This window comes from Pontibacter kalidii, assembly GCF_026278245.1.
GTDB classification, from domain to species: domain Bacteria; phylum Bacteroidota; class Bacteroidia; order Cytophagales; family Hymenobacteraceae; genus Pontibacter; species Pontibacter kalidii.
Genome location: NZ_CP111079.1, coordinates 889,216 through 946,886, shown reverse-complemented (window position 1 = coordinate 946,886; position 57,671 = coordinate 889,216). Strand labels below are relative to the sequence as shown.

At 52.5% G+C, this 57,671-nt stretch carries 46 protein-coding genes (2 of these 46 only partly in view); 27 read left to right on the top strand and 19 right to left on the bottom strand.

Going from position 1 to position 57,671, the window contains the following annotated elements; all coding sequences use genetic code 11:
- Nucleotides 1-1,137: the 3' portion of a nucleoside recognition domain-containing protein gene (locus tag OH144_RS03890; RefSeq protein ID WP_266204985.1), read on the top strand. Its footprint begins 96 nt before the window's first position; the window shows 1,137 of its 1,233 coding nt (coding positions 97-1,233); its start codon lies beyond the left edge, outside the window; its stop codon occupies nt 1,135-1,137.
- A 228-nt stretch (nt 1,138-1,365) separates the two neighbouring features.
- A complete protein-coding gene (locus OH144_RS03885) occupies nt 1,366-2,238 on the top strand; it encodes a creatininase family protein (protein ID WP_266204984.1) in 873 nt (290 codons plus the stop codon).
- 172 nt (nt 2,239-2,410) lie between these two features.
- Here the strand turns inward: OH144_RS03885 and ygiD are convergent, their stop codons facing one another.
- The 4 genes from ygiD to OH144_RS03865 form a co-directional block, all read right to left on the bottom strand.
- The gene (gene ygiD, locus OH144_RS03880) at nt 2,411-3,244 is read right to left on the bottom strand and encodes a 4,5-DOPA-extradiol-dioxygenase (protein ID WP_266206306.1); all 834 of its coding nucleotides are present in this window, start codon (nt 3,242-3,244) and stop codon (nt 2,411-2,413) included.
- A 469-nt stretch (nt 3,245-3,713) separates the two neighbouring features.
- The gene (gene rclC / locus OH144_RS03875; RefSeq protein ID WP_266204983.1) at nt 3,714-4,319 is read right to left on the bottom strand and encodes a reactive chlorine resistance membrane protein RclC; all 606 of its coding nucleotides are present in this window, start codon (nt 4,317-4,319) and stop codon (nt 3,714-3,716) included.
- Between the two features lie 48 nt (nt 4,320-4,367).
- Nucleotides 4,368-5,195 (bottom strand): helix-turn-helix domain-containing protein, encoded by an 828-nt coding sequence (locus OH144_RS03870; RefSeq protein ID WP_266204982.1) that lies wholly within the window; start codon nt 5,193-5,195, stop codon nt 4,368-4,370.
- A gap of 91 nt (nt 5,196-5,286) precedes the next feature.
- Nucleotides 5,287-6,201 carry a pirin family protein gene (locus OH144_RS03865; protein ID WP_266204981.1) on the bottom strand — a complete coding sequence of 305 codons (915 nt, stop codon included), beginning with the start codon at nt 6,199-6,201 and terminating at the stop codon, nt 5,287-5,289.
- A gap of 198 nt (nt 6,202-6,399) precedes the next feature.
- On the opposite strand from OH144_RS03865, the gene OH144_RS03860 reads away from it, so the two are divergent.
- Together OH144_RS03860 and OH144_RS03855 are read left to right on the top strand one after the other, a co-directional pair.
- On the top strand, nt 6,400-7,458 hold the full coding sequence (locus tag OH144_RS03860) for an LLM class flavin-dependent oxidoreductase (RefSeq protein WP_266204980.1): 1,059 nt from the start codon (nt 6,400-6,402) through the stop codon (nt 7,456-7,458).
- A gap of 138 nt (nt 7,459-7,596) precedes the next feature.
- Nucleotides 7,597-7,923, top strand: a complete 327-nt coding sequence (locus OH144_RS03855) for a hypothetical protein (protein ID WP_266204979.1) — start codon at nt 7,597-7,599, stop codon at nt 7,921-7,923.
- Between the two features lie 204 nt (nt 7,924-8,127).
- Here the strand turns inward: OH144_RS03855 and OH144_RS03850 are convergent, their stop codons facing one another.
- Complete coding sequence (locus OH144_RS03850) at nt 8,128-8,586, bottom strand: carboxypeptidase-like regulatory domain-containing protein (RefSeq protein ID WP_266204978.1); 459 nt, start codon at nt 8,584-8,586, stop codon at nt 8,128-8,130.
- Between the two features lie 281 nt (nt 8,587-8,867).
- Here OH144_RS03850 and OH144_RS03845 point away from each other — a divergent pair, with 281 nt between their 5' ends.
- Together OH144_RS03845 and OH144_RS03840 are read left to right on the top strand one after the other, a co-directional pair.
- The gene (locus OH144_RS03845; protein ID WP_266204977.1) at nt 8,868-9,851 is read left to right on the top strand and encodes an ABC transporter ATP-binding protein; all 984 of its coding nucleotides are present in this window, start codon (nt 8,868-8,870) and stop codon (nt 9,849-9,851) included.
- Nucleotides 9,852-9,863: 12 nt separating this feature from the next.
- A complete protein-coding gene (locus OH144_RS03840) occupies nt 9,864-11,675 on the top strand; it encodes an AMP-dependent synthetase/ligase (protein WP_266204976.1) in 1,812 nt (603 codons plus the stop codon).
- An 891-nt stretch (nt 11,676-12,566) separates the two neighbouring features.
- Here the strand turns inward: OH144_RS03840 and OH144_RS03835 are convergent.
- Nucleotides 12,567-13,430 (bottom strand): ROK family protein, encoded by an 864-nt coding sequence (locus OH144_RS03835; RefSeq protein WP_266204975.1) that lies wholly within the window; start codon nt 13,428-13,430, stop codon nt 12,567-12,569.
- Between the two features lie 466 nt (nt 13,431-13,896).
- Between OH144_RS03835 and gltB the strand changes: the two genes are divergently transcribed.
- The gene (gene gltB / locus OH144_RS03830) at nt 13,897-18,402 is read left to right on the top strand and encodes a glutamate synthase large subunit (protein WP_266204974.1); all 4,506 of its coding nucleotides are present in this window, start codon (nt 13,897-13,899) and stop codon (nt 18,400-18,402) included.
- Nucleotides 18,402-19,859, top strand: a complete 1,458-nt coding sequence (locus tag OH144_RS03825; protein WP_266204973.1) for a glutamate synthase subunit beta — start codon at nt 18,402-18,404, stop codon at nt 19,857-19,859. Before gltB ends, OH144_RS03825 begins: the two co-directional genes overlap by 1 nt.
- 148 nt (nt 19,860-20,007) lie before the next feature.
- Here OH144_RS03825 and OH144_RS03820 read toward each other — a convergent pair whose 3' ends face one another.
- Entirely contained in the window at nt 20,008-20,313 is a 306-nt protein-coding gene (locus OH144_RS03820) for a GIY-YIG nuclease family protein (RefSeq protein ID WP_266204972.1), read from the bottom strand.
- 268 nt (nt 20,314-20,581) lie between these two features.
- Here OH144_RS03820 and hrpB (OH144_RS03815) point away from each other — a divergent pair, with 268 nt between their 5' ends.
- The 4 genes from hrpB (OH144_RS03815) (at nt 20,582) to OH144_RS03800 (ending at nt 26,803) form a co-directional block, all read left to right on the top strand.
- Nucleotides 20,582-23,131, top strand: coding sequence for an ATP-dependent helicase HrpB (gene hrpB / locus OH144_RS03815; protein ID WP_266204971.1), 2,550 nt, complete (start codon nt 20,582-20,584; stop codon nt 23,129-23,131).
- Nucleotides 23,132-23,320: 189 nt separating this feature from the next.
- Nucleotides 23,321-24,058 carry a hypothetical protein gene (locus tag OH144_RS03810; protein ID WP_266204970.1) on the top strand — a complete coding sequence of 246 codons (738 nt, stop codon included), beginning with the start codon at nt 23,321-23,323 and terminating at the stop codon, nt 24,056-24,058.
- 235 nt (nt 24,059-24,293) lie between these two features.
- Nucleotides 24,294-25,748, top strand: coding sequence for an alanine/glycine:cation symporter family protein (locus OH144_RS03805; RefSeq protein WP_266204969.1), 1,455 nt, complete (start codon nt 24,294-24,296; stop codon nt 25,746-25,748).
- Nucleotides 25,749-26,338: 590 nt separating this feature from the next.
- The gene (locus OH144_RS03800; RefSeq protein WP_266204968.1) at nt 26,339-26,803 is read left to right on the top strand and encodes a COG2426 family protein; all 465 of its coding nucleotides are present in this window, start codon (nt 26,339-26,341) and stop codon (nt 26,801-26,803) included.
- A 64-nt stretch (nt 26,804-26,867) separates the two neighbouring features.
- On the opposite strand, the gene OH144_RS03795 is transcribed toward OH144_RS03800, so the two are convergent.
- Both OH144_RS03795 and hrpB (OH144_RS03790) read right to left on the bottom strand, forming a co-directional pair.
- Nucleotides 26,868-27,047, bottom strand: coding sequence for a hypothetical protein (locus OH144_RS03795; protein ID WP_266204967.1), 180 nt, complete (start codon nt 27,045-27,047; stop codon nt 26,868-26,870).
- A gap of 678 nt (nt 27,048-27,725) precedes the next feature.
- A complete protein-coding gene (hrpB, locus tag OH144_RS03790) occupies nt 27,726-30,191 on the bottom strand; it encodes an ATP-dependent helicase HrpB (protein ID WP_266204966.1) in 2,466 nt (821 codons plus the stop codon).
- Between the two features lie 191 nt (nt 30,192-30,382).
- On the opposite strand from hrpB (OH144_RS03790), the gene OH144_RS03785 reads away from it, so the two are divergent.
- The 5 genes from OH144_RS03785 (at nt 30,383) to truA (ending at nt 35,628) form a co-directional block, all read left to right on the top strand.
- The gene (locus tag OH144_RS03785) at nt 30,383-31,624 is read left to right on the top strand and encodes a hypothetical protein (protein WP_266204965.1); all 1,242 of its coding nucleotides are present in this window, start codon (nt 30,383-30,385) and stop codon (nt 31,622-31,624) included.
- A 372-nt stretch (nt 31,625-31,996) separates the two neighbouring features.
- On the top strand, nt 31,997-33,364 hold the full coding sequence (locus OH144_RS03780; RefSeq protein ID WP_266204964.1) for a hypothetical protein: 1,368 nt from the start codon (nt 31,997-31,999) through the stop codon (nt 33,362-33,364).
- Nucleotides 33,365-33,525: 161 nt separating this feature from the next.
- Nucleotides 33,526-34,074: an REP-associated tyrosine transposase gene (locus tag OH144_RS03775; RefSeq protein WP_266204963.1), complete on the top strand. Its 549-nt coding sequence runs from the start codon at nt 33,526-33,528 to the stop codon at nt 34,072-34,074.
- An 81-nt stretch (nt 34,075-34,155) separates the two neighbouring features.
- Nucleotides 34,156-34,497 carry an ASCH domain-containing protein gene (locus OH144_RS03770; protein WP_266204962.1) on the top strand — a complete coding sequence of 114 codons (342 nt, stop codon included), beginning with the start codon at nt 34,156-34,158 and terminating at the stop codon, nt 34,495-34,497.
- Between the two features lie 351 nt (nt 34,498-34,848).
- On the top strand, nt 34,849-35,628 hold the full coding sequence (gene truA / locus OH144_RS03765; RefSeq protein WP_266204961.1) for a tRNA pseudouridine(38-40) synthase TruA: 780 nt from the start codon (nt 34,849-34,851) through the stop codon (nt 35,626-35,628).
- Between the two features lie 217 nt (nt 35,629-35,845).
- Here truA and OH144_RS03760 read toward each other — a convergent pair whose 3' ends face one another.
- Nucleotides 35,846-36,364: a cupin domain-containing protein gene (locus OH144_RS03760; RefSeq protein WP_266204960.1), complete on the bottom strand. Its 519-nt coding sequence runs from the start codon at nt 36,362-36,364 to the stop codon at nt 35,846-35,848.
- 488 nt (nt 36,365-36,852) lie between these two features.
- The gene (locus OH144_RS03755) at nt 36,853-37,218 is read right to left on the bottom strand and encodes a hypothetical protein (protein ID WP_266204959.1); all 366 of its coding nucleotides are present in this window, start codon (nt 37,216-37,218) and stop codon (nt 36,853-36,855) included.
- Nucleotides 37,219-37,386: 168 nt separating this feature from the next.
- On the opposite strand from OH144_RS03755, the gene OH144_RS03750 reads away from it, so the two are divergent.
- Entirely contained in the window at nt 37,387-38,418 is a 1,032-nt protein-coding gene (locus tag OH144_RS03750; RefSeq protein WP_266204958.1) for a proline iminopeptidase-family hydrolase, read from the top strand.
- A 392-nt stretch (nt 38,419-38,810) separates the two neighbouring features.
- Nucleotides 38,811-42,077, top strand: coding sequence for a YCF48-related protein (locus OH144_RS03745; RefSeq protein WP_266204957.1), 3,267 nt, complete (start codon nt 38,811-38,813; stop codon nt 42,075-42,077).
- Between the two features lie 238 nt (nt 42,078-42,315).
- Here OH144_RS03745 and OH144_RS03740 read toward each other — a convergent pair whose 3' ends face one another.
- Nucleotides 42,316-42,489, bottom strand: coding sequence for a hypothetical protein (locus OH144_RS03740; protein WP_266204956.1), 174 nt, complete (start codon nt 42,487-42,489; stop codon nt 42,316-42,318).
- Between the two features lie 795 nt (nt 42,490-43,284).
- Here OH144_RS03740 and OH144_RS03735 point away from each other — a divergent pair.
- Both OH144_RS03735 and OH144_RS03730 read left to right on the top strand, forming a co-directional pair.
- On the top strand, nt 43,285-44,367 hold the full coding sequence (locus OH144_RS03735; protein WP_266204955.1) for a DUF748 domain-containing protein: 1,083 nt from the start codon (nt 43,285-43,287) through the stop codon (nt 44,365-44,367).
- Between the two features lie 912 nt (nt 44,368-45,279).
- A complete protein-coding gene (locus tag OH144_RS03730) occupies nt 45,280-45,891 on the top strand; it encodes a c-type cytochrome (protein ID WP_266204954.1) in 612 nt (203 codons plus the stop codon).
- 78 nt (nt 45,892-45,969) lie between these two features.
- Here OH144_RS03730 and OH144_RS03725 read toward each other — a convergent pair whose 3' ends face one another.
- From OH144_RS03725 to OH144_RS03715, 3 genes are all read right to left on the bottom strand, one after another.
- Nucleotides 45,970-47,718: an ABC transporter ATP-binding protein gene (locus OH144_RS03725; RefSeq protein WP_266204953.1), complete on the bottom strand. Its 1,749-nt coding sequence runs from the start codon at nt 47,716-47,718 to the stop codon at nt 45,970-45,972.
- 607 nt (nt 47,719-48,325) lie between these two features.
- Nucleotides 48,326-48,811, bottom strand: a complete 486-nt coding sequence (locus OH144_RS03720; RefSeq protein ID WP_266204952.1) for a DUF6644 family protein — start codon at nt 48,809-48,811, stop codon at nt 48,326-48,328.
- 2 nt (nt 48,812-48,813) lie between these two features.
- Nucleotides 48,814-49,167, bottom strand: coding sequence for a DUF6152 family protein (locus OH144_RS03715; RefSeq protein ID WP_266204951.1), 354 nt, complete (start codon nt 49,165-49,167; stop codon nt 48,814-48,816).
- Nucleotides 49,168-49,487: 320 nt separating this feature from the next.
- On the opposite strand from OH144_RS03715, the gene OH144_RS03710 reads away from it, so the two are divergent.
- Nucleotides 49,488-49,967, top strand: coding sequence for a hypothetical protein (locus tag OH144_RS03710; RefSeq protein ID WP_266204950.1), 480 nt, complete (start codon nt 49,488-49,490; stop codon nt 49,965-49,967).
- Between the two features lie 167 nt (nt 49,968-50,134).
- Complete coding sequence (locus tag OH144_RS03705; protein WP_266204949.1) at nt 50,135-50,551, top strand: hypothetical protein; 417 nt, start codon at nt 50,135-50,137, stop codon at nt 50,549-50,551.
- 219 nt (nt 50,552-50,770) lie between these two features.
- Here the strand turns inward: OH144_RS03705 and OH144_RS03700 are convergent, their stop codons facing one another.
- Nucleotides 50,771-51,610, bottom strand: coding sequence for a hypothetical protein (locus OH144_RS03700; RefSeq protein WP_266204948.1), 840 nt, complete (start codon nt 51,608-51,610; stop codon nt 50,771-50,773).
- 174 nt (nt 51,611-51,784) lie between these two features.
- Nucleotides 51,785-52,336, bottom strand: coding sequence for a hypothetical protein (locus OH144_RS03695; RefSeq protein WP_266204947.1), 552 nt, complete (start codon nt 52,334-52,336; stop codon nt 51,785-51,787).
- A gap of 401 nt (nt 52,337-52,737) precedes the next feature.
- On the opposite strand from OH144_RS03695, the gene OH144_RS03690 reads away from it, so the two are divergent.
- From OH144_RS03690 to OH144_RS03680, 3 genes are all read left to right on the top strand, one after another.
- Nucleotides 52,738-53,301: a hypothetical protein gene (locus tag OH144_RS03690; protein WP_266204946.1), complete on the top strand. Its 564-nt coding sequence runs from the start codon at nt 52,738-52,740 to the stop codon at nt 53,299-53,301.
- A gap of 427 nt (nt 53,302-53,728) precedes the next feature.
- Nucleotides 53,729-54,508: a bestrophin-like domain gene (locus OH144_RS03685; protein ID WP_266204945.1), complete on the top strand. Its 780-nt coding sequence runs from the start codon at nt 53,729-53,731 to the stop codon at nt 54,506-54,508.
- 78 nt (nt 54,509-54,586) lie between these two features.
- Complete coding sequence (locus tag OH144_RS03680; protein WP_266204944.1) at nt 54,587-55,366, top strand: hypothetical protein; 780 nt, start codon at nt 54,587-54,589, stop codon at nt 55,364-55,366.
- Between the two features lie 57 nt (nt 55,367-55,423).
- Here OH144_RS03680 and OH144_RS03675 read toward each other — a convergent pair whose 3' ends face one another.
- Nucleotides 55,424-55,603 (bottom strand): DUF1059 domain-containing protein, encoded by a 180-nt coding sequence (locus tag OH144_RS03675; protein WP_266204943.1) that lies wholly within the window; start codon nt 55,601-55,603, stop codon nt 55,424-55,426.
- 153 nt (nt 55,604-55,756) lie between these two features.
- A complete protein-coding gene (locus tag OH144_RS03670) occupies nt 55,757-57,139 on the bottom strand; it encodes an HTTM domain-containing protein (protein WP_266204942.1) in 1,383 nt (460 codons plus the stop codon).
- Between the two features lie 248 nt (nt 57,140-57,387).
- Here OH144_RS03670 and OH144_RS03665 point away from each other — a divergent pair, with 248 nt between their 5' ends.
- Nucleotides 57,388-57,671, top strand: partial view of an SDR family NAD(P)-dependent oxidoreductase gene (locus OH144_RS03665; protein WP_266204941.1) — the start only. The gene runs 481 nt beyond the window's last position; the window shows 284 of its 765 coding nt (coding positions 1-284); it begins with the start codon at nt 57,388-57,390; its stop codon lies off the right edge, out of view.

The following is a 57,671-nucleotide window of genomic DNA, read 5'->3' as shown; positions in this document are numbered from 1 at the left end:
AAGCTCGTTGCCAGCACTTTCGATAACGCCAAGCTCGGCTTTGAGATCTCGCTGGGCCTGACGGGCGTGATGACGCTCTGGCTGGGCCTGATGAAGGTAGGTGAAAAGGGAGGTGTGGTGGCCATACTGGCCCGGTTGGTGGGGCCTTTCTTCCACCGCCTTTTCCCGGAGATTCCGAACCGGCATCCGGTGTTCGGCTCCATCCTGATGAACTTCTCAGCCAACATGCTAGGCCTGGATAACGCCGCCACACCGCTTGGTCTGAAGGCCATGAAGGAGATGCAGGAGCTCAACCCGGATAAAGACACAGCCTCCAACGCCCAAATCATGTTCCTTGTGCTCAACACCTCCGGCCTGACCATCATCCCGATCAGCATCATGGTGTTCCGGGCACAACTGGGGGCCGCAGACCCTTCCGATATCTTTATCCCCATACTTTTAGCCACCTTTTTCGCCACGTTGGTAGGCCTGGTAGCCGTGGCCCTGTACCAGCGCATCAACCTGTTCGATAAAGTGATTCTGGCCTACCTGGGCACCTTGCTGTTGCTGATCGGCGGGCTGATGTACTACTTCTCCATCATCCCGCAGGAGCAGGTAAGCGTGATCTCCACCGTGACCAGTAACGTGATCCTTTTCTCCATCATCATCTCCTTTATCGGACTGGCGCTGGTACGGAAGGTAAACGTGTACGAGGCTTTTATCGAGGGCGCCAAGGAAGGGTTTTCCGTTGCCATTACCATCATCCCATACTTGGTGGCCATACTTGTAGCCATTGGGGTGTTCCGGACCTCCGGCGCGCTGGATATGCTGGTGAACGGCATCGCCTACCTGATCGGCCTGACAGGTGTAAACACCGACTTTGTACCGGCCCTGCCGGTAGCGTTCATGAAGCCTTTGAGCGGCAGCGGAGCCAGGGGCTTGATGGTAGAGGCCATGACGAATTATGGTGCCGATTCCTTTGTAGGACGTGTGGCCTCTGTTTTCCAGGGATCTACGGAAACCACCTTTTACATTCTGGCGGTATACTTTGGCTCCGTGGGCATCCGCAAATCCAGGTATGCCATAACCTGTGGGCTGCTGGCAGACTTAGCAGGTGTAATTGCCGCGATCTTCATTGCTTATATGTTCTTCCATTAAGCGTCAGGCAAGAATTTATACTTTTAAGCAGCGGGTCCGGCCTTACAAGGCCGGACCCGCTGCGTTTTTTCCTATGCTGTAACCACTAAGGCTGCATCAACATCAATCCGAAAGCCAACCAGGCAAGTAGCACACTATCAGGTAGAAATAGGCAAAGAAACGTTGCAACTGAATCATGAAAACGCTATATTCACAAAGTATAAATCTCACCTTAACCTATGCAAGCCTATGCGATTACTTCTACTTATCCTTCTCTTCTCTGCCTCCACTGCCATGGCGCAGGACATCCCTTTCCGCTGGGACGAGCTAACCGCCAGTGACTGGCCCCAAGCGCTGGAGAAATCCAAGCGCACCTGTATTCTTCCCATCGGTATTCTGGAGAAGCATGGTCCGCACGCGCCGCTCGGTTCCGACCTGATCCATGTGCGGGAGTGGTCGGCGCGGGCCGCCAAACAGGAGTACGCCGTTGTATTCCCGGATTACTTTTACGGGCAGGTATACGAAGCACAACAGCAACCGGGCACCTTCGCGCTGCCGAGCCGCGTGGTTTGGGACCTGCTGGAGGCAACCGTAGAGGAGATCGCCCGGAACGGCTTTGATAAGATCGTTATCGTGAACGGCCATGGCGGCAACCCGCAGCTGCTGCGTTACTTTGTGCAGGCCCAGTTGGAGAAGCGCCGAGACTACGCCGTTTACTTCTTCGACCCCGGACAGGACCCGGTTTTTGCGGAAAAGGCAAAGAAGCTGCGTAAGTCCGATGCGGCCGGCGACATGCATGCCGGCGAAAATGAAACCTCCACCCTGCTCTACCTGCGCCCGGACCTGGTGAAGCAGAAACTGGCAACAACCGAGTCCGGCGAAGACCAGAAGCGTATGGCCTCCCTGCCGAACCTGTACACCGGCATCTGGTGGTATGCCAGCTACCCGAACCACTATGCAGGCGAGGGCGCAAAGGCGTCAAAAGAAATGGGCAAGCTGCTGACCGAGAACAAGGTGGAAACCCTGGTAAAGGCCCTGAAAGCAGTAAAGGCCGATACTAAAACCCTGGAACTGCAGCGGGAGTATTTTGACAACGTAGACAAGGTCGGCGCCCGCCCCTAAACGCCTGCTTCTCGATGAAGCGCACAGCATGTATACTTTAAAAAGCATCGGGTCCGCCTTAACGAAGGCGGACCCGATGCTTTTAATCTAAATCCAGCTGGAGCTGCTTTCTCCTTTATACTTTCAAGGTAGGAGCTCTCCCATCCAGGTTCCAGCCCCAGGGAATAAGGGCTTACCCGAGCTTTACCGACGTCATGGTGAGCGAGCCGCCCACGGCCTTGTCGTTAAAGAAGGAAACGTCGTCTTTGCTGCCTTTCAGGCCTAACGTATAAAGCAGCGGCCAGTAATGTTCCGGTGTCGGGATGGCAAGTCTTGCCTCCCGGCCCAGCTGCTCATACTTGATAAGTTTATCGTGGTGGCCGTTCCGGATCAGCTCCTTGAAGGTATCGTTTATCTGGAGGGCCCAGTCGAACCCATACGCGTTATCATCCAGCCTGTCCCAGGCCACCATGCGCAGGTTGTGCACCATATTCCCGCTGCCCATGATCAGCACGCCCTTCCGGCGAAGGTTGTAGAGTTCCTTGGCCAGGTCATAATGATACTGCGGGCCCTTGGTGTAGTCGATGCTGAGCTGCAGCACCGGCACGTTGGCCTCCGGGTACATGTGGCGGATCACCGTCCAGGCGCCATGGTCAAGGCCCCAGTCGTGGTCCATCTCCACGGTGGCCGATTTGATCAGGGCAGCCGTTTCTTTGGCAATCTCTGGGGAGCCGGGTGCCTTGTACTGCACAGCAAACAGCTCCTGCGGGAAGCCGCCGAAGTCGTGGATGGTTTTCGGAAAATCCATGGCAGTAATGCGGGTGCCCTTGCTGAGCCAGTGCGCCGAAACAACCACCACGGCTTTTGGGGTGGGGATATCCTTGGCCAGTTCCTTCCACTTCTGGGTAAATTCATTGTCCTCAATACCGTTCATCGGGGAGCCATGCCCCATGAACAGTACCGGCATCAGGTACCCATCCTCCTTCAGGTCACTGGTAAACCGGCTGAATGCTGCTATACTTGTCATACTTGCTGCTCCTATCGCTAATGTCTTAATGAAATTCTTCCTGTTCATTGCTCATGCATTTTGTACGGCTGGCCCTCATACCCCTGCAGGGTTCAAGTCCAGCCGACATACTTTCTTATGCAAAGGTACTGCCAGTTGAGGCCGCAAGTCATTGACCCAAATCAAGAAAGCACATTTCTGTAATGCCAACTTTCAGGAGTGGTGCCCAGGCAGGACGCAATCAGGTGCGAGTGATTTTGGTGCAGGATACAAGTACAGGCACAGGATCTGATTATGGCAGCCAAAAGTTGCTGCTTCTTGGTGATTGTTGTTTATCGGCACAAGCTTTTCGCGCGGGCCCGCTCCTTATACTTCACCTAAGCGTTTACAAGACTATCAGTATACTTTCCTAAGGCTAGCCGCAGTTCATACTTCTCTGAATGGAAGGCGCAGCCGGATGCCCTGGTATAAAGTATAGCCGGCTCAGGGTTCAGCCCCCAACGGATGCTTTTTCGGCTCTTACACGGTTCTCCTCCAATAGCCGCCTGGCAGCATCCGAGGCAACAATGAGTCCGCCGGCCATCATGATCACGTCTTTGAGCACCAGTCGCCCTGCACCCGACAGGTAGGGGAAACCATGATCCGGCCCGCCCAGGTCCGGCACGTATACTTCGGGGGTGGTGACAAGGAAGGAAAGCGTTACAAGGGACATGCCGAAGGTCAACAGGCCGCCCACCAGGTCAAGTTTGGCACTGAAAATACCCAGCAGCGTGACCGTGCCGATGGCGATGATCACCGCGCCCAGCGCGTAGGAGAACGCATAGGTATTGTTTTCCCGGTGCCAGGCGATGTGCTCGGGCACCACCTCCCCTTCCTTGTTTTTATACTGAGCGTACTCCGGCGCCTCTTTGCTATAGAAAAAGCTCATGAACGGGCTGTTGGCCACAAAAGGCACGATGCCGTCTGCCTCGTACTGGAAGGCTTTCAGGCCCCCGATCCAGGCCATGACAATAAAAATGGAGATCCGGAGGAAATGAATAAAGTAGCGCTGTGCATCTGCTAACTGAACGAGCAGGTTTTGTGTGAGTTCTTTCATAAGGCAAACCTACTCTATACTTTGCCCCGGCAACATGGACAGATTTTTCTATCTCATGGACAAATCCGCCACCACTGAGATGCCCACCTTCTCCCGGAAGAGCGTAGGCGATACGCCCGTGTGCTTTTTAAAGAAGCGGCTGAAATAATGCTCATCGTCAAAGTTCAGGGCCACGGCCACCTCCTTTATACTTTTGTGCGTGAGGTGCAGCTGCTTTTTGGCCTCCAGCACCACCCTGTCCTGCAGCAGCTGCGAGGGCGACTTGCCAAAGTATAGCCGGCACTTGCGCGAGAAGGCTCCCGGCGAAAGCGCCATTTCCCGGGCATAGAAGGTAATGCTGCGCTCGGTGAGAAAATGCTGCTCCAGCAGCTCCCTGAATTTTTCCATCGGGTTTGGGGCGACGGTGGTATCGAGCTGTTGCTGCCGCTTCACCCGGCTGGCGATGGCCAGGATGAGTTGCAGGTAGGTCCGCAGCACCGGCTCGGAGTAGGCTTCGTTCTTTTCTATTTCCACCCGCAGCTTGTCGAACACCTCGTGCAGCTCCTTATCTTTTAAGTGGATGAAGGGTTGACTGTAGAGGTTGTTGAACAGCAGGCCGTTGCAGGCCACCTCGTTTTTATGATACTCGATGCAGTAGAAATCGCCGTGAAAGGTAAGTTGCTCCACCTCCACATCTGACGTGCCGCTGATACTCAGGTGCTGGTAGGGTGAGGTAAACAGGGCGATCTTGCCCTCGAAGGTATACTCTGTAAAATCCAGGCTGAGCTTGCCGATCCCCTCCAGCAGCAGGATGTTGTAGAACTCGGAGGAGGCGGGTTGGCAAAAGGCGCTGCAGTGGAGCCGCTGCAACCTAAACAAATCAGGAGGTGCTGTCATGCGGGTGATAAGGTACCAATGTATGGTTTAGTCAAAAGTATAAAATGCAAACAAAGAGAAACGCCACCTGGTTTGCAATCCCTGACCTGTCTTACGAAAGCGCCTGCGGCGCGGGACCTCCCGCCGGCTTCGACTTATCCTCCGGCAGCGGCACAAACGCGGCGTTATCGGAAGGCGGCAACAGGATACGACCATCTTTCCAATCGGCTTTTGCCTGCTCGATGCGGTCTTTTCTAGACGAGACAAAGTTCCACCAGATATACCGTTCGCCCAGCGGCTCACCTCCCAGCAGCATCAGCGTCGTGTGCTCTTTGGCCTGTATCACCGGGTCTGCCCCTTTGTTAAAGACGAGCATCTGCCCCACGGTATAGGTGTTGCCGGCTATTTCTATACTTCCCTTGGCCACGTAAATGCCGCGCTCCGCATGCTCTTTAGGCAACCCGAAACGGGCGCCCTGCTCCAGCACCACGTGCAGGTAAAACATGGGCGAGTGGGTTTTTACATTACTCTGCAGGCCAAAGGCGTGGCCGGCAATCAGGCGCATCCACACGCCCGTGTCGGTAAACACCGGAAGCTGCTCTGGTTTATAATTGGTGAACGAAGGAGCCGATTCCTCGTCCTTTTCCGGCAGGGCCACCCAGGTCTGGATCATCTCCAGTTCGCCGCCGGCCAGCGTGGCGGGGTCCTCGAAGCGCTCGGAGTGGGCAATGCCGCTGCCGGCCGTCATCCAGTTCACCTCTCCCGGCCGAATCACCTGCTCCACGCCCAGGCTGTCGCGGTGCGTTACCTGGCCTCCGAAAAGGTAGCTGACGGTTGAGAGGCCGATGTGCGGATGTGGTAGTACATCCATGTTGTGCGCCAGCTCCGGCTGCAGGTCTACTGGTCCCGCATGGTCCATAAAAATAAAAGGCCCTACCATCCGGCGCAGGCGAAAAGGGAGAATACGGCGCACGCTCATGCCGGGAGCGATCGCTGCTTTTCGGGCTTCTATAACAATGTCGAGCATCTTGGTCTGGTACGTTTAAAGGGTGATACATTAAAACTACAAAACAATTTTGCATCCTGTCTGCTTAATAAAAGAACGATAAGCACCGGCAGAAAGTAAAGCTAAAAGACAGCCCACGGGCAGCTATTGTTTTATACTTCTGCTGAGATTTTATAGTTTGCACCATTATCCTTTAGGAAACCAAGTAGAAACACCATCATGGAAATCGGCATCACCACCTTCGTAGAAAACACCCCTGACCCCGTTAACGGAAACCTGCTGTCACCCCAGGAAAGACTCAGCAACCTGCTCGAGGAAATTGAACTGGCTGACCAGCTGGGGCTGGATGTATTTGGCATTGGAGAGCACCACCGCTCCGACTATCTGGTTTCCTCGCCAGCCGTGGTGTTGGCCGCCGCCGCTGTCCGGACCAAAAACATCAAACTTTCCAGTGCCGTCACGGTGCTCAGCTCCGACGATCCGGTGCGGGTTTTCCAGGATTTTGCCCACGTGGACCTGCTCTCCAAGGGCCGCGCCGAGATCATGGCGGGGCGCGGTTCCTTTATCGAGTCTTTCCCACTGTTTGGCTACGACCTGAAGGATTACGACACCCTCTTCACGGAGAAACTGGAGCTGCTACTGGATATTAACAGGCACGAACGCGTCAGCTGGGACGGCAAACACCGGCCGGCCATCGAAAACCGTGGCGTATATCCGAGGCCTTACCAAGATGAGCTGCCCGTTTGGATTGCCGTAGGGGGAACGCCTGCCTCGGTAGTGCGCGCCGCAAGCCTTGGTTTGCCCATGGCGCTGGCCATCATTGGCGGCATGCCCGACCGCTTTGTGCCCTTCACCGACCTCTACAAAGAAACCTTTAAAAGCGCGGGCCACGACTCCGCCAAGTTTCAGCTGGCCATCAACTCGCATGGCTATATTTCGGAAGACTCCCAAAAGGCGGCCGATGAGTTCTACGGCCCTTACGCCCAGGTAATGAGCAAGCTGGGGCGCGAGCGCGGCTGGTCACCCATGAGCCGGGAGCACTACGAAATGATGCGGGAGCCGCAGGGTTCGCTACTGGTGGGAAGCCCGCAGCAGGTTATCGATAAGATCCTTTACGAGTATGAGCTGTTCGGAAACACCCGTTTCCTGCTGCAGTTTAGCGTGGGTACGCTGCCGCACAAAAAGATGCTGCACGCCATCGAGCTGCTGGGCACCGTGGTGGCGCCGGCGGTAAAAAAGGCGGTGGCAAAGCAAACGAGCGCAGGAGAGCAGCAGTAGGTTTTAGGCGGGGAGCAATTTCTCTCATGGAAGGAACCAAGGCATACACGCTGAATTTCTAAAGGATAAAACAGCATTTACCTGTGAGTAATTTAAGCTTCGGCTTATATGTGCCTTTTCCTCATTTCAGAAAAATTGATGTTAATCCCTAACCGGTTCATTAAGCTCGAGTTTAATCCCGCGACTGACACCCTCTTTATAGAGTGGCCCAATATCCATGATTACACGCTTTATGAGCTGCGCTTCATGTTAACAGAGCTGATTGACACGGTCAGGAACTACGACATTGAAAAGATCCTGGCAAATTCCAGAAAGTCTGCTGTTACGCTGCCTGAGCAGGAGTATAGCGTCATTGTAAATCAATTTGCCAAAGACCTGAGCACGACGCGCCTTCAGAAGTTTGCAGGCTTACGACCGGCCTTGGTTACCGCGAGAAAGCAGCCGAAAAGGCTGCCAATGAGGTGAAGGGTGCTTTCTCGGTGCGCAGCTTTTATACCATGGAGGAAGCGCTGGCCTGCTGAATGCCTAAACCTGCTTAAAGCGATACTATAGCAGCATCAGGCGCAAAGTAGAGGCTCATAACATCCCCCACTAAATCTACCTTGGGATGCTCGCGTAAAACCAACCAGCTTTCCGGCAGGAAACGCCAGCGCATCGTCTTGGCTGGCACTATAACCTTTCAGGAAAAGGGGGCCCGGTACTAGCATCGGGGGCAGTCCTGAAGGCACCGGCGTTAAACGAGGGCGTGTCGCCTAGCTGCTCCCCCAGCGGTACCTTGTCTGATTCCAGCACCTCCTGTTTCGTGGTCCTGACCTCTTCCAGCTCCAGCATGCCCACATTTACCGCCTCCTTCTGCACCAACACCTTCTTCCTGAGTGGCCTAAAACCTTGGACGTTTACCTGCAGCATATACATGCCAGGTGGCACATTGGTATACCTGAAAGTGCCATCTGTGCCCGCGGTAACCTCCAATTTGCTGTCATAGGTGATGCGGTGCAGCACAACATGGGCACCCGGCAAGGCAGCCTGTTCCTGGGCGTGCAGCACTTTGCCATATACCGTTAAATCTTGTGCGCATACCTGCACAACGGTGAGGAAGGCAAGTATGGATAGCCGAAGTCTTTGCATAAATTCCTTGTTTATAGCGCTACAAAACAAAGCTTACCTGTGGCAGCATGTCATTACATCGTTGGCAGGCCTCATGCACAAAGTCTGCAGTAATCGGAAAGCTAACTACAATGCCGTACCTTTGCGCCGGGTATCATTCGGGCTGTGGTATTGTGCCGCTTTGTTCGAATCAAAACAGCCTGGTACCCGGTTATACTTTTGCCAGGACAACAGCTGTACCTTCATAGCCGGAAAGCCTGCTTTTACTTAAGGTCCATATCGACATTAGCCTTATCGCATACATGAGTTTTTTAGAAGTAGCCGGAATCCGGGTGGAGGAAGCAGGCAAAACCGTGCTGCACGACATCAGCTTTACACAAAAGGAGTTTCAGAAAACAGCCATTGCCGGCGAGACTGGCTCAGGCAAAAGCACGTTGCTCAAAACCATTGCTGGCCTGGTAGAGCCTACCGCCGGGAAAGTGTTTTTTGAGGAAGAGGAAGTGATTGGCCCGGCAGAGAAGCTGGTGCCGGGGCACCCGGGTATTGCCTACCTCTCGCAGCATTTTGAGCTGCCGCACTCGCTGCGCGTGGAGCAGGTGCTGCGGTATGCCAACGCCCTTACAAGTGAGGAAGCGGGTTTTCTGTACGACATCTGTCGCGTGACCCACCTGCTGCCCCGCAAAACCAACCAGCTTTCCGGTGGCGAGCGCCAGCGCATCGCCCTGGCCCGCCTGCTCAGCACCGCCCCTAGCCTGCTGCTGCTCGACGAGCCTTACTCCAACCTCGACACCGCCCATAAAAGTATACTCAAGGACGTTGTCCGCGACATCAGCGAGGAAATGGACATTACCTGCACCCTCATCTCCCACGACCCGCACGACACCCTCTCCTGGGCCGACGAGATCCTGGTGCTCAAAGACGGGCAGTTGCAGCAGCAGGGCACGCCGGAGCAGATTTACAGGCAGCCCGTAAACGAGTATACCGCCGCCCTCTTTGGCAGCTATAACCGCCTCACCACCGCGGGCACCAGGGCTTTCTCGGATGTGTTCGGCATCAAACCAACCGGAAAAAACATGCTGGTGCGGCCCGAGAGCTTTAAGTTGGCCGCAAACGGTAACAAGGCCCTTGCGGGTAAAGTAAAGAGGATAGGCTACTTCGGGAGTTTTTATGAGGTAGAGGTACAGTTGCCGGATGATCTGGTGAAAATCAAAGCGACCGAAAACCACCTCACCACCGGCGATACCGTATTTATTACCCTCTCGCCGGAGGATGCCTGGCAGGTTTAAGTACAGTGAACGATGCAAAAGAAGAACGCAATGCAGGTGGAGGAGCCCCAAAGGCTGTTCGACTGCCTGGCCTATCAGCTAAGGAATTTTCCGCAGGAGGACATGCTCAGCGCCAAGGAAGAAGGCGCCTGGCGAAAGTACAGCACCCAGGAAGTATACGACAAGGTAAACCAGGTAAGCGCTGGCCTGCTGACCCTGGGTATATCCGCAAACGACAACACGGCAGAGGGGCGGGATAAAATCGCGATAATCAGCCAAAACTGTCCGGAGTGGATGCTGGTGGACATGGCCATTCAGCAGACGGGGGCGGTGTCGGTGCCGGTCTACCCGAACATCAACGACAGCGAGTTGCAGTTTATACTACAGGACGCCGGTATAAAAGTGGCTTTTGTAGGCGATGCCAGCCTTTATGAGAAGCTGCAGCATATAAGAGGCGGCCTGCCCGACCTGCACACCGTTTATACTTTTAACCCCGTGCTGGGCGCCAAAAGCTGGACAGAGCTGCTGGTGGAGCTGAGCCCTGAGACCCAGCAGCGGGTAAACCGGCACCGCGACGCTGTGAAAGAGACAGACTTGGCCACTATACTTTATACTTCCGGCACCACAGGCACCCCAAAAGGCGTGATGCTCTCGCACTACAACATCATCCACAACGTGTTTGGCAGCGCCAAGGTGATCGAGGAGATCGGGGTGCGCGGCAAAAGGGCGCTTAGCTTCCTGCCCCTCAACCACGCATTTGAGCGCATGGCCACCTACTGCTACTTCTACTGCGGTGTATCCATTTACTATGCCGAAGGAATGGAGAAGATCGGCGAGAACCTGCGCGAGGTAAAACCAACGCTGTTTACCACCGTTCCGCGCCTGCTCGAGAAAGTATACGAGGGCATCGTGGCGAAAGGAAGTGCGCTGACCGGCACCAAAAAGAAGCTGTTCTTCTGGGCGCTGGGGCTGGCAGAGCAATTTGAGATCAACAAGCCACTGCCCCTCAGCTATCGCCTGCAACTGGCCCTGGCTGACAGGCTTATCTTCAGCAAGTGGCGGGAGGCCCTGGGTGGAGAACTGAAGGCTGTGATCACCGGGGCTGCCGCCTGTCAGGTGCGCCTGCTCAAAATATTCACCGCGGCAGGTATCGTTATCCAGGAAGGGTACGGCCTGACCGAGGCCTCCCCTATCATCAGCGGCAACCGCTACAGCGAGCAGAACCGCATGTTTGGCACAGTAGGCCCGCTGCTGGAGAACGTAGAAGTAAAGATAGCCGATGATGGTGAGATCCTGTGCAAAGGCCCTAACGTGATGATGGGCTACTACAGACGGCCTGACCTGACAGCTGAGGTAATGGAGGGCGAGTGGCTGCGCACCGGCGACATCGGCACCATGATAGACGGCAAGTTCCTGAAGATCACCGACCGCAAGAAAGAGCTGTTTAAGACCAGTGGCGGCAAGTATGTGGCTCCGCAGCCGATCGAGAACAAGATGTTGGAAAGCACCTGGATTGAGCAGATCATGGTGGTGGGCGAGCTGCAGAAGTATGTGGGGGCCGTTATCGTACCTGCCTTCCATGCCCTGAAGGATTGGTTCGAGAAGCGGGGCCTACCCTACCCTGGCGACGCTGCCGTGGCAGAAGACACGCAGGTGCGCGCACTCATTAAAGAGGCGATAAACCAGTACAACCAGCACTTTAACCCTGTGGAGCAGGTAAAGCGTTTTGTGCTGATGCCCCACCACTGGACGATCAGCGGCGGCGAACTCACGCCCACGCTCAAGCTCAAGCGAAAAGTGATCATGGAGAAGTACGGCGATATGATCGGCTCGATGTATAGGTAAGGTAGTGGTTTTATACTTTATGCTGGCATCTTATTGTTACTTGGCTCAGATATGGAGTAATTAATAACTATACTTTATACTATCCCTTAATATTTTCGCTGGCGCGGGTTTGCAACCCGTGCCTTCTATGATGTCGGGTTTGAAACCCGGCTGGCTCGCAGAGTCAAATTTGCACTTGGGCTGTGCTACTATACCCGAGCTATATTTTATACTTGTTGATTTATACTTGCTGTTCCTATAGCCTCCCTGGCGCAAGCGTCCGCTTGTGCCGCTCTTAGCCCCTGCTTGTCTAACCTGAACCAAGCTATACTTACTAGCTCCCGTTCATCCTCCAGCCTTACGAGCCTACTGTTTCATCTCCTACTTTGGCTCCCTCCAGGCCGGGAGGCCTCGCCTTCGGGCATCGCGCTGTCTATTGAAGCTGCTCCTCGCTGGCGCTCCGGGCTGCTGAGCAAGCTCAGCACCGCATCAATAGAAGGCGCTCAACCCAAAGGCTGGGAATTAGTTCGATAGCCAGAGCTATTTGTCATCTCGACCTATGGGAGAGAACTCTTTAGAACTCCCGATAGATTTCTCACAGCTACGCTGGCTCTCTTCGGCTCTCGCCTCGAGAGTACTCGAGATGACAGGGAAAGGAGCAAGTACAAACTCCCTCTCCTGTTCTTAGGAGAGGGTTGGGGTGAGGTGAAATTCCCCTCCTCGGAGGGGCCAGGGGTGGGTTATACTTGTAGAGGCAGAGGCTATAAAGCTTATACTTTGGCTAAAGCAGTTACAGGCTCCCCTCTTGGGGGTAGGGGCCCTCGAAAAAGCCAAGGAGGGGCAGGGGTGGTTGGACCCGGTACTGCAAAGTTCCCTCTCCTGTTTTTAGGAGAGGGTTGGGGTGAGGTGAACCTACTCCACCCACAAACTGGCCGCCCCCAGCAGCGCAGCCTCTTCTCCAAGGATAGCCGTTTTAACAGGAATCAGGCAGTGCTGCTGCTCCAGCCCCTGCCGCAGCGCGGACTCAAAAAGGACATAGGCCTTACTGATGTTGCCTCCCAGCACCAATACCTCTGGCTCCGCCTCCCGGATAAAGGGCACCAGGAACGTGGCCAGGTTCTCGCCAAATTCCCGGAAGATCTCCTCCACCACCGGCTCCTGCGGTAACCTGTCCACCATCGCTTTTACATGGGGCACTTGCTTTCCCGTCAGCTCGTTATAGCGCTTCACAAACCATCTCGAACTCAGGTACTCCTCCGCTATACTTTCACCGAAAGGCGTATCCCACAGATCGGCGTCTTCGGCCAAGCCATCTTTAAATCTGGCAGTGCCCAACCCGGTTCCGAGGGTCACGCCGATGGCGCGGCTGTAGCCTTTTGCTGCCCCACCAAACACCTCTCCCTGCAGAAAGCAGGCGGCGTCGTTTAAGGTTCGGATATCCGATTTAGAGAGTCCGAGTTTGTCGGCTACCATGGCGATAACGTCCACACCATACAGCGCGTCATATTTGCCCTGCCCCTGCATCAGCGCTATTCCGTTAGTATAGTCAAATGGCCCTGGCATGGCTATCCCGATCTTCCCTACCCGCTCGGTGCACTTTTCCATAGCCGCCTTCATCGCTCCTGCCCAGGCTGTCGTGATTTCTTCCGGGGAGGCGCCTGCATCTATGTGTTCCCGCACCTGTGCCTGGGGCAGCAGCGTTCTTGATTCCATGTCCACTGTTGCCGCCGTTATGTGCGTGCCTCCAATATCAACTCCTAGTACAAAAGGGTTCATGCGCTAATATCCTAACTGAAAATATGAAGCTGAAATAACGAATACTTTATCAGAAATGAAAAAGCGAACAGCAAAACCGGCACCTGCACCTACCTGTACCCCATGCCAGGCTTCGCTACAAGCAAACACGCATCTTTCCGCACAACACAAGACACATTATCACTTTTCAAATACACCTAAGTAATGACTCACTTTCATTAATTTCCACCAAAATGATCTACCTACCTAAGAACTGCTACCTGCACCTTAGCAAGGCAAAAAGAAGACCATAAAATCAATTCCTTAACAAAGCTCCAATTCGGTATCAAAACCTCAAATTTTACGACCCCATATTACATTATAGGCAGCATCTTCAAATAAAATTTATCAGGTTTTTAAATCACACAATTTGGATATCTAATATTTAAAGTATAAATTATGGATTCTTCTTAATAAGAACCGATGTATAAACCCTAAACCCCTTCTAATGGCCAAACTAAAAAACGCCTCCAAAGGATTGTACAAATCCGAGTTTGAGCACGATGCCTGCGGTGTTGGATGTGTGGTAAACCTGAATGGTAAGAAATCGCATAGCATTGTTAAAGATGCCCTGACGATGCTCACCAACATGGAGCACCGCGGCGCCACAGGCAGCGACCCTGAAACCGGCGACGGTGCCGGCATCCTGGTGCAGCTCCCACACAGCTTTCTTAAAAAGCAACTGAGCGAGTTTGCCATTAGACTGCCCCAGGAAGGCAGCTATGGTGTTGGGATGATCTTCTTCCCCACTGTCTACGAGGTCAGGGATAAATGCAGGCAGGTGATGAACGAGTGCATCCGGCAGCTGGGCTTCACACTGCTGGGTTATCGCCTGGTGCCTGTTAATGGCCGCGTGCCCGGACACGAAGCCAAAGCGGTGGAACCTTATATTGAGCAGGTGTTTGTGCAGCCTGTAGATGCAAGTATAAACGGCGATGAGTTGGAGCGTAAGCTATATGTACTGCGCAGCCTCATCACGCACGAGATCAACAAAACGGTGAGCGGCGAAAATGGCACTTTTTACATGCCCAGCTTCTCCTCGCGCACCATTATTTATAAAGGGCAACTGAAAACAGACCAGGTGGAGGCCTATTACCACGACCTGCGCCACCCGGAGTTTAAATCAGCCCTGGCCCTCATCCACTCCCGCTTCTCGACCAACACCTTCCCGAACTGGAAGCTGGCACAGCCTTTCCGCTTTATCGCCCACAACGGCGAGATCAACACCATCCGGGGCAACGTGACCAAGATGAAGTCGAAGGAGGCACTGATGTCTTCCCCACTCTTTACGGAGGAAGAACTTAAATGGCTCCTGCCGATCACAAACCCGGCTAACTCCGACTCGGCCAACCTTGATGCCATGGTAGAGTTGCTCACGCTGGCGGGGCGCCCACTCCCCCACGTGATGATGATGCTGGTGCCCGAGGCCTGGCAGGATAACGCCTTTATGGACCCGTACCGGAAGGCATTTTATAAATACCATGCAGCGCTGATGGAGCCGTGGGATGGCCCTGCTGCCCTTTTCTTTACCGACGGCAAGCAAATCGGCGCCACCCTGGACCGTAACGGTCTGCGACCGGCACGCTTCTGCATCACAAAGCAGGGGCGGTTGGTGATGGCCTCGGAAGCAGGCGCGCTGCCGGTGAACCCGAAGGATGTGGTACGGCGTGGACGTTTGCAACCTGGCAAGATGCTGCTCGCTGACCTGGAGGAGAACAGAATTTATGAAGACGAGGAGATCAAGCAGCTGGTCTGCAACGATAAGCCATACTTTGAATGGATACAGCAGAACCGTATTAAGCTGCACCAGCGCCCGGATCCCGCTTTCTGCCTGAACACCGTATCACCGGAGGAGTTGCGGCAGAAACAGAAAGCCTATGGCTATACTTCCGAAGACCTGAAACTCATCATCCAGCCCATGGCCACGACCGGCAAGGAGCCGCTGGGAAGTATGGGCTCCGATACGCCGCTGGCGGTACTCTCGCGACAGAGCCAGCACGTGGCCAACTACTTTAAGCAGCACTTCGCGCAGGTAAGCAACCCACCCATCGACCCGATCCGGGAGCGGCTGGTGATGTCCTTGTTTACCCGCCTGGGCGAGTCGCTGAACGTGCTGGATGAGACACCGGCCCACACGCGCCAGATCCATATCTCGCATCCGGTGCTCAGTCACGGTGACTTCAACAAGCTCATCAACCTGAAATCCGAGGGGTTCGATAACTACACCATCAACGCTACTTTCTCCACCCATGAGAAAGGCTCGCTGCAAAAGGCGCTGGACGAAATATGCGCGGCGGCAGAGGCTGCCATCGGCAGGGGCAAAAAGATCCTTATCATCTCGAACCGCGCTGTGGAAGCCAACCGTGCGGCTATCCCTTCGCTGCTGGCCGTAGGTGCCATCCATCACCACCTGGTGGAAAAGCGCATCCGTACCAAAGCCGGTCTGGTGGTAGAGGCCGGTGATGTATGGGAAACACATCACTTTGCGACCATCATCGGCTACGGGGCCAGCTGCGTGTATCCTTACATGGTATATGACACCGTGCAACACCTGCTGGAGCAGGAGAAACTGGATACGACAAAATCCTTTTCCTATTATACGGAGCAATACATTCAGGCAGTGGGCAACGGCCTGCTGAAGATACTCTCCAAAATGGGCATCAGCACGCTGCAAGCCTACCAGAGCGCGCAGATCTTCGAATGTATCGGCTTTGGACAGGAAGTGATCCAGAAATGCTTTAAAGGAACGGTTAGTCGCCTGGAGGGTCTGAACTTCGAGGACCTGGAGCAGGAAGCCCTAACTAAACACTGGTCCGCCTTTGCCAGTGGCGACAAGCTACTGGAGGCAGGCGGCTACTTCCAGTGGCGAAGACGCGGCGAGGAGCACCTGCTGCGGCCCGAGGTGATCCACCTCTTACAAAAGTCTACCCGCCTGGGTGATTACCGCCTCTACAAAGAGTATGCTAAACTCCTGCGCGAGCACCAGCAATCGGCCATTACCCTGCGCCACCTCTTCGAGTTTCGCAAGCGCCAGTCGGTACCGTTGGAGGAAGTAGAGCCCGTAGAAGGTATACTCAAACGCTTTGCCACCGGGGCCATGTCCTTCGGTTCCCTTTCGCATGAGGCACATAGCACCCTGGCCATTGCCATGAACCGCATCGGGGGCAAGAGCAACAGCGGCGAAGGCGGCGAAGACGAGGCACGCTATATCATAAAGGAAAATGGCGATTCGGAACGCTCTGCCATCAAGCAGGTGGCCTCCGGCCGCTTTGGCGTCACCAGCCATTACCTGGCCAATGCCGACGAGATCCAGATCAAAATCGCGCAGGGAGCCAAGCCCGGAGAGGGCGGACAGCTGCCGGGGCATAAAGTGGACAAGTGGATTGCCCGCGTGCGCCACTCCACCCCGGGCGTGGGCCTGATCTCGCCTCCGCCACACCACGACATCTACTCTATCGAGGACCTGAAACAGCTGATCTACGACCTGAAGAATGCCAACCCGAATGCCCGCATCAATGTGAAGCTGGTGGCGGAAGCAGGCGTGGGCACTATTGCAGCCGGCGTGGCCAAAGCCAAAGCCGACGCGATCATGATATCCGGTGCTGACGGTGGCACAGGTGCCAGCCCGCTTAGCTCGATCCGCCATGCGGGCTTGCCCTGGGAAATGGGCCTGGCCGAGGCGCACCAGACGCTGGTAAAAAACAACCTGCGCAGCCGCGTGGTGCTGCAAACCGACGGCAAGCTGATGACAGGCTTCGACCTGGCGGTAGCTACCTTGCTGGGTGCGGAAGAGTATGGGGTGGCTACTGCCGCCCTGATTGTGGAGGGCTGCATTATGATGCGCAAATGCCACCTGAACACGTGCCCGGTAGGTATCGCCACCCAAAACCCGGACCTGCGCCAGCTCTTTACCGGCGATCCGGAGCATGTGGTGAACCTGTTCCGCTTCATGGCCCAGGAACTGCGCGAGATCATGGCATCGCTCGGCTTCAGAAGTATAAATGAGATGGTGGGGCAGCCGCAGGTACTCAAGGTACGCAACGACCTCAACCACTGGAAGTTCAAGAACCTAAGCTTCGACCCGATCCTGCACCAGGAGGTAGCGCCTAACAACGTGGGCATCTACCACCAGATACACCAGGAGCACGACATTGAAGACGTACTGGACAAGAAGCTCATCCGCGACTTCAGGAGAGACAGCAAAGCGCCCTACGAGTACCGCATCATCAACGTGGACCGCTCTGTTGGCGCAATGCTTTCTTATGAAGTGTCCACTAAGTATGGCAAGGATGGTTTACCGGAGGATAGCTTCAACGCCACCTTCCATGGCTCGGCAGGCCAAACGTTCGGAGGCTTCCTGGCACCAGGGCTTACCTTCCGCCTGGTAGGCGAAGCAAACGACTACCTGGGCAAAGGCCTCTCGGGTGGAAAGCTGATCCTGCAACCCTTCGAGGGCTCTACCTATGTGGCTTCGGAGAACATCATCACGGGCAACGTGGCCTTGTATGGCGCTACTTCCGGTAAAGCTTATATCAACGGGATGGCCGGTGAGCGCTTCTGCGTCCGCAATTCCGGGGCTGAGGCTGTAGTTGAGGGCATCGGCGACCACGGCTGTGAGTACATGACCGGGGGCAAAGTGCTTATACTTGGTGCTGTGGGCCGCAACTTTGCCGCAGGCATGAGCGGTGGCATGGCCTATATCTACGACCCCGCCAACGCTTTCCCCGACCAGTGTAACCTAAGCATGGTAGACCTGGAGCAACCCGACAATTCCGACCTGGCCTGGATAGAGCAGAAGCTGAAAGAACACGCTGCCTACACCGACAGCGCCCTGGCAAAAGACCTGCTTAAAGGCTGGCACGTGCATCAGAAATTCTTCCAGAAAGTGATGCCGCACGACCTGAAGAAGGCCCTGCAGAGAAATGAAAGTGAAACAGTTAAAGCGATTGCCTAATGGGAAAGACAGACGGATTCCTGCTATATACCCGCGAGCTGCCGCAAGCCCGCAACCCTAAAGAAAGAATCAACGACTCGAACGAAATTTATACTTCCTTTCCGGAAGAAAAAACCCGGCAGCAAGCCAGCCGCTGCATGGACTGCGGCGTGCCGTTCTGCCACAGCGGCTGCCCGCTAGGCAACCAGATTCCGGACTTTAACGATGCCGTGTACGAGGGTGAGTGGGAGCGCGCGGCGCAAATCCTGTACAGCACCAACAACTTCCCGGAGTTCACGGGCCGCATCTGCCCTGCCCCCTGCGAGTCAAGCTGCGTGCTGTCGATCAACAAGCCTGCGGTAGCCATTGAGCACATTGAGAAAAGTATAGCCGAGAAGTCTTTTGAGCTGGGGTTGGTAAAGCCACAGCCACCGCTGCACCGCACGGGCAAGAAAGTAGCTGTCATAGGTTCAGGCCCTGCCGGCCTGGCGGCGGCAGCCCAGCTCAACCAGGCTGGTCACGAGGTGCATGTATACGACAAGGACGATAAAGCCGGCGGCCTGCTGCGCTACGGAATTCCGGACTTTAAGCTGGAGAAGTGGGTGATCGACCGCCGCCTGGACATCCTGGCAGAAGAAGGCATTCACTTCCACCTTGGGGTGGAGATCGGGAAGCAAATCACCCTGAAAAAGCTGCACCGCAAGTATGACGCCGTGCTGATGGCCATCGGCTCCAGCAAACCGCGCCTGCTCAACATCCCGGGTCACCACCTGAAGGGCATTCACTTCGCTATGGACTACCTGACCCTGCACAACCGCCGGGTGGCCGGAGAAAGTATAGCGCCTGAGGAAGACCTGCTGGCGACGGACAAGCACGTGCTCGTCATTGGTGGTGGCGACACAGGCTCCGACTGTGTGGGCACGGCCAACCGGCAATTTGCCCGCTCTATCAGCCAGCTGCAGTATCGTACCATGCCGTCTACGGCACGCGCCCCGCATAACCCATGGCCGGAGTGGCCTATGACCTACACTTCCTCCAGCTCGCATGAAGAGGGCTGTGAGCGCAGCTGGGGATGGCTAACCAAAGAGTTCGTTGCCGATGAGAACGGCCACGTTAAAGGGCTGAAGGTGGTAGAGCTGGAGTGGAAGAACAGCCACGAGTATACCGAGAAACCCGAAAGTGAGAAAGTACTGCCCTGCGACCTGGCGCTGATTGCCATTGGCTACGAGCGCCCGCTGCACGATGCCTTCAAGGCCAGCTTCGATTTTGAAACTGATTCCAGGGGCAACTTCAAACTCCGGGACTGGCAAACCAACGTGCCCGGCATCTTCGCCGCCGGCGACGCCTGCCGGGGCCAGTCGCTCGTGGTATGGGCGATCTCCGACGGCCGCGAAGCCGCCCGTGCCATCGACATCCACCTGACAGGCAAGTCCGACCTGCCTTCTAAGGAGGTGTCGAGGCTAGTGCTGGAGGGGTAGGCTGTAATCACCATATTTTAATTAAAAAACTCTCCTTTTGTCATCTCGAACATAGTGAGAGATCTATTTAGAATTCCGGATAGATCTCTCAACTACGCTGGCTCCCTTTGGCTCTCGCCTCGAGAGTGTTCGAGATGACATCATTTATTTACTCATCCTGCACTTCCTGATTCAGGACCTTCCAGAATGGATTAAAGCTATAGATAAGGGCTTCTTTCTTGCTCCTGCTCCACCTCTTAATTTCCTTCTCCCGCGCAATAGCATGCTCAACTTGTGTATGGCGCTCATAGTAGACAAGGTTATAGCAAAAGTACTTCCCAGCGAAGGTAGAGGGATTGCCACAGTTCATGAAATGCTCCCTCAGTCTGCGGGGCAAATCATTGGTTACACCCGTGTAAAGCGTTGTTCTTTTCGGGTTGGTTGTAATATAGACGAAGTAGTTATGCGAGGCCATGATGGTTACGCTACGTTCATGAGTGTAGCGTAGTTCAGTTCCTACCTTTCATTTCCCCAACCTGTCGTCTCGAACATTCTCGAGGCGAGAGCCAAAGGGAGCCAGCGTAGCTGAGAGACCTATCTGGAATTCTAAAGAGATCTCTCACTGCGTTCGAGATGACAAAAGGAGTTATATCAACTCTGAACCTTAACCTGCCGATAGCCTCCGCTTCTCCCTCCACACTCCCCTCCTATACTTTCTCAAAAACAATCCCGAACTTTGGGAGGTGATACCGACTGCTGACTTACTGCCTATACTACCCGACCTGCCTGTAAAAGAGGCGTTGCCACGGCTGCTGGATGCCCTGGAAAACTGTAATCGCGCCGTGCTGGAGGCGCCTCCCGGAGCAGGTAAAACCACGCTGGTGCCGCTGGCACTGCTGCAGGCAAGCTGGCGCAGCGATGGCAAAGTCCTCGTGCTGGAACCGCGCCGCCTGGCTACCCGTGCCGCCGCCGAACGCATGGCCGACCTGCTGGGCGAGCCGGTGGGGCAAACAGTAGGCTATTGGGTGCGGATGGATCATAAGGTATCGCTTAAAACTCGCGTAGAAGTGGTGACCGAGGGCATCCTTACCCGCCTCATTCAGGAGGATCCGGCATTGGAAGGCATTGCGACCATCATCTTCGATGAGTACCACGAGCGCAACCTGCAGGCGGATGTAGGCCTGGCGCTGGCGCTGGACGCACAAGCTGTACTACGCCCGGACCTGCGTATTTTGGTGATGAGCGCTACCTTAGATGCCACAGGGATAGGCAACTGGCTGGAGGCCCCTGTCATCAGCAGCGAGGGGCGCATGTTTCCGGTCGAGACACATTACCTCTCCCCTGCCGAAGTGGCCGCAGCCGGAAACTACCCAAGCCAGCGACTGACGAACCTGGTGCCTGCAGCCATACGGAAAGCGCTTGCCGAGGAACCGGAAGGAGACATACTTACTTTTCTGCCAGGCATGGGCGAGATCCGCAAAGTGGCGCAGCAACTGGAGGGAAAGTTAGCAGCAGGCGTTGAACTGCACCTGCTACACGGAGACCTCCCGCTCTCCAGACAAGTGGCAGCCATACAGCCATCTCCCCAGAAAAGGCGGAAAGTAGTGCTGGCCACCAGCATCGCCGAAACCAGCTTAACTATTGAGGGGGTCCGGATCGTGATTGACGGAGGATACGCCCGTGTGCCCAAATTCGTGCCGCGTACCGGCCTTACCACACTGGACACCGTGCCCGTGTCCAAGGCAGGTGCAGACCAGCGGCGTGGCAGGGCAGGCCGGCTTGGCCCCGGCGTTTGCTACCGGCTGTGGTCTACGGCTGATCAGCTGCAGTTGCCGGAGCGTCAGAATCCGGAGATTTTCGATGCCGACCTGTCGGGCTTAATGCTGGAGCTAGCCCTGTGGGGGGTAAAGGATGCTGCTGAACTCAACTGGCTGGACACACCACCTGCGGCCGCTCTTTCCTTAGCCAAAGACCTCTTGCTACGCCTGCAGGCTATAGACAACAACGGAAACCCAACGCCCCACGGAAAGGCCCTGGCCGCATTGGGGATGCACCCGCGCCTGGGCCACCTGGTCGTGCGCGGACATGAACTAGGCTACGGTGCTACCGCCTGTGCGCTGGCCGCCATACTTTCGGAGCGCGACCTGCTGAAGCCGCAGCAACTTTCGTGGGGAGATGGCCTGCCCGACCTGCACCTGCGCCTGGAACTGTTGGCTGGCAAACGACCACACACACCGGGCTTTGTACTGGACGAAAATGCCTTGCGCCGGGTAAAGGAACAGGCCCAGAACCTGCGCCAGCGGCTCCGCGCTACTGATGCCAGTATAAACCCGGAACTGGCCGGTATACTTACGGCCCTGGCATACCCCGATCGGCTGGCGCAACGCGAGTCGTCGGGGCGGGTGCGACTTGTAACCGGCCAGCGGGCAAGCCTTCCAACCGAGCTGTTTGGCGAAGCAGACTACTACGCCATAGCACACCTGGACCTGGGCAAGCAGCCGCGGGTACTTCTGGCGGCACCACTCGCTAAAACAGAGTTGCTGGAGCACTTTTCTGAACAGCTGGAGACTTTAGAGGAAGTACGCTGGCAGGAGGCGACACAACAGGTAACCGCCAGAAGAGTAACCAAACTGGGCGCACTGGTGCTGGAAGAGTCCAACATCGCCAAACCTAACCAGGAGCAGGTTGCAGAGGCGCTACTGCAGGCGCTGCGCGAAAAAGGTATTGACAGGCTGCCCTGGTCAAAAGACGCAACAGGCATACGGCAGCGGCTTGCGTTTCTGCATGAGCTGGAGCCGGAAAACTGGCCGGATGTGTCGGATGAGGCCTTGGCAGAAAGTTTGGAAGTATGGCTGGCACCACATCTCTACGGACTCCGCTCGCTGGACCAGGTGGCGAGGCTCGATTTAGGGGAGATGCTCCTTTCGGACCTGAGTTGGGAGCAGCGGCAGGAAATGGACCGACTGGCCCCCTCGCACCTGCAGGTGCCCAGCGGCTCCCGCATTGCCTTAGACTATTCCGATGTTGCGACACCTGTACTGGCGGTTCGGCTGCAGGAGGTATTCGGCATGCTGGACACACCCCGCATCGGGGGCGGTAAAGTACCCCTGCTCCTGCACCTCCTCTCCCCCGCCTCACGTCCGGTGCAGGTTACCCGCGACCTCCGCAGCTTCTGGAGCAACGGCTACTTTGACGTGCGCAAAGACCTGCGTGGCCGCTATCCCAAGCATCACTGGCCAGACGATCCGCTTTCGGCCCAGCCTACGCGAGGCACCAAGAAGCGTCCACAATAGCTGAGGCAAAACGTTTTCTTCTGCTGTTCATGTCAGCAACTGGCCCTACCATCGTGCTTTTATGAGCGCTACATCAAAAACAGGAATAATTCTAGGATATTTGTTTAAATTATCCCACTTTAGTATGGCTTTAGCCATACTTTGCGACTGATCAACACACCGGATTCTCACCATTAACGATAGAAGCGTATGAATTTGAAACACGTTTATGTTAGCGCCTTAGCTCTTGCCATGGGCTCCCTGCCTATTTTGCCTTTACCGCTGTCAGCACAAAAACGCGAAGGTAAAAGTATAGAAGTGGCCCCAGCTAACGGCAGTGGCTCCAGCGTAATCCAAAATAAAATGTATCGCTATCCGGAGTTTAAAGAGGGGAAAGTGACGTTTAAGAATGGAACTGCTACAATAGCCAACCTTAACTACAACGTCTTCTCAGGTGAAGTGGAGTTTGTGAAGGGCCAAGATACGTTGGCTATCGATAACATGCTCACCATCTCCTCCATCTCTATCGGGGACGACCTGTATTTCTATGATCAGGAAAGCAACAGCTTGTTGCAGCAGCTGGAAAAGTTCAGATCGGCCACACTGCTTGTAAAGGAAAAGTATGAGGTGGCTGATATCAAGAGTAAGGGTGCCATGGGCTCCAGCCCCAGTTCTATTGCGGCCACCAGTGCCACCCAGTATACAGATAAGTCGCAGACATATAACCTCAAGTCGAGCGACAATTATAAGTTCAAGGTAAAGACCTCTTATTACCTGGCCGACCTGAATGATCACTACTATGAGGCGAGTAAGCGCAATATCTTCCGGCTTTATCCTAATGCCAAAGACGCCCTGAGCGAATATTTTAAAACCAACAAAGTAGATTTTGATAACGAAGCACAGCTAAGGAAACTGATACAATACATAGAAGGACATTCCCAGAAGTAAGCACTTCACGCTCCGGTACGGCGCTTCACTTAGAAGGCCGCGCCGGAATCACCCTGTATACCTGCACGGGCACCAGCCTCAGATGCAGTCCCTTCCTTTTTTTCTTTCTTTCTTCTCATAAGCTACCGGTTCTGTTGCGCCAGTCCAGAAAATTTCCCTTAATTTTAGGGACGGCCTCTTCTTTCCGGGCCAAAGTATAGTCTACCACTGAAAATCTAACAGCTTTCTTTCCCTTATGGAAAACATTATTTCTGCCGTAAACGATATTGTCTGGAGCAACGCACTCATCATACTTTGCCTCGGCGCAGGGATCTACTTCTCTGTCGTCACTAAATTCCTGCAGGTGCGCTACCTCCGCGAAATGCTGCGCCTGCTGTTCAAAGGCCAATCTTCACAGAAAGGCATCAGCTCGTTTCAGGCTTTTACCGTAGCCATCGCGGGCCGGGTGGGTACAGGTAACATTGCGGGAGTGGCCACGGCCATCGCCATGGGCGGGCCTGGCGCTGTGTTCTGGATGTGGGTGATCGCCTTCCTGGGAAGCTCCTCCGCTTTTATCGAGGCTACCCTAGGGCAGATCTACAAGCAGGTAAAAGACGGGCAATACCGGGGCGGACCTGCCTTTTATATCGAGAAAGGACTGGGAATAAAATGGTACGCCGTCGTATTTGCCGTAGCCACGATCGTGAGCATGGCGCTTTTCCTGCCGGGCGTGCAGAGCAACAGCATTGCCTCTGGTGTAAGCAATGCGTTTCAGATACCGGTGGCCTATACCGGTGGCACCGTCACCTTGCTGCTGGCCCTCATTATTATGGGTGGTGTAAAGCGTATTGGTAAGGTAGCACAGGTAGTTGTTCCGTTTATGGCGGGCGCCTATATCCTGATGTCGGTGGTCATCATCCTTATGAACCTCACAGAAGTACCCGCCGTCCTTAGCCTGATCTTTCGCTCTGCCTTCGACCTGGAGCCTGCCTTTGCCGGCATCTTCGGTACGGCTGTCGCGTGGGGCGTGAAGCGCGGCATTTACTCTAACGAGGCCGGCCAAGGCACGGCACCACATGCAGCGGCGGCGGCGGCCGTAAGCCATCCAGCCAAGCAGGGACTGGTGCAGGCGTTCTCTGTGTATATAGATACACTATTTGTTTGTACCGCTACGGCTTTCATGATCCTCTTCACAGGCCAGTACAATGTGGTAAACCCTGAAGGTGGTTTTATTGTAGAGAACCTGCCGGGCGTACCGTTCGGGCCGGAGTATACCCAATCGGCTGTTAATACCTACTTCCCTACCCTTGGCAGCGGCTTTGTGGCCATCTCTCTGTTCTTCTTTGCCTTTACCACCATCATGGCCTACTACTACATCGCCGAGACCAACCTGAGCTACCTGAACACAAAAGGTAACAAGTGGATGATCTGGGGATTGCGTGCCCTCATACTTGCCTCCACGTTCTACGGCTCAGTTAAAACAGCAGAATCTGCCTGGATGCTGGGCGATATCGGCGTTGGCGTGATGGCCTGGCTAAACGTGGTGGCGATCATACTGTTGAGAAAACCAGCCCTCCGTGCACTTAAAGATTACCAGGAGCAACGCAAGGCCGGGCTGGATCCGGTGTTTAACGCAGAGAAACTAGGAATCAGGAATGCAGAGTACTGGGACAAGACCGCGCAGGAGGACAAGGAACTGCAGGCGGTATAAGCATACAGTTACAAGTATAGTTAAAGTATGGCGCGGGCTCAGAAATGGGCCCGCGCTTTTTACATAAAGCCCTCATACGCTATACCTTGCTAAATATTATACTTTATACTTCAGCCGAGACATACTTTTCGGCTTTCCTCTCCCTATATTTGCACCCGAACCGGACTAGGGAACTTAAACACACTGTTTAACAGCAGTAAAATCCATCCATAGTCCAATTTTAGCAACTACACATCTCGTATGAGATAACAGGCAGCGCGCTGTAGTCTGAATAAACCTGCGCTGCTCAAAATGCACGGCCCACTTGTTAAGGCAGGTAGAGGCTGCGTAACGGAGAGATGTGAAGGGGTGTAGCAGATGTACCACCTCCTTGATTTATTACTAGATTTGTGATCTGCACTAGGTAAATACATCGTAGCTGCAGTGGCCTATGGCAACACAAATACGTTGTTTGAATTTTTATCGTTTGATACCTGTTACCCCTCTGTAGCACCGAAAAATAGAGATTGGCTCGTGTGGTTGGGGGTGCACCCTGCTTTTGCGATGGTGGCGACCAAAACAAGTGCAGGATCTATTTATAAAGTTTTTTTATGCTGGAAACGCTCATTCTTACTTTTTTACTTAGCATCTCTCCGTTTGGGGAAGCACGCGCCGGTATTCCTTACGCTGTTCTGAACAATGTGCAGCTGGTTTGGGCCGTCCTGGTTGGCGTAGTAGGTAATATATTGATTTACCCCATGTTCTTGTGGCTGGTGGATACGTTCAGCAAGAAATTCTGGCCTTTCCGGGCCTATAAAAGGGGGGTGATCTACTTCTGCAAAAGAGCCAAGAAAATGGCCGGCAGCAACGTGAATAAGTATGGGTTCTGGGGTCTTATGGTCTTTGTTATGATCCCGCTGCCCGGCACCGGAGCTTATATGGGTGCTATCGCAGCTGAAATCTTTAAGATAGAACGCAGGAAAGCCTTTGCGGCCATTACGATTGGCGTGGTGATGTCTTCTATCATCATAGGTGTTAGCACCTACTTAGGCGTTGCCGGCTGGGAGAAGCTATAATTAGAAACGACTTTAAGGAAGCCCTCACTGTTTTTTAGAAGCGGTGAGGGCTTTTTGTTTCTGCTCATGTGTCGAGTCTGTATCCTGACTGACTTAAAAAGCCATACTTTATACTTGAGCTATACTTCATTCTTCTCTGGCGCCAGCGTCCGCTTGTGCCTTTCACCACCGCCTCCCGCAACTTGACAAGAGCTATACTTTTTAGCTGCCGTTCATCCACGGCCTTACAACCAACTTGTTTCATTTCTGGCTTTCTGCTCTCAAGCCCGAGAGGGCTCGTCCTTTGGCATCGCGCTGTGTTCCCTCCTGCCCTCGTGCCTCGGGCTGCCTCACTGGCGTTCGGCACCGGAAATCTATAAGGCGCTCAACGGAAAGACTGGGTGACATTCGATAGCCACGGCCATTGCTATGGAACAAGTATAAGTCCCCCTTTGAAGGGGACAGGGGGATGTAATCGTCTGCTGAAAATTCCCCTCTTGGGAGGGGCTAGGGGTGGGTTTATACTTGTAGGGACAGGTCGCGACCTGTCCGCGCAACGGCAGCAACTATGAAACTTATACTTTGGTAGGAGCAATGACAGGCTCCCCTCCTTTGACAAGGAGGGGCAGGGGTGGTTGGACACGGTACTAGCTCCATCTCCTGTTATGGGGTAGGGGTCCTCAAGAAAAGGAGAGTTCTGGAGTTAGGAGATGAGGGCCAGAGGCGGTTGTAATCACTATTCCACCCCCCTTTCATCCCAGAACTCTTGCCCCTAACAAACATATTGTAACTCAATAGACCTCGCGGTGTCTTCAAGACCCGCGAGCGTCTGATGCCGGGAGCCGTTGCTTCGTAGCCAAGCCCAGACACCCCGAAAATATTCGGGATCTTCGACTTACAGGACCTTAGAGCGCTGCGACATCGTAAGCAACTTTCTAACCTTTTAACTTTCTAACGACGAACCTCTCTCCCACTTCACCTCCGGAAACACCACCTCCAGCTGCCGTTTGATCACGCGGTAATTCCCTTTCCAGAAACTCGATAGGTCAGAGACAGTCGTAATTGCTTTCAGGTCAGGCGTCAGCAAGGCCAGCTCCACCGTCATCTCGCCTTCATCTACCTTGGGGCTTTCCTCCCAGCCAAGTATATCCTGCAGGCGTATCTCCAGTGTTGGCTGTGCGCCGTCGGGTTTATACTCCAGTTCTATAGGTGAGCTATCCGGCAGCTTTATACTTGCCGGAGCCAGTACCTCCAGCCTTGCCCGCTGCTCCTCGTTCAGGTACTTCTTTTCCAGTATAGGCAGCAGCTCCAGCTCCATTAGCTCATCCGGGTGCTCGATGTCGAACAGGTAGGGCTTCAGCCAGTCCCAGTTGGTTATGAGCAGCGTAGACGTGCTCACATCGGGCCAGGACTCGGAGGGGCGCCATTTGCGCAGGCTGAGCACGCGGTTTTGCCATTGCGTTAGCTCGTGGTTGAAGTCCAGCAGGTGCTCGCCTTCTGCTTTGATGGCCTCGGAGATGGCCGGTACGCGGTGCTTCTCGTCGGGTGGTGGCAGCGGCTTGCTTTGCAGCACAATGCTGCCGATGCGGGTGTCCAGCGAGGCGGTGAGCTCACCGTCGTTCACGTCCCAGTGGTATACTTCCTGCTGCTTTAGGAGCGGTGCCAGGTCGCGGGGGTTGAGCGGTGAGGCCAGGAAAATGCGGCCCGGGTTATCGCCGGTGCCCGCGTGCAGGTGCGCGATGGCCAGCCAGGGCTCGTGCGCCAGGTCGTCGCGGTGACCGGCAGAAGCATATTGGCCGCTGGCCAGCTGGAATTGCGCGTTGTTGCCGGGGCGGGCGTAGGCAATGCGCTCCGGGTAGCAATGCGCCAGCAACACACCTGTTTCATATTCATCAAACGCGCCGTTCTCGGGCTCCACTTCAAACAGCTGGCGGTAGGAACGGGCGATCTTCTCGATCTTACTGAAACGCTTGCCCTGCCCCTGCTCTTTCCGGTAGCGGCGCAGCGCTTCTACCCTTAAATTGATGTCGATGCCGGCGTTGCGGTCCAGCGGGTCGCGCTCTTCCAGGACGGCGGCAATATCGCTTGCCAGCGGCACCTGGCCGGTTTCTTCGGCTTTGAGCAGCATGTGCGCAATACGCGGGTGGCAAGGCAGCGTGTGCATGCGCTTGCCGTGCTCGGTGATACGGCCATTCTCCAGGGCCTGCAGCTGGTGCAGCATGTCGGTGGCATATTGCAGGGCAGCACGCGGCGGCGGGTTCAGCCAGGTAAGGCCACGGATATCCGTAATGCCCCATTGCGCCATGTCCAGCACCAGGTTCGACAGGTCGGCTTCCATGATCTCGGGAGTGCGGTGCGGCGCCATGCGCTCCTGCGTGGTTTTGCTCCACATGCGGTAGGCGGTGCCGGGGCCCAGGCGTCCGGCGCGACCGGCCCGCTGGTCGGCGGCGTCTTTGGAGATGCGCACCGTTTCGAGGCGCGACAAACCGGACTTCGGATCGAAGCGGGAGGTTTTGCCGAAGCCTGTATCCACCACCACCGAAATGCCTTCTATGGTTAAGCTGGTCTCAGCTATACTTGTCGCCAGCACCACTTTGCGCCTGCCCTGGCGGTCGGGCATGATGGCGGCGTACTGCTTGCCGAAGGGCAGCATACCGAACAGCGGGTGTATCTGCACGCCGCGCATTTGCTTGCGAAGTAGGATTTCTACTTTGCGGATGTCGTTTTCGCCGGGCAGGAACACGAGGATATCGCCTTCCTGCTCCTGCGCTGCCTGCTGCACTACTTTGGCCGTCATTTCGGGCAGCATGCGGTCGTCAGCATCGCCGGTGTAAAAGGTTTCGATGGGGTACTGCCGCCCCATGCTTTGCGCCACCGGAGCCTTGAGCAGGCTCGTGAGCTGGGGCATATCCAGGGTGGCCGACATCACCATAATGCGCAGGTCCGGGCGAAGCGTGTGCTGCGCCTCCCGGCTCAGGGCCATGGCCACGTCGGCATGGATGCTGCGCTCATGAAACTCATCGAAGATCACGATGCCGATGCCCGTCAGTGAGCGGTCGCTGTGGATCATGCGGGTGAGGATGCCTTCGGTTACGACCTCGATGCGGGTAGCAGCGGAGATGCGGTTCTCGAAACGGATGCGGTAACCGACGGTCTGGCCTACCTCCTCGCCCAGCAGCTGTGCCAGGCGCTCGGCAATGGTTTTGGCCGCCAGGCGCCGGGGCTCCAGCATGATAATCTTCTGGCCAGTCAGCCATACTTCATCAAGTATAGCCAGCGGTAGCAAGGTGCTTTTACCGGCTCCGGGAGGGGCATTTACGATCAGCGTGTTCTGCGCCGCCAGGTGCTCCCTAACAGCAGGTATGATTTCCCGAACGGGTAAGTCTATGGTAAATGGGTTGAAGGGCAAGGGGGTGATATTGATGTTAGATAATAATAAAAAATATGAGTGCAAGTTACGGAAGTTCTGAAGCATTTCTTTCTGTTACAGCAAAGGCATCAATCTGAAAGATGTGTATCAATTAATGCTAGGAAATCTTAATATTGCGGATCATTTACTACCCAATAAAATTTTATTACACCCTTAGCCCAATTTTACCTGTGAGAACAAAACTACTAGCGAGCCTACTTTTTGCCTGCACCTTACTGAGTTGTGACTCAGATAATGAAACAGCACCTGCACCCCTACCTGTTAAAACATTTGACTTTAGCTTCAGGTTCGAAAACTACCTGAAGGCGAAAGACTTCGAGCTCATCTTGTCCGATAAAGAAGGGAAAGTTCTTTTAGATACTTTGTTAGCCGTTAACGCCAACCATAACCTAAGCGTTAAATCAGAAGATACCAAGCATGACCTGACTACCATACTATTAGATTCAACTAATAATATGTGTGTGATAGAAACATTCCTTCAGGTTAACCCTGATAAATGGCACCTCAATTTCCTTCCTTCAGCTTCTAGTACATCATTCAAACATGAGAAGGCTGAAATCACCTATACCAATGTTCCCTATGACAGTGATTTCCACTTCAGGACAAAATATAAGTTCGGCAGTGGCTATACTGCCTCATGGCCTGGAACCAACTTTGTTATTAAAGGCTTTGACAGGGCAGTTCCGACAGATCTAGCTTATATTATGCTGCCAAGCCATGGTCTGTACCTGTTCACAGAGCTAACATCAGATCAGACTACGGCAGATTTTTCTGATGCAGGTAAAACCGAGAAACGCAAGTATAAAAAGCCATCTAATGTTACTGATTACAGAATAAATCTATCTGGCTACACCAAAGCCGGTGATCTTAATAGTAGACTCGACCTTTATTGGTCAAACTTTTACCATAGCGAGGAATATGACTTGCAATTCCCCCCAACAGGTATCGACGTGTACAGCCTTGGCGTGTCATATAAAGATGCCGACGGTTACTTACATAATTATCATTACTCTGGTAAGCAAATCCCTACAGAGTTTGATTTCTCACCCACTTCAGATTTTTCTGTTTCTAAATCTGAATTCGATGATTTCATGATATCGTTCACTACGGATAAACCGGACATTTATAACTCGCATTGGGTAGCAATTGATCCCAGTCTCATAGTAAATTGGATTGTGTACGGCTCACCAGATGTAACCAGTTACCAGTTAAAAACCTTTATAGAAGGCTTGAAAAGCAAGAAGTTTGCTGACCTAGATTTACCTCAGTTGGAACTGCTAAGCGTCAGCACTCTCAAGTTTAAAAACCACACATACCAAGATTATCTTAATATCAATGCTAATCATACTTTGTACTTACACGATAAGGTAGAACAATCAAGATCTATAATGAAGATTTTCAAGACCTTCTAACAAACGAAAAATCAACATAGGTTAAGGAAAAACCCACTGCATTGCTAATACAGCAAAGCAGTGGGTTTTTCCTTACAATCATACTCGATCCTGTCTCAGTGGCAGCAAGGTGCTTTTACCAGCTCCGGGAGTCGATCAGCGTACTCTGCACCACCAGGTGCTCCCTAACGGCAGGTATGATTTCCCGAACGGGTAAGTCTATGGTAAAGGGGTTGAAGGGCAAAGTAGGTGTGATCTAAATAAAAATAAAAAAAGGATATGAGCAATCATATCTTACTTACAAAGGAGTATTAGTATTAAGAATACTAAAAATAATAGATGAGTATTTAGATTGATACTCTTTATATTTGATTTAATACTAAAAGAGAAAATATGCAAATAGACTTAGATAAAGGGATCAAAGGTCTTGTAGTTCACCACCAACCATTAACTGAAATTCAGCTTAAAAGGCTTTTACTAATTTTTGATGAAGTTTATTTTACACCTCCTAGCGATAACAAATACTTCTTGGAAAAAGGTGCTCTGTGTTATGCATACCAACCTATCGAAGGAGGTGTTAGAATAGACAGTGTAAATGGCTATGAGTTGTTGAAGCAATATGCTGAAGAAAACATACATCCGCCAGAAGTAGCTCCTGATTCCCTAGTTCCTGCTTCAATACTTTCTTATGGAGGTGAGAAGGGTACAAGGAATGGTGCCTACCAAGCTATAGTTATGAATGACATCTTGCCTTTATTCAATTCTAAAGAATTTGAAAATGAAGAAGATAGACTTTTAGACAAATTTGAATACGCTCAAAACAGAGAATTTTTAAAGGTACTGGACTACAAAAGTTCAGATTTCTATGTAAGAAATAGTATCCCTTTAAAAATAGCTCATGATTATGATACTATAGATAAGCGTGCTGCAACTTTTCTTGCTCCTCTTTTAGTAAAAAAGAAGAGAGAGAAAGGCTTAAATTACTTTATAGTTCATCCTAGTTTTAGCATGTATGGAGCCAACTTATTCCCGAGTATAGAATATAAAAGTTCATTTCCAGAGAAGAATAATAAACTTTATGATTACGATAGGCAATTCCTTTCCATCATAGCCAAAGTAAATAAAAAACTCACTTTATGTGAGCAGTATAATCTTGTCCCAATTTTCCTCGATCAAAACATATATAATTTTTTTAATTACAAGGTGGAGAAAGCTAGAAATAATAAAGAGTTGGGTGTGGTAAATGAATGGAATAAATCAAATGAAGTTCCGTTATTTAACTTAAGTCAATTGATTATAAAGGCTTCAGAAATACACATTACAGACAGTACATTGAGAAGCTTAACAATTCCTGAAATTGTATCTTATAAGGAAAAGTGTTTGAATGAACTGTATAAATTGAGAAAAGTATTCATCAACGATTTTAATGATTTAATCACTAGTGGCTTTGGGTATACCTTTAATAGAGAAGTAGAAAAATTTATGCATACAAAGCTTATTCCTGATTTGAATAATTATCAAAAAGCACAGAGAGATATTCTATCTAATGAAGTATCTAAAAAAGCGATAAGATTTTCTGTTGGTGCCATTTCAAGTTACATAGGAACCATACAAGGACTATCACCTGGCTTAATAGCTCTATTAGGAGGGACGAGTGCCGTATTTTCAGAAGAAATGCTACAACTATCTAATAAAGTAAGGGAAAGAAATAAAAAGAAGTACGAAAATTCCTTTGCATACTTCTTAAAAATTGGTAAATAAAATCAACGTATTTAATCCCCCCGCTGGCGCGAGCTTGCAGCTCGTGCTTTTCTTTTCCACGCAGCTATACCTTCAGCTAAAGTAACAGTACGAGCTACAAGCTCGCACTAGCGTAAAATGACCAAAACCCAGACGCTGCTGTCATAAGTATAAGCAGAAACATGAGCCGGAAGTATAAATTTCACAACCAGGAAGGGCTGTACTTTGTCAGCTTTGCAGTGGTGTACTGGATAGACGTGTTTATGCGGGAGGAGTACTTTGCTATCCTTACCGACAGCCTGGACTTCTGCCGCAAGAACAAAGGTCTGGAGATCTATGCCTGGTGCATCATGCCCAGCCACGTACACCTGATCTTCCGGGCCAAAGACAATAACCCCAGCATGCTGCTGAAGGAGCTGAAAACCTATACTTCCAAACAACTCCAGAAAGCCATTGCCGAGCACAACCAGGAGAGCCGGAAGGAATGGATGCTGTGGCTCATGGAGCGGGCCGGGCTGAAGAACAGCAACGTACAGCACCGGCAGTTCTGGCAGCAGCACAACCAACCCATCGAGCTGTGGAGCACTGCCGTGATAGATGATCAGAAGATCGACTACATCCACAACAATCCCGTGGTAGCTGGCTTTGTGTCGGAACCGCACCATTGGAAGTATAGCAGCGCAATTGACTTTAGCGGCGGCAAAGGTGTGTTGGAGATTGATATTGACTGAATGGTGAAGGCACGAGCTGCAAGCTCGCGCCAGCGGGGCCAGCGGGGGTAACAGCCTGCTATATTTTAAGTAGATTAGTGCATGAAAAAAGCTAAAACAGAGATCATCAACCACCTGCACTTTCATGAAAAATACCTTGAGCTGGTGCGGAAGCGTCAGAAAACGTCTACCGTCCGGTTAGGGTATGTTCTGCCAAACGCCATACAGTTGCCGCTGGTTTTTGGCGATTTAACCCTACCAGAAAAGGCACAGATAGAAAAGCTGGATTTTACCAAATCGTTTGCCGACTTAAACGAGGCTGATGCCCTAACGGATGGCTTTGAGAGCTTGGAAACCCTCCGGGCAGACCTGAAAGTGTTTTATCCGGACATTACAGCCGATGACCGTTGCACCATCATTTACTTTAAGTTGCTACCCGCATAGAAATTAAAATGCAGGCGATTCCACCGCTGCCGCGAGCTTGCAGCTCGTGTCTTTTTTTCACGCAGCTATACCTTCAGCTAAAGTAGCAGTACGAGCTACAAGCTCGCACTAGCGTTGATTTACTCATAACCTGTAGCGCTTGCATTAGAGTACAAGCCATATATGAGCAGGAAGTATACATTCCACAAGCAAAGGGTTATACTTTATCAGCTTTGCGGTGGTGTACCGGATAGACGTTTTCAAGCGGGAAAAGTACTTTAACATCAGCATTCCTTGTGCTAACAAGTATAATGCACCTCCTTTATCACTATCTTGCAAGGGAACTTCCATCACGTAACCCGGAGCAAAACCTTGCGCTACTTCTTTCATATCGGCTATAGCGGCACACACTACAAAGGCTGGCAGCGACACCCCTATGGCCTAGGGGTGCAGCAGGTGATAGAGGAATGTCTTCAAAAGATTCTGAAGCAGCCCGTAGCGATTGTTGGCTGTGGCAGAACAGATGCCGGGGTACATGCGAGCCAGTTCTTTTTTCACCTGGATGTAGCGCAGCCCTGGGAATTTGACATGCTTTTCCGGCTGAACAAAGTGTTACCGCCCGATATCGCCGTGTTCGATATCATGCCGGTGGAGGGCCAGCCCCACGCCCGATTCGACGCCAGCAAAAGAAGCTACGACTATTTTATACATACTTACAAAGATCCGTTCCTGCATAATGTAAGCACCCTGTACCCCGTTCGGAACCTGGACCTGGACACGATGCAGGCAGCCACTGCTCTGCTCCCCCTTTACACCGATTACCGAAACCTGTGCCTAACGCCGGCAGAGCAGGACAGCACCATCTGCCACGTAACAGAAGCCCGCTGGTTGATGGACCCACAGGGTAATAGGCTACGTTTTCAGATAACGGCCAACAGGTTTCTGAGCCGCATGATCCGAATTCTGGTGGGACAACTCCTGAAGACCGGAACCGGCGCGCTCAGCCTGCAGGAGTTTGAAAGTTACCTGGCGCTTGAGAAAGCACCCAAACACCTTACACCGGCATATCCGCAGGGGCTGTACCTTTCCAAAGTAACCTACCCTTTCCTGGACATGGCGCCCCGCCCTACCTTCTCTCCTACCTTCCACTAAGTAACAGATGCCGGCTGGCAGATACCCTGAGAATCCCCATCTGCTTCGAGCTTTCTGCTCGTGCCTTATCTTTTCACACAGTTATACTTTCACCAATAGTACCAGCACGAGCTACAGGCTTGCACCAGCACCAATATGTTGGAGAGTCAATCTGTTTTAAAGTGGAGGCACGAGCCGAAAGTTCGCGCCAGCGAAGGAATCCCATTTTCCTGCGCTGCTAAATCCTGTAGCCCAACAAAGCCCCCAATTTCGCCATCACGTTTAAAACAAATTCAGGCGGTTTTACAGATAGGATGGTGTCTTTATAGTTCAGGGCATGCTGCGAGAGGTAAAACAGGTTTTTAAATCCTTTTGTACCGTTAACTTTTCCTTCTTTCGCCAGCTTCGCCATGGCAACCAGCGATGCGCCGAAATTGAGGCCGGGTGTATGGATATTTGTCAGGTAGGTAGGTTGGGAAGAAGTGTTTTTGAAGCCATGAACTGCATTTGTGGGTATGTGAGCCTCTTCGCCGGCTTTAAGTGTTCTCCACTTTCCATCCAGGTATAGCTCCAGTTCTCCTTCGTGAATTTTGTAGTACTCGTCCTGGTAAGGGTGCCGGTGGATGTTGGATGCTGCACCCGGATAGAATGTTGCTTTTACTATAAAAGGCTTATCCGGAGAGATCAACTGCTGGTCTTCATCATATTCCGCAACCAGCCCAAGTACCTGCTTTAAATCTATTGTCTGATTCTTCAAGTTATCAGTGGTTAGCTTTATACCTATTCATGACGGATAAACATAATTTATACGTTTATTTCATAAAGCATGACAAGTCATTGTATCCCTACTGTATCTTCTCTGGCGCTTTCGTTACCGAGAAAAGGTCCGGCCAAGTTGTTTGGCAAAATAATAATAAGACCACTGATTCCGCCCTGTGGCACCTTTCCTGAAACAGTCTGGAATAACCCGTTGGTAATCAATTAAAATGCGTACATTAGAGTATGACAGAAAACAAATTTCCCATTGGATCCGAAGTGTTCGCGAAAGTGAATCCAGATCTAGTACTAACCATTCGTCAATACCTGAAACGCATCTATTACTGTACTGTAAAAGGTAATCCTTCGCAGAAGGACCTGGTATACTTCGAACGTGAGTTAGTACCTGTACCGATAAGCTAAAGATAAACCCCCTGCTAAAACAGGGGCTTTTTTATGACGATTAGACCGCTGTTTTTATAGTTAGTTTTAAAAACCTTCCCGTAATTCTTTTGACTGGGCGTAACATACAGGGCTGCTGTTTTCCTTTCGCTCAGCTTTTTCCTTCACCAGTTCATCGTAGTTGTCTGGGGTAGACAATAGCCTGCACTTCGGGTAAAGCACGACGCCCCGCCGGACGATCTTACTGTTTGCTTCTATCTCATGTGCGTTTACCCCTTCAGCCCCATATACATGAATTGTGAAGAAATGATAGTTCGTTTTCTTCGCATACCCCTCTGCCGTTATCCTACCGGTAATAGTCCGCTCCCCGATAAAGTCTGATGTCTCCCCTTCTCTATAAGGCGTGTACACCGACTCTGTCCATTCTACTTTACAACCTACTGTCAGATTCATACTTCTGCTATGTGCTTTCCTAGCTTTACGTTTCCCGTATCGCACGGTCTATACTCTCTGGCTCGCCGCTGGCATTTGCCAGGCAAATTTAAACCTAAAGACCAGGAAGCTATACTTTATTTATAGTTCACGTACATATTCCTTCCTCTCACCTTAAACCGATACCCCATGAAATCACTCCGATCCATCCGGCAGTTATCTCCTGCTACTTCTGAAAATGCTGGCGGCCACACGCCTTCTGTGACAGATTACTTCAACTACTCCGGTACGGAAGCCGAGTTGAGCGGCGGCGCCCGCAGGATCACCATCAGCACCCCAAAAGACGACTTTTACATCTGGACGAAGCGGGTAGGCAATAACCCCACCATCAAACTGCTCTTGCTGCATGGCGGCCCGGGCGGCACACACGAGGCCTTCGAGTGCTTCGACAGCTACCTGCCCAAGGCTGGTATCGAGTATTATTACTACGACCAACTGGGCTCCCACTACAGCGACAAACCCGACGACACCAGCCTCTGGAACATAGACCGCTTTGTAGAGGAAGTGGAGCAGGTGCGTCAGGCGCTGCAACTCGGCAAGAGCAATTTTTACCTGCTGGGCCACTCGTGGGGCGGCATCCTGGCCACCGAATACGCGCTCAGATACCAGCAACACCTCAAAGGCCTGATCATCTCGAACATGATGTCGAGCATTCCAGACTATAACACGTATGCCGACGAGGTGCTGGGTCCGCAGATGCCTGCCGAGGTACTGGCCGAGATAAAACAGATAGAAGCCGCAAACGACTTCACAAATCCGCGCTACATGGAGCTGCTCATGCCGCACTTCTATACTCAACACGCCCTGCGCATGCCGCTGGAAGCGTGGCCGGACCCGGTGCTGCGCATGTTCGACCACATGAACCAGACGGTGTATGTGCAGATGCAGGGCCCGAGCGAGTTTGGGATCCGGGGCAATGCCTCCCTCCTGCACTGGAATCGCTCCCGGGATCTGCCAAGTATAAACGTGCCCACGCTCACCATCGGCGGCCAGCACGACACCATGGACCCGAAACACATGGAATGGATGTCCACCCAGTTTCCGAACGGCCGCTACCTGCATTGCCCCCAAGGCAGCCACATGGCCTTCTACGACGACCAGAAAACCTACTTTGAAGGGCTGGTGAGGTTTATGAAAGAGGTGGACAAGTTGGAGAGTTAGAAAGTTAGAGAGTTTAGGAGTTAAAGAATTTGGAAGTTGCTTTAGACCTCGCAGCGTCCGTAGGTCCTGAGAGTGTCTGAGTGGCTATCAGATTGGCTTTGTGTTATTTGACCTCCATTAGGTAAGAGCAGCGCTGTAGGCTTCGGCGGCAAAGGATTGTTGGAGGTAGATGCTGCCTTGCATTCAGGTATGAGCTCAGGACCCCAGCTACGTCTAGCAAAAGCGTGTCCCTTGATCAAGGTAAGCACACGGCTTTTGTACTAGATGAGTTAAAACAACGGAAGAGAGTGAATGCAACGCCGCTTAAAACCACTTAATTAGCTGAGATACAAACAATTTTAATTAATACATAATATCACTATATTTCAGCATTAAGATTCTTAACTAAATGCATGAAAACAAAGCTACTCCCCTTCCTTCTCCTCTTCACGCTTACTCTCTCAACAGCATTTGCCCAATGGACATGGCTTAACCCGAAACCTTCCGGCAATACAGGCAAGAGCATCACCTTCGCAAACGAGCAAACAGGTTTTATTGTAAATGACTCAGAGTTGCTGCAAACAAAAGATGCTGGAGCTACCTGGAGTGTGAAGCAAAGTATGGCCAGAGGCAACGAAGTCAGGTTTGATGGACAGACCGGTTTTGTAGTGGGGGATTTTGGTGCTGTTTATCAAACGACCGACTTAGGCGAAAACTGGAAGAAACTATCCGTCAATACAACTGAAAACCTGAACTCTGTTAATATCCTGCATCCGGATACGATATACATCACCGGAAATAAGAGCCTGATTAAATCAACTGATGGTGGTAAAACCTGGACCATAAAAGTAATCCCCCCTCCTCAAGCCGATCCCTATTCTTATACCATCACAAAATCATACTTTGTCAGTTCGAAAGTAGGCCATGCCACCAGTTCCAGAGGTACCATCCTCAAAACGATTGATGGGGGTGAGTCGTGGTACGTTACAGAAAGCACGAACACCATCCCTTCCAGCTATTTCACTATCCTCTTTGTCAACAGCAAGGTTGGCTTTGCCTCGAAAGAACATAGCACCTTGATGAAAACTACCGACGGTGGGGAAACATGGGCTGCCCTTTCTACCCTCAGGCAGGTCTCTTCTGCCGCTTATACCATGCATTTTCTGAATGAGCAGGTAGGCTTCGTAGCTGGAGACCACGGTGGTATGTACAAAACGAGCGACGGCGGCCATAACTGGACCAGGATGAGTTTCCAGGCAGGCTTTGTTGATGCCACATCCATGTACGGCATCCATTTCATAGATGAAAACGTGGGCTATGCGACTGGCATGAGAGGCCGTATCGTGAAGACGACAGATGGTGGCAAGACCTGGACCTCACCGGCTTTTACCTACTATAACATCCGGGACATGGCATTTCCTACCACTACCACTGGGTATGCAGCAGGCGCAGAACTATATAAAACTACTGATAAAGGACAAAATTGGCAGGCATTAAACACCGGTCTGGACGAATCCTACCATGCTTACGGATCGATGCAGTTTTTCTCCGCGGACACAGGCTATGTGGTAGCGCATACAGGAACTAGCACGCGTGACGTGCTTATCAAAACAACAGACGGCGGCAAATCCTGGACGAAGATTGACGTCCACATGTATGTGCAACAGTACAGCGCTATATACTTCCTCAATAACAGAGTCGGATACATGAGCACCTCAGACAGGTATTATGGCAATGGCTTCCTTAAAACTACAGACGGCGGACAAACCTGGCAACAGGTATCAGATTTCTATTGGGCGAGCAGAATGCATTTCATAGATATTAACAATGGCTTTGCTATCCGGTATGGTGATTTGTACAAAACAAGCGATGGAGGGCTTAACTGGACTAAAATCTATGAAGTGTATGGAAATTTTACTGGTTTCAGTTTTGTAAACGATAAGGTAGGTTACGTTTCGGCGGAGTACGGCGTGGTGCTGAAAACGAAAGATGGTGGTGCGAATTGGGAAGAGCTCAAAACAGAATACGACCATCTTAAGTCAGTTACTTTCTATAACGAAAACACAGGCTATGTATTGGGCGAATACGGGAAAAACTTTCGCACATTTGATGGCGGGTATAGCTGGGAATCTGTTGCGCTTCCTACTATGATGTCAAAACTAATCGTTACAGATGATCATGACATTTTTGTTTCGGGAGATTATGGCAGAATATTGAAAGGCACCTTTGATAATCCTGCCTATTCTCTGAAGGTGTTGCCGGCCACTAACATTACAGCAGATGGGGCTGATCTTACGGTCGTGGCAGCCTTAAACAGCGGGTCTCTTACCAATGTCAGGCTTGAGTACGGCAAAAACATGCTGCTGTTTGACAAAAGCATCGCCCTCACTCCAGCGGAAGTGCCAGCACATGCAGCCGAGAAGTATACCTATACTTTAAAAGACTTAGAATACACCACTAAATACTATTACAGAATCAGGGCCACCCACAATGGCGTTGAGCGCGTTAGCGATATCGCTGAGTTTACAACCTACGCTGCTTTTAACGTGTCGCTCGGGTCGACCTTTAACCTGACTACCACAGGATGCGAGATAACCGGCAGAATCGCCTCCTATCTCGATGATATTACGGCTATACAATTCGAGTACGCTACTGACAAAAGCTTTACAAACAGCACCAGTATAGCAGCTACCCCTGCTGTGGTACAGGCTAAATGGTCTTCGGGAGTTAATGCTTCGCTACGCCAGCTAAAACCGGACACACAGTATTTTGTCCGTCTGAAATTTACCCATAGAGGGAAAGTGCATTATAGTACTGTCTACAGCTTTTACACCAGGCCGGAGTATCGAATTACGATGCACTCCCCTACTATTACGGAGACAGATATACAATGGGGGGCACGGGTAGAAACGTACAATGGCGACATCAGCAACTTAGTTTTTGAGTATGGCAAGACCCGTGAATTTGGAAAGGAAGCGGCTGCAGCGCCCGATGCTGTAGCAAACAACACGTGGCGCAACATCCAGTTTTCGTTAACAGACCTGGAACCGAATACAGTGTACTATTATCGTGTGAAGGGCCTGCAGGGCGATACGGTTATTTATAGTAATGTGCACATGTTCAGGGCCAGTGGCGGCGCACTGCTCGAGCCTGACAGGGCAGTAGTTGCTGGCAGCAGCGCTATTCTTTCAGGGTTTGTTGCCCCACAGGGTGTTGCCATTACGAATCTACAGATAGAATATGGCGAAACAGCAGAGTTGGGCCAAACGGTTGCTGCCACGCCAAACTCACTCATTTCCGGAACAGGCAAGGTACAGGCCGAAATAAAAGACCTTGCCCCCAACACGGTATACTACTTCAGAATTACGGGAACGGTGAACGGCGAGGAATTACATAGCGAGAAAATCTCCTTCGCAACAGCAGCTCCGACGGGCATAGCCGACGCAGAAGGTCAAAAACTAAAGGTATACCCGAACCCAACGCAGGACAGGCTTTACTTCTCGCACCAGCACCCAATACAGCGCATTGAGGTATTCGACCATGTAGGTAAGTTGGTGCTCGTTGTTCTGCCTGATGCAGCGCAATACGTGCTCGACCTCACCAAGCAAGTGCCGGGAGTTTACCATATCCGGGTACACCATAAAGCCAATGTACATATCCGTAAAGTTGTGAAGCTCTAGCAGCCCCGTCTTTGGCTGCGTTAAAGCCTGGCCTGTACCTGCTGGAAGTAAACAGCGAAAAAAAAGAAACGCTCAAATTTATCGTGCAATAGCGCTGTCCCACTTCGCCAAAGTATAACCCAATGTGTCAGGTTATACTTTGGCGAAGTGGGATGGCCTCAGGAATATTCTCCCGGGAACAATTGCCTACGCTAGCGATAACCTGGTTGTGCAGGGCAGTTCAAAAAGGCATTTGACGCTAGGCAAGGTATGAATTCTTCCGCTGTTCCGGACATCGGTGTCCGGAGCCATTTCTGCTGCGGATCACCAGATCCGTGTAAGCCATACTTTTATACTTGCTGCTATACTTTATACTTCCTATGGCGCAAGTGTGCGCTTGTGCCTTTATACTTTTTGCCGCTGCTTCCCGCAACTTGAACTAAGCTATACTTTCAAAACACCCCTGATCCTCTAGTTCCCACCGGCCTATCGTTTCATAGTATACTTTCTGCCCTCCCAGGCCGGGAGGCCTCGCCTTGGGGGTAGGGGCCCTCGATGAAGGGCATCGCGCTGTGTTCCCTCCTGCGCCAGGGCGCTGCCGCTCACGCGGCACCGGATCTCACAAGGCGCTCAACCCAAAGGCTGGGATTGACACATCTTAGTTAAAGCTTTTGCTACTGAAAAGGGAAGTATAAACTAGTACTACAGAAACTGTCCCCTTGAGGACAAATAATAACGGGAGTTCGAAACTTGCGAGCAAAGCTCACAGGGTGGGGTATACTTTGAAGGGGCAGCAGCTACAGCACTCATACTTCAGCAGAAGTAAAAGCAGGCTCCCCTCCTTGGCTAAGGAGGGGTAGGGGTGGTTGGATTTCGTAGTCAGCGGCCTCGGTTTCACCTCCCTTCCCACAAGATCCTTTCAGGAGGACAGAAAAGATGCAAGCATACTTCTTAGGAGGGGTTAGGGGTGGTTGGACCCAATACTGCAAGTATAACTCACCCTTTCGCGGACTACCAGAACAAAAGTTATGAGCTGGCGAGCGTGATACTTAAAGGCCGGTTTATCGCAACCTGGATTACAAGTATAAATCCCCGTCCCCTGCCTCCTCTCCTGCACATCCCCTGAAAGCACCTATTACCGGCGCCTGAACTGGCAGGAAGGGAAAAACGTTGCGGTAAAACGTATAAAGTAGTAGTACCTAAGGCATACCATTAACCGATACGAGCGATGATCATCAAAAAATCATTCATAATAGTGGCCGTTATTATCCTCATACTGATCGGCATCCGGTTGGCCCTCCCCTCTCTGGTGAAGGACTATGTGAACAAGACGCTCGAGGAACTCCCCGGCTATACGGGCCATGTCGAGGATATTGACCTGCACCTCTACAAGGGTGCGTATACCATTGATGGCCTGGTACTGGAGGAAGAAGGTGGCAACCCCAAATACCCGTTTTTAAGAATTAACCAAACCCACTTGTCTATCGAGTGGAAATCGCTGTTTAAAGGAAAGCTGGCCGGCGAGGTAGTCATGAACGCGCCCCAGCTGAACATTGTGGAGGCTGCCAAGGCCGATACTGCCTCCAAGGAAGAACCTACCCGACAGCATTGGTCGGATGTGGTAAAGGACCTGATGCCTATCCAGATCAACCGCTTTGTGGTGAACAACGGCAAGTTGGCTTACTTCGACTTCACGGAAAAGCAACAGATAGACCTGCACATATCCGACATGCAGCTGGTGGCCCTGAACCTGGCCAACGTGGAAGATGCAGCAAACGAACTGCCCTCGACGGTATACCTTACCGGGAAATCGGTGGGTGGTGGCGCGTTGAAGGGGAACATGAAAGCCAACCTGTTAAAGGAGATCCCTGACTTCGACATGAACATGCAGCTCACGCGGGTAAACCTGACAAGTATAAACGACTTTATAGAGGCCCACGGCAAGTTTGATGTGGAAAGAGGTACCATGGACCTCTACAGCGAGCTAAAGCTGAAAGATGGTCAGTTGGATGGATACGTAAAGCCTTTTTTCGAAAACGTAAAGGTGCTTAACCTGAAAAAAGATGTGAAAGAGGAAGGTATTCTACGGACAACCTGGGAAGCCATAGCAGGCTTGTTTGTGGAGGCGGCCGAAAATCAGCCACGGGACCAGGTTGCGACCAAGGTGCCGATCTCCGGTAATGTGAACAAGCCCGACACCGACATTTCCACCACGGTGTTCAACGTCCTGCGCCATGCCTTCATCCAGGCCTTCAACAAAGGCATAGAAGCAGAAGCAACTAAAGCGGAAGCCAAAGAAGAAAAGAAGTAAGCGGCAGGAAGGAGGTTTTACCGGCACAGAACAGGGGCTTTAACGAAAAGCCCCTGTTCTGTGCCGAAAGGTGTTCCCCGCTGGCGCGAGCTTCCAGCTCGTGTCTTGTTCCATAACTTTTCTGGAACAAGGCCTCATGTAGCAGTATTGTCCCCTTAAGGGGGACTACAGGGGTGTAAAACTACAGAGCAGGCTGCTCATGTGCGCAAAAACGGGTGAATCTGCAGGTATAAACATCCCTATGACCTACGCTCGCAAGTTTCGAACTCACGTTCTTACTTGTCCCCAAAGGGATAGTTTAACCTCAAAAAGGCCGAATCTGAAAAAGATATGGAACAGGATATGGCTTGCAGCTCGTGTCTTTTCATTTCCACGCGCTATACCTCCAGCAGAGGTAACAGTACGAGTTGGAAGCTCGCACTAACATGACCTATACCAGCGCAAATTTATACTAGCACTGCCCGATACATACCTTGTGCGTTACCCTGAGGCGGCTGTTATAAGTAGTTGTAAGAATAAACAGCAAGTATAAATTTCAGAAAAAGGCAGGATTAGGCTTTGCGGTTGTGGCCCGGATAGGCTTGTCCACATGCGGGAGGAGTACTTTTCCATACTTACCCAACGTGAAAAACCGTCAGCTCTGACAACAACATACCCAACCCATCGAGTTGTGGAACATAGCGCTAACAGACCAGAAAAACTGGCAGAGGCTATCGTAGTACTGGAGCCACACCTCAGGAAGTATAGCCGCCCATTAGGCCACTGTGTAAGCGTTTTATTCCGGAATTTGCAGCCTTAACACCAGGCGCCGGGCCGTTCACGCGGTAATTCTGTAAGTTGTTCGGGATGTGCTAGCTTATGGGTAAATTAGGTAAGAGTTTTCACACTTATTTTACCTAAAACCTTACTGCTATGAAAATCTTTTTATTTATTTCCTCCCTGCTTCTCTTCTCTTTCCTGTTGCTTACACTGCCTTTAAAAGATCTGCCCGAAAAAAACAGCAAGCCGACCAGTACTGCTGCTGCCCTTCAGGATGACCAGGAAAAGATTAAGCTCGGGGAGCACCTGGTCATTACATCCGCCTGCCACGATTGCCATACGCCTAAGAAAATGACTGCCAAAGGCCAGGAGTTCGATTTCTCGAGAGCCTTATCCGGCCACCCTGCCGATATGCCGCCGCCTGATGTGAACCGCAAGGAGATGGAGCAGAAAGGCCTGGTGGTAACCCAAACCCTGACCGCCTGGGTAGGCCCCTGGGGAATTTCGTATGCTGCCAACATAACCTCCGATGCTACCGGCATTGGCAACTGGACGGAAAAACAGTTCTTTACGGCCATACGGGAAGGCAAGTATAAAGGCATAGAAACCAGCCGCCCCTTACTGCCCCCCATGCCCTGGGACATGTACAGAAACATGACAGACGAAGAGTTGAGCGCCATTTTCGCCTACCTCAAGTCTACCAAGCCCATCAAGAATGTTGTTCCCGCCCCTGAGCCTCCGGTTACAGCCGCACCCGGCAAATAAACAGTATACTTTGCTCTAACGTATCCGGCAAAAGCCCCCGGGCGAAGGCTGGCGTAAGGGAAACCTACGCAATGATCCTTAGATCCTTGCCTGGTAGGTATACAGCTGGTAGTATCTTCCCTGCTTTTCGAGCAGCTCTTCGTGGCGGCCCTGCTCGGCAATGCGCCCCTGCTCGATCACCAGGATCTGGTCGGCCTGGCGGATGGTGCTGAGGCGGTGGGCGATCACGAAGGTGGTGCGGCCCTGCATCAGGTTTTTAAGGCTGGCCTGTATCAGGCTCTCGCTCTCGGTGTCGAGGTTAGAGGTAGCCTCGTCCAGTATGAGGATGCGCGGGTCGGCAAGTATAGCCCGGGCAATGGCAATACGCTGCCGCTGCCCGCCTGAAAGCTTCACGCCCCGCTCCCCGATCAGCGTGTTCAGTCCATCTGGGAAACGGTCGGTAAACTCCTGCACGTGGGCTGCCTGCACGGCCTGCATCAGCTGCGCCTCCGTGGCGTTGGGCCGTGGGAAAAGGATGTTTTGGCGGATGCTGCCCTCGAACAGGAAGTCGTCCTGCAGCACCACGCCCAACTGGCTGCGGTAGCTCTGCAAACTGATGCTTTGCAGGTCGTGTCCGTCTACGGTAATGGTGCCGCTGTCGGGGTTCAGGAATGAAGCGGCCAACCCGGCAATGGTGGTTTTGCCCGAGCCCGACGTGCCTACCAGGGCGGTTACGGTTCCGGCAGGGGCCTTAAAGCTCACCTCCTTCACCACGTCCTTCCCGGTTTCATAGGCAAACGATACCCGGTCGAACACAATGTCGCCGTGGATGTGGTTGAGCTGCAGGGTGCGCTGGCCGCTGGCATCTTCTGGGGGCGTGTTCAGGATCTCCTGCGTGCGGTCCAGGCCAGCGAAGGCCTCGGTAAACTGGCTCCCGATGTTGCTCATCTGCAGGATAGGCGCGATCATAAACCCTAAGTATAAGGTAAAGGCCAGGAAATCGCCGAAGGTCAGTTCGCCGTTCATGATCAGGTAACCGCCAATGCCCATGATGCCCGCCGAGGCCAGGCCCAGCAGGAGCGTTGCCGCACTCGTCACCATACTTGTCGTCACCAGGCTTTGCTTCACGTTCAGGAAAAGCCGCGTTACGCCGTTCTCAAAGGTTTTGATCTCCTGCTCCTCGGCATTAAAGCCTTTGATCACGCGCACGCCGCCCAGCGTCTCGGTCAGGCGGCCCGTCACCTCGGCATTAATCACGCCCCGCTCGCGGAAGATAGGCCTGATCCGGCCAAACGCTTTTGTGGAAATCATCCCGAAAATAGCCACCGGAATCAAGGCAAAACCTGTCATAAGCGGGCTGATGTAGAGGAGCAGCACCAGGCAGATGAGCGAGGTCAGCACGCCGCCCACCATCTGGGCAAAGCCTGTGCCCACCAGGTTGCGCACCCCTTCCACATCCGTCATGATGCGCGACACCAGCTCCCCGGTTTTGGTGTTGTCGAAAAAGCGGATGGGCAACCGGATGATGTGCCGCTGCACCTGCGCCCGCAGCTGCGAGATGAGGTGCTGTGCCTCCACGCTCAGGATCTGCGTGAGCGCAAAAGAGGTAACCGACTGAATGGCAATGGCCGCCACCACCCCTCCGATGAGCCACCACAGCATGGTGCTGTCGTTGTTGGGGATCACGTCGTCAATCAGGTACTTGCTCGCCCCCGGCAGCACCAGCCCCGCCACCCGGCTAATGATGATCAGGACCAGCCCGACTCCCAGGTATTTTTTTCGCGGCCAAATGATGGTCTTAAACACCTGGGCCATGGTAACGTTGTGCAGCTTTTTCGATTTTGACATAGTTTATCTTTTGTCTCCTTTGTTAGGAATGTAGGGCGATGGTATTGGCGTTGAAGTAGGTTTATACTTTGGCTACCGGGGCACAAGTTAGCTGTTTTCCTGGTTTCAGGTAGAGATTGTTCAAAGGGCAAATCATCTACAGCTCATTCAATTGGGGTTTTAAGCACATTTTCAATCCTTCACCAGTAGATCTTCCCCTACCCTCTTCGAAGGAAGAGTCGTGTCATTCAGGCAGACTCTCCCCTTGAGGGCAGGGCCGTTAGATTCTCCCGAAAACTGTCCCCTTGAGGGGACCACAGGGGTGTAAAGCCTTTGCCAATGTTTTCTGCCAAGCGCCCCCCCACCATGAGCTGCGCTCGCAAGTTTCGAGCTCCTGCTCCCACTTGTCCTCAAGGGAAGAATCTAGTTCTCACTATTTTCAACTTTACCGCCACGATAAGCCACTTTAAGTAAGAACTTAACGGCCTTCCCCGGGAGGTTAAGCCGATTATATTTGTCTTCAAGATTCCCCGAAACAAGCTCGGGATTCTCAATTTCCAGGATGACAAAAAACTTTATAAGTAGAAGAGGCAGTTGAACAGATTTCTGCAATAATTCAGAGGAAATGCTAATAGGCCAGCAGGCGCCCGCACGCAATCACCACCACCCACACCACGATAGAGCACACGGCCACGCCTTTTGCAGCCCAGGGTGTTTTGGTATGCCCCCACTCCGCCGATGCTGGAGCGAGATACTTCTGAAACACCCCTGCATTTAAACCGCCCACTGCCAGCATGATCATCTTAATATGGAAAACGGGATCGCCTGCCAAGGCTACCGCATTGGTGCTGAACAGCAATATCCCCGAAGGGATGATCAGGTATAAACCCCTTCCGGACCAGGGCAATAAATGATGGGCAAGGTCTGGCAGAGGAAGCTTCCTGGCATAGCCCAGCAAGCGCAGATCAAAAAGAAAGGCAGCGCCTACCAGCAGCACAATGCCCAGGATGTGCAGGATCTCCAGAAAAGGGTAAAGCCAGGCTGACTGCCGGATGACTACGGCCAGCGAGGAGTCTTCCAGTGCTTGCAGCAGTTCTGCCAGGGTAAGGCCCACCGCTAGCGCAGCTCAAATTTCTTATCCCCCACATAAATTCTCTCGGCGCGCATCTCGTCCTTTACTTCCTTATGCGGATATCCCACCACGCGCACCGAATCGCCGGGCTGAATCATGTCCTCTGTCAGGCCGCGGGATTCCATTCTGCTGGTTGGGGCCAGCACTACAGTCCACATGTTGTCCTCGTGCTGCATTTTCAGCATCCCGTGCGGGTTTTCATACGTGAGTTCCTCTACCAGCCCGGTATAGTCGAGGGTTTTGGTCTGGTCGTAATTTGCCCAGCCATGATGCAAAACCGAAAGAGCCACAGACAAGGGCACGAGCAGAAAGAGGGGAAGGTTACCAGATAAGACCATAAGTATAAACCGTTTAAGTGATACACTTATGTAAAAACGAGGGCTAGAAAAAAAGGTGCCACCTCCGGCGGGGGCAGGAGCTACGGATACCAGGATCCTCCTATACTCTCCCTCTGGCTATGGTCGGATAGTATATTTCATGCTTTATAGTCTATCAGAATCAGCCACTTCCGAAAACCTGCTTCTGTTTTATTACATTTCTAATAACCTCTGCAGCAGCCAGAACGTACTAAAGAAGCTAAAAAACCAATATATACGCCTATAGCCATTTGTACATACCTATTACGTTAAAACCCTTATTTCCTTAAATTGTACATTTTATGAAAAAGCTATTATTTATCCCCTTATGTCTTTCCCTGTTCCTGGCTTCCTGCAACAACGATGACGACGAAGCAGTGATCCCGGCCGTTTCGGAACTGGATGCTGACATGCGTGGCGACTGGACCAATACCTCCGTAGAAAGAACATACTACTCCGACGCAGGCACGGTCATGTATGCCGACACATCAGAGAGGCAGGCAAACTTTCATTTCGATGGTCAGAAGATGACCGTGACCCTGCAAGGTAGCAGCAATAAGGATGTATGGAACTACAGCTTCCCGGACCCGAATGACTCTACCTACATACAACTACAGCAAGGCGGTGAGACAAATGACTATGTAGTTACGTCCATGTCAGACACGGAGATGGTCTGGGTGGATGAGATCGACTGGGCTGGCTTCCCGGAGGAAGTACCGGATCAGGAAAAAACTACCTCCCGAAAAGGAGTCTACGTCTGGAAATTCGTACGGAAGAACTAACCTTATAAGAGATTATAGTTTATTCTCAGGCCCGGGCTTATCGTCCGGGCTTTTTTTGTTCCTCACCGTTTATGCTTCTTACCTAACCTGGCCTTGCCCTGGCAATATCAAAAGAAATATATCCTGTACCGGCAGGCCACCGTTAGAGAAAGTATAAAAATAAATATATGAACACGAAGCACATAAAGCGAGGGGTGCTGGGATTGGCCTTTCTGAGCACCCTATGGCTGGGCGGCTGCCGGACTACCTCACCTGGCGGCTCTCCGGGTTCGGCTACGGCGGAAAACAGAAGCCTGGCTCCCCAACGGGTGGATATAAGAGGAAACGTTATTGCGAGCCGGTATGCCGAAGGACAGGTTGTTTTGGAGGTAGAAGCGCTTGCTCCTTCTGTGGATTCACGCTACCAAAGGGCTTATGTGCTTGTAACGCCAACAGCCCAGATGGTTGGCCCGGATGGAGGGCCGATCAGTGTAAGTGAATTACGCCAGGGACAGAGGGTGGCTATCTTACTGAGAGGCGGCGGACAGGGCACCCTGTATGGCGTTGGCGTAGCCCGCAAACTATGGGTAGAGGATGACATTTAAAACAAGATAGCCAGTACGAGCTGTAGATTAGTCATAAAAGGAGCAACCAAACGCCCCTTTTCTTTATCTGATCTATACGTCATCCAGATACACTTATACAGTATAACTAAAAACACACCAAAGCAATATGCACCAGCCTGACGCCACCTGCTTTTGAAAACAAAACAGCCGCTGCTTTTCAGGCAACGGCTGTCTTGCTTATACTTGCATCAGGAGAGGTTAAAACCCTCCGAACTCTCTGGTCCCTCTGTCGGTGTTGTGCGAGGTTTCCCCGTTGCCGCTGTTACTCCGGCCGCCATAGCTGCCGCCGCCCATTGAGCTGGAGCCGCCATAGTTTCCGGAAGAGCTTCCGTAGGTGCTTTGGCCGAACGCGCCTCCCCGGTGGCCACTAGAGTAGCCGGTGCCGCCGCCGTAGTTGCTGCCTCCATAAGAGCTGCCCATGCCTGTGCCGTAGTTCTCTGAGAAGTTACGCGTGCCATAATTAGGAATGCCGCGATCGGAATGCGTGGAGGACTCGCCCATGCCATCGCCGAAGCGTGAGCTTCTGTAACCGCCTCTGGTACCGGGGTAATATGGTTGGTCATCTCCAGAACCTCCCCTGTTCCGGGTGCTGTCTAAGGTGTTATACCTATCAGAGGTGCCCTCGTAGCTGGAGATGCCATATCCCTGACGTATGTTGCCGCGCAGGCCCCGGTCGTTGTCCCGGCTGTCTTCGTACCCTCTGTAATCATCCTGGTAATTCCTGAACCTGTCGCGGTCGTGGCTGCTGTTTTCAGGGTAGCGGCTGTTCTGGCTCCAGTCGTTGCGTGGGTAGCCGGAGTTGCCTCTAAAACTGTCTTCCCCTCTCCTGCGCCGCTCATAGGCGTCGCCCATGTCGCCCTCATGGTAGCTTCGGATGCGGCTGTTGCGCTCGTAGTCGCCGCCCCTGTAATGACGCTCAAAGTCATCCGTCAGGTTTCTGGCGCTGTGGTAGTGGGAGTCGTTGCTGTAGCCCTCGTACCCGCCATAATCAGGTCCGTAGTTGTTGTTTCCGTAACGATCTCTTTCTTGTCTGTTCATAGCTGTTTATTAGGTTTATAAAATGTTACTCTACCTATAAACGACCCACGGCCCGGGCGGTTATATTTATACCGGCTGCTCGCATCAAGCACCGGGAAGAAAGTGCTCATACTTTGGCCCCTGGCATTAAGGCAGCTGATAGCTTTCCGCGAGCAGTTTTTGGCGAGCAGGCTCCTACTCCCCTGTTTCCCGCACACGCCAGGCCAGTACCTTAAACAGGATGTACAGCACCGCGAAAATAGCCATGGCGATTAGTGCCCAGCGCTTCTTGCGGTTCATCTCCTGCCAGTAGTCGCGGTCGGCCTCCGTGGCTTTTAATTTCTGCCGGATGGCCGCGTTGGCCATCTGCTCGATCTTCAGCTCCCGGCTAAGGGAGTCCAGTTGCAGGGTATCGGGCAGGTAAACGGTCTTTGTGAGGGGGGTGCCGGGGCACTCGGGGCAGCTTCTGTAGCGGGGGGCGAAAGCAGCGTCCGGCCTGGCCACCAGCATCGGGCTGGGAATCAACCTGTCGGGCGAGATCTGCTGCCTGGCAGGTATGGCGGGCGGGTAGAACCTCGGGGGCAAGCGCCTGGCAGCGTGGGCTCCGTCGTGCCTTTGGGCGTAGGCTTCCTTTTTAACCACGTACTCGGCCAGCTTCCCCGGGTTATCCTCGAAGAACTTTTCGGCCTGCCGTTGGGTAGCGCAGGAGCACAGCAGTAGCAGCATTAGTAGAAATATAACCCTCATGTTTGCGATTGCCTGTTAGTTTTGCGCCCCGCCGTGGTTCGGCCTTCCATCGTTACATACGGAAACATTCCATACCTGCGGTACTTCCGGGGTATAAGGTATGGCCTGCCAAAGCAGCCGGATGCCCTGGCAACTTAAAAAAATATGCCCAGGTTAGCCACCTTATAATTGGGTAAAACGCTATATCTGGAAGTATCTATCTCTCGATGGAGAGAGTTTATACTTTGCAGCGCTTGTTGGGTTGCACCGGAGGAGAAGCTTTTTACGGGCGAGAACTGCATAAAAATCCTCTGAAGAATGGCGGCGGGTATGGGTGTATGGCAGACGGCACCACCTTTCACAGGCATGTTGCGTGCATTGGCTTTGAGAAAACCTTGTTATACCCGAAAATTTTAAATTTTATGGAAACGATTTATACTTTTGGCCTTATTTTTACCAAAAATAACCTGATGGAGTACAGGAAGATTCATTATTGGCAGTATGAGCCGGGGGAAGAGGAAGAGCGCGTGCTGGAGGCGGCCCTGGCGCTTACCAAAAAAGGAAGGCATAACAGGTACCTCTCAGAGATAGCCACGTTTATCACCGAGCATACGGGCGCAAAGTACATCGTTATCGGCCAGCTCTCCGAAGACCGGGAACACATCCACACCCTTATCTTTATGGACGATAAAAAATTGCTGGATAACTATACCTACCCCCTGAAGGGCACTCCCTGCGAAGTGACCCTTGCCCAACGCTTCTGTTACCATCCTTTTGATGTGGCCCCTTCCTTTCCGGAGGACAAGGAACTGCAGGAACTGCAGATCGAGAGTTACCTGGGCAGTATCCTCCTCTCGGAGGAAAATGAGCCGATCGGCCTGACAGTGCTGATGGACGCGAAGCAGATAGAAAACGCGGCCTTTGCCGAGCATCTGATCATGGTGCTAAGCCCGGCTATAGAAGAAGAGATAAAGCTGCTGCGCTAGCGCCCGCTTCCGGGCCTCACCCTCTACTTCCACCCCTTCAAGGGTATGATCAGGACATAGGCTCACTACTCGGCTCACCTCCCGCGCGTTTTCAAAGCGTGGTTCTCAGGGTCGGCCCAGCTTTTGGTTTGCATGCCTGGCAGCAGGTGTCGCTTATACTTGTGCAGGCTGAAAACTGGGCCGACCCTGAGAACCACGAACCGCAAGCTTTCGGCAGAAACAAAATGTGTCCGAATGGCAGGCCCACCCACAAGAGGGGGCTTCAGTTTGCCTGGCAAACGGCCCTGATACGCACAAGGGAAGCTCTGGTGGTATAAGCTCCTCCTCCCCGACGCATTTGTACTTCATTTATACTTTCAGAAGCGTATACCCCTTAGCGCCAGATCTTTGGCAGACTGAACTGCGTTCTCCCGATGTGTAAACAGGTATGGCAAATGAAATCATGTACGACCAGAACAGTATTTTAATCGTAGCGATCCTTTTTGTGTTGATCCTGTTGGCAGAAGAGGCGGGATACAGGCTGGGGAAGTACCACCAGGGCAAAACCGATGTGGATGTAAAGGCGCATACCAACACCATTCAGGCCGGCATGCTTGGTTTACTGGCGCTCATACTTGGCTTTACGTTCAACATGTCGCTGCAAAGATATAACGGCCGGAGCGAGGCCGTCATCCAGGAGGCCAACGCCATCAGTACTGCCCTGATGCACACTTGGCTGCTGCCCCATCCCTACGACTCGCTCACGCACAGGCAGCTGCAGCAATACGTAGACCTCCGGCTGGCCCTAAGCAATACCGACTACGCCATGGTGACGGAGCAAAAGGCGCTGGCTGAAGAGACAAAAAACCTGCAGAAAGCCGTCTGGATGAACGCCGTAAGCGCAGCCCGCATCGATCCGCGCCCCGTAACGACAGGCTACTTCCTTAACGCCCTCGATGAGATGATCAATGCCTACGGGGAGCGCAACGCCCGGCTGCAGCTGCATGTGCCGGAGGTGATCCTGTTTATACTCTTTGTCGTGTTCATTTCGTCGGGGGCGCTGATGGGCTACGCCAGTGGCCTGGGCCGGAAGAGAACCTTTATGCCTTCTGCCATGATGACGTTTCTGATCTCGCTCGTTGTCTTCATCATCATAGATCTGGACAGGCCCAACAGGGGCATCATTAAGGTGAACCAGGAAAGCATGCGGCAGTTAAAGGCAGAGTAACGTATGGGCCGCTTTTATCATCCTGTTATAGCCTTTGCTTTATTCCCGTAAATATCCCAGCTTTAGGCTGTGATGCCCATGAACCGTTTTTTCCCACAAGAGCACGCCGCCAGGCTGCTCCGCACTATCCAGTCATCAGGTATCAGGGCGGCGTATGAGCCGGAAAAACACCGCCTCACGCTGCTGGACGAGGCCGGGCTGGAACAGTTATACCTCCGCTTGCCCTTAACGCTTCCATTCCCACACCCTACACAGGCGAACCAAAGTATAAACTATGTGATCTTGCTGATACAGGCAGGCAACTGTGCGCTAGGCTATTTTGAGAGCGGCCGCTGCCTTAACCACAAGGTGTTCCGATCTTACATGGTGCGCAAGAAGCAAGGCAAGAGCCAGATCAAATACCTCAAGACCAAGGGCAAGTCGCGGGCAGGCTCCCGGGTGCGGCTGGGCGAAACGGTGGAGTTCTTCGAGAACATTAACGAGCGGCTGCAGGAGTATTTCGAGGCGCACGAAGTGCACCGCGTCGCCATCAGCTGCTCCAAAACGCTCATCCCCTACTTATACAGCTCCAAAGTGGCCACGCCTTTCGACAAGCAGGACCCGCGCCTGTTCAAGATCCCGAAACACATCCACACGCCTATTTACGAGGTGCTGCTCGATGCAAACCGCTTCCTACAGCGTGGCGAGCTGATCTACGAGGAGCAACAGCAGGAATGGGTGGATAAGCTGGTGGCTGATGCCGGCTTAGCAGGCTTAGAGGAGGAAAGGGATTCGGATGAAAAAACAGCGTGGGCCGGCGACCTGGAGGAGGAGGAGTACTTTGATGAGGAGGAAGAGGATATAGGGGAGTGGGACTGAGCGATTTATAAAGCCAGTCCTCTGCCCCACTCATGATCGGTATTTTACCTAAGCCCTTTACCTTACTCCATCATCTTTGATCTTGGTTTTAATCTGCTCGGCCATCTGCGGCGATACGTCTACGCCATGCACCTCGCGGGCGTGCTTGCTGGCTTGGGTCAGGACTTCCTGCTCGGTATTGGCCCGCACTTCGGCATTGCAATCAAAGCCCACATCGCGGCACTTCAAAGTTTTCATAGTCGGTAGGTTTTAAAGTATAACAATCGGTTTTGCTTCTGCACCGGTATTAGGTTTCCGAGCAGTGTATGATAAGTTATACCCCCTGTCAATTATTTAGTTATACTTTATCATGATAATTTAGTATACTTAAAATATAACACTCCCGCCTTCCTACTGTCGTTCTGCCTCTGCCGTCATGCGCTTCTGCCAGGGCCAGCCATCGGCCTCGGGCCGGGGCGTTACCCAGCTTTTGGCGCCCCAGGTATACGGCACGGCAGCCAGATCTACGTTGGGATCTACGATGGGGTGGCGCGGGTAGCCGTTGAGGCTGAGTCGGGAGACGGCGTATACTTCAGGCTCCTGCATGCCCTGCCGCTTGTACTCCCCTTTCAGGAACTGCGCGAACTGCCAGATCATGTCGGGGTGCTTGGGCAGTTCCTTCAGCTGCTCCTTTGCCAGGTATCGGTTCGGGAAAACAGTTTCCTGCCGCTGCGTAGCCGCGTCTTTTACGAGGTAGGTAACCGTGCCGCGCTTGGTGCGCAGCATCATGCGCCACGAGAAGCGGTGGCCCTCCTCGGTCCAGTTCACGTCGCCGGGTATGAAGAAGTGCCGCAGCGGGAACAGCAGCTGCCAGCCCAGGTAAAGTATGAAGAACTGCACCCCCAGCCGCTGCTGCCAGCCCGGCTGCCTCAGGGGAAGGTGCTGTAGCGCCTGCGGGTCGACATCCTTTCTGAAAAACCACCGCGCGATCTGCTCCGGGCTGAAGAAAAGCACATTGGCCGCTATCATGAAGTAAGGGAACACGCCCACATGGAACACCGCCGAGTTGAAGATATGAAAGGCAAAGGCTACCCAGAAGGCCACCATGCGCGTGCGGGGCCACAGCAGCGCAAACCCGATCAGGAAGTCGAACACCACGCCGCCCCACACCACCAACTGAATCATAGCCGGCGTGTTCAGGTACGGGCCGATGACGTAAAAGTGGGTTTTTGCCGCCAACCAGATGCTCACGGACTTTGCCGCCAGCCAGTCGGGCTGCAACTTGGCCACGCCGGCGTAGAAGTATACCAGCAGCAGCTGCCCCCTGAAGAGCCATAGCGTCCACTGCGGCGCCACCTCTGTCTCCAGCTCCGGCTGCCGCTGCACGTCCCACGATAGTTTCTGGTGCGCCGGCAGCAGCACCATCAGCCCGCTGATGAGCCAGATAAGGTAATGATGGTTGAGGTAATGCGTTTTCTCGGAGAAGAAACCATAGCCGAACAGCAGGAAAAACAGGAAGGAGGAGAGTTTGTAACGCCAGCCCACCATCATCAAGAAGCCCAGTAGCGCCATCAGCAGGTACACATACACCATGCCGTAGCCCGGCAGCGGCCTTATCCACTCCAGCCCGATATAGCCAAAGTGGTAGGTAGGCTCCACGTAATGCTCCTGCACCCAGTTTATGAGTACGGCCCCCACCCCCTCGCAGAACATCAGCAGCCCGAACAGGATGCGGAAGTACACCAGCGGGTAAATACTAATAGGCTTCAGTAGCTGCTGCGCGAGTTTCTTCATAAAATGGGGAGGATAATCAACCTCTACGAAAGTATAAAAAATACCACTAAATCAAAGTATACTTCCAAACCAAAAATACTTTGCTTTCTCATCGGTAGTGCATTACCCACACATGATATTAAAACAGGGCCGCCACCGTATAAATTACTGATCAGAAACATCCTTTTCCTGATCTTCGTCATCAGTAAAGTATAAACAGGTGCCGATTTTTGCTCCGTACAATATCATGAACCATTAAAAACAAACTTATGAAAGAAAACACAGCCAAACAGTTTGCGGGCAGAGTGGCCATTGTAACCGGGGCCTCGTCGGGTATTGGCAAGGCAGCTGCCCTGCAGTACGCCCGCGAGGGAGCTCGCGTGGTTGTCTCGGACATAGCCCAAGACAAGGGCAGCCAGGTGGTGGACGAGATAAAGGCCGGTGGTGGCGAGGCCATATTCGTGAAGGCAGACGTCTCGAAACCGGAAGAGTGCGAGCAGGTGGTAAAGCAGGCCGTGGCCGCGTTTGGCCGCCTGGACGTTGCCTTTAACAA

Bases quoted from the DNA above. Each gene is read 5' to 3' on its own strand.
- OH144_RS03885 (WP_266204984.1), top strand. From the start codon at position 1,366: ATGCGATTACTTCTACTTATCCTTCTCTTCTCTGCCTCCACTGCCATG.
- ygiD (WP_266206306.1), bottom strand. From the start codon at position 3,244: ATGACAAGTATAGCAGCATTCAGCCGGTTTACCAGTGACCTGAAGGAG.
- rclC (WP_266204983.1), bottom strand. From the start codon at position 4,319: ATGAAAGAACTCACACAAAACCTGCTCGTTCAGTTAGCAGATGCACAG.
- OH144_RS03870 (WP_266204982.1), bottom strand. From the start codon at position 5,195: ATGACAGCACCTCCTGATTTGTTTAGGTTGCAGCGGCTCCACTGCAGC.
- OH144_RS03865 (WP_266204981.1), bottom strand. From the start codon at position 6,201: ATGCTCGACATTGTTATAGAAGCCCGAAAAGCAGCGATCGCTCCCGGC.
- OH144_RS03860 (WP_266204980.1), top strand. From the start codon at position 6,400: ATGGAAATCGGCATCACCACCTTCGTAGAAAACACCCCTGACCCCGTT.
- OH144_RS03855 (WP_266204979.1), top strand. From the start codon at position 7,597: ATGTTAATCCCTAACCGGTTCATTAAGCTCGAGTTTAATCCCGCGACT.
- OH144_RS03850 (WP_266204978.1), bottom strand. From the start codon at position 8,586: ATGCAAAGACTTCGGCTATCCATACTTGCCTTCCTCACCGTTGTGCAG.
- OH144_RS03845 (WP_266204977.1), top strand. From the start codon at position 8,868: ATGAGTTTTTTAGAAGTAGCCGGAATCCGGGTGGAGGAAGCAGGCAAA.
- OH144_RS03840 (WP_266204976.1), top strand. From the start codon at position 9,864: ATGCAAAAGAAGAACGCAATGCAGGTGGAGGAGCCCCAAAGGCTGTTC.
- OH144_RS03835 (WP_266204975.1), bottom strand. From the start codon at position 13,430: ATGAACCCTTTTGTACTAGGAGTTGATATTGGAGGCACGCACATAACG.
- gltB (WP_266204974.1), top strand. From the start codon at position 13,897: ATGGCCAAACTAAAAAACGCCTCCAAAGGATTGTACAAATCCGAGTTT.
- OH144_RS03825 (WP_266204973.1), top strand. From the start codon at position 18,402: ATGGGAAAGACAGACGGATTCCTGCTATATACCCGCGAGCTGCCGCAA.
- OH144_RS03820 (WP_266204972.1), bottom strand. From the start codon at position 20,313: ATGGCCTCGCATAACTACTTCGTCTATATTACAACCAACCCGAAAAGA.
- OH144_RS03810 (WP_266204970.1), top strand. From the start codon at position 23,321: ATGAATTTGAAACACGTTTATGTTAGCGCCTTAGCTCTTGCCATGGGC.
- OH144_RS03805 (WP_266204969.1), top strand. From the start codon at position 24,294: ATGGAAAACATTATTTCTGCCGTAAACGATATTGTCTGGAGCAACGCA.
- OH144_RS03800 (WP_266204968.1), top strand. From the start codon at position 26,339: ATGCTGGAAACGCTCATTCTTACTTTTTTACTTAGCATCTCTCCGTTT.
- OH144_RS03795 (WP_266204967.1), bottom strand. From the start codon at position 27,047: ATGAAACAAGTTGGTTGTAAGGCCGTGGATGAACGGCAGCTAAAAAGT.
- OH144_RS03780 (WP_266204964.1), top strand. From the start codon at position 31,997: ATGCAAATAGACTTAGATAAAGGGATCAAAGGTCTTGTAGTTCACCAC.
- OH144_RS03775 (WP_266204963.1), top strand. From the start codon at position 33,526: ATGAGCCGGAAGTATAAATTTCACAACCAGGAAGGGCTGTACTTTGTC.
- OH144_RS03770 (WP_266204962.1), top strand. From the start codon at position 34,156: ATGAAAAAAGCTAAAACAGAGATCATCAACCACCTGCACTTTCATGAA.
- OH144_RS03755 (WP_266204959.1), bottom strand. From the start codon at position 37,218: ATGAATCTGACAGTAGGTTGTAAAGTAGAATGGACAGAGTCGGTGTAC.
- OH144_RS03750 (WP_266204958.1), top strand. From the start codon at position 37,387: ATGAAATCACTCCGATCCATCCGGCAGTTATCTCCTGCTACTTCTGAA.
- OH144_RS03745 (WP_266204957.1), top strand. From the start codon at position 38,811: ATGAAAACAAAGCTACTCCCCTTCCTTCTCCTCTTCACGCTTACTCTC.
- OH144_RS03735 (WP_266204955.1), top strand. From the start codon at position 43,285: ATGATCATCAAAAAATCATTCATAATAGTGGCCGTTATTATCCTCATA.
- OH144_RS03730 (WP_266204954.1), top strand. From the start codon at position 45,280: ATGAAAATCTTTTTATTTATTTCCTCCCTGCTTCTCTTCTCTTTCCTG.
- OH144_RS03725 (WP_266204953.1), bottom strand. From the start codon at position 47,718: ATGTCAAAATCGAAAAAGCTGCACAACGTTACCATGGCCCAGGTGTTT.
- OH144_RS03715 (WP_266204951.1), bottom strand. From the start codon at position 49,167: ATGGTCTTATCTGGTAACCTTCCCCTCTTTCTGCTCGTGCCCTTGTCT.
- OH144_RS03710 (WP_266204950.1), top strand. From the start codon at position 49,488: ATGAAAAAGCTATTATTTATCCCCTTATGTCTTTCCCTGTTCCTGGCT.
- OH144_RS03705 (WP_266204949.1), top strand. From the start codon at position 50,135: ATGAACACGAAGCACATAAAGCGAGGGGTGCTGGGATTGGCCTTTCTG.
- OH144_RS03700 (WP_266204948.1), bottom strand. From the start codon at position 51,610: ATGAACAGACAAGAAAGAGATCGTTACGGAAACAACAACTACGGACCT.
- OH144_RS03695 (WP_266204947.1), bottom strand. From the start codon at position 52,336: ATGAGGGTTATATTTCTACTAATGCTGCTACTGCTGTGCTCCTGCGCT.
- OH144_RS03690 (WP_266204946.1), top strand. From the start codon at position 52,738: ATGGAAACGATTTATACTTTTGGCCTTATTTTTACCAAAAATAACCTG.
- OH144_RS03685 (WP_266204945.1), top strand. From the start codon at position 53,729: ATGGCAAATGAAATCATGTACGACCAGAACAGTATTTTAATCGTAGCG.
- OH144_RS03680 (WP_266204944.1), top strand. From the start codon at position 54,587: ATGAACCGTTTTTTCCCACAAGAGCACGCCGCCAGGCTGCTCCGCACT.
- OH144_RS03675 (WP_266204943.1), bottom strand. From the start codon at position 55,603: ATGAAAACTTTGAAGTGCCGCGATGTGGGCTTTGATTGCAATGCCGAA.
- OH144_RS03670 (WP_266204942.1), bottom strand. From the start codon at position 57,139: ATGAAGAAACTCGCGCAGCAGCTACTGAAGCCTATTAGTATTTACCCG.